At 37.4% G+C, this 57,671-nt stretch carries 49 protein-coding genes and 1 pseudogene (2 of these 50 cut by a window edge); 21 read left to right on the forward strand and 29 right to left on the reverse strand.

All coding sequences use genetic code 11. The annotated features are described in order from the left end of the window. The 3 genes in view from bcsA to A6E04_RS02060 are tightly spaced (at most 4 nt apart) and all read right to left on the reverse strand, a layout consistent with a single transcriptional unit that may run on beyond the window. Positions 1-705: the beginning of a UDP-forming cellulose synthase catalytic subunit gene (gene bcsA, locus A6E04_RS02050; RefSeq protein WP_065609644.1), read on the reverse strand. It extends 1,914 nt beyond the left edge of the window; the window shows 705 of its 2,619 coding nt (coding positions 1-705); it begins with the start codon at positions 703-705; its stop codon lies off the left edge, out of view. A gap of 4 nt (positions 706-709) precedes the next feature. Further along, a complete protein-coding gene (bcsQ, locus tag A6E04_RS02055) occupies positions 710-1,480 on the reverse strand; it encodes a cellulose biosynthesis protein BcsQ (protein ID WP_065609646.1) in 771 nt (256 codons plus the stop codon). Next, a complete protein-coding gene (locus A6E04_RS02060) occupies positions 1,480-1,716 on the reverse strand; it encodes a hypothetical protein (RefSeq protein ID WP_065609648.1) in 237 nt (78 codons plus the stop codon). The genes bcsQ and A6E04_RS02060 overlap by 1 nt, the downstream gene beginning before the upstream one ends. A gap of 281 nt (positions 1,717-1,997) precedes the next feature. Between A6E04_RS02060 and bcsE the strand changes: the two genes are divergently transcribed. From bcsE to bcsG, 3 genes are read left to right on the forward strand one after another with little or no spacing between them, the layout of a single operon-like run. After that, positions 1,998-3,545, forward strand: a complete 1,548-nt coding sequence (bcsE, locus tag A6E04_RS02065) for a cellulose biosynthesis protein BcsE (RefSeq protein WP_065609650.1) — start codon at positions 1,998-2,000, stop codon at positions 3,543-3,545. Positions 3,546-3,549: 4 nt separating this feature from the next. Next, on the forward strand, positions 3,550-3,726 hold the full coding sequence (locus A6E04_RS21070) for a hypothetical protein (RefSeq protein WP_012552190.1): 177 nt from the start codon (positions 3,550-3,552) through the stop codon (positions 3,724-3,726). Next, positions 3,723-5,348 carry a cellulose biosynthesis protein BcsG gene (gene bcsG, locus A6E04_RS02070; protein WP_065609652.1) on the forward strand — a complete coding sequence of 542 codons (1,626 nt, stop codon included), beginning with the start codon at positions 3,723-3,725 and terminating at the stop codon, positions 5,346-5,348. The genes A6E04_RS21070 and bcsG overlap by 4 nt, the downstream gene beginning before the upstream one ends. A gap of 81 nt (positions 5,349-5,429) precedes the next feature. Here the strand turns inward: bcsG and A6E04_RS02075 are convergent, their stop codons facing one another. Further along, on the reverse strand, positions 5,430-5,900 hold the full coding sequence (locus A6E04_RS02075) for a NanQ anomerase/TabA/YiaL family protein (RefSeq protein ID WP_065609654.1): 471 nt from the start codon (positions 5,898-5,900) through the stop codon (positions 5,430-5,432). A 274-nt stretch (positions 5,901-6,174) separates the two neighbouring features. On the opposite strand from A6E04_RS02075, the gene A6E04_RS02080 reads away from it, so the two are divergent. The 4 genes from A6E04_RS02080 to A6E04_RS02095 all read left to right on the forward strand — a co-directional run bounded on the left by A6E04_RS02080 (position 6,175) and on the right by A6E04_RS02095 (position 9,409). Then, entirely contained in the window at positions 6,175-6,465 is a 291-nt protein-coding gene (locus tag A6E04_RS02080; RefSeq protein WP_065609655.1) for a hypothetical protein, read from the forward strand. A 233-nt stretch (positions 6,466-6,698) separates the two neighbouring features. Then, positions 6,699-7,709, forward strand: a complete 1,011-nt coding sequence (locus tag A6E04_RS02085) for an AraC family transcriptional regulator (RefSeq protein ID WP_017021989.1) — start codon at positions 6,699-6,701, stop codon at positions 7,707-7,709. Between the two features lie 130 nt (positions 7,710-7,839). Continuing rightward, complete coding sequence (locus tag A6E04_RS02090; RefSeq protein WP_065609657.1) at positions 7,840-8,193, forward strand: MFS transporter; 354 nt, start codon at positions 7,840-7,842, stop codon at positions 8,191-8,193. Beyond that, positions 8,186-9,409, forward strand: coding sequence for an HlyD family secretion protein (locus A6E04_RS02095; RefSeq protein WP_065609660.1), 1,224 nt, complete (start codon positions 8,186-8,188; stop codon positions 9,407-9,409). Before A6E04_RS02090 ends, A6E04_RS02095 begins: the two co-directional genes overlap by 8 nt. A 118-nt stretch (positions 9,410-9,527) precedes the next feature. On the opposite strand, the gene A6E04_RS02100 is transcribed toward A6E04_RS02095, so the two are convergent. Then, complete coding sequence (locus A6E04_RS02100; RefSeq protein WP_017021992.1) at positions 9,528-11,294, reverse strand: sodium:solute symporter family transporter; 1,767 nt, start codon at positions 11,292-11,294, stop codon at positions 9,528-9,530. 508 nt (positions 11,295-11,802) lie between these two features. Beyond that, complete coding sequence (locus tag A6E04_RS02105) at positions 11,803-13,575, reverse strand: sodium:solute symporter family transporter (protein ID WP_017021993.1); 1,773 nt, start codon at positions 13,573-13,575, stop codon at positions 11,803-11,805. 1,088 nt (positions 13,576-14,663) lie between these two features. Here A6E04_RS02105 and A6E04_RS02110 point away from each other — a divergent pair. Next, positions 14,664-15,926 carry an alginate lyase family protein gene (locus A6E04_RS02110; RefSeq protein WP_065609662.1) on the forward strand — a complete coding sequence of 421 codons (1,263 nt, stop codon included), beginning with the start codon at positions 14,664-14,666 and terminating at the stop codon, positions 15,924-15,926. 42 nt (positions 15,927-15,968) lie between these two features. Continuing rightward, the gene (locus A6E04_RS02115) at positions 15,969-16,646 is read left to right on the forward strand and encodes an oligogalacturonate-specific porin KdgM family protein (RefSeq protein ID WP_017021995.1); all 678 of its coding nucleotides are present in this window, start codon (positions 15,969-15,971) and stop codon (positions 16,644-16,646) included. A 67-nt stretch (positions 16,647-16,713) separates the two neighbouring features. Here A6E04_RS02115 and A6E04_RS02120 read toward each other — a convergent pair whose 3' ends face one another. The 3 genes from A6E04_RS02120 to A6E04_RS02130 form a co-directional block, all read right to left on the reverse strand. Continuing rightward, positions 16,714-17,430 (reverse strand): 3'-5' exonuclease, encoded by a 717-nt coding sequence (locus A6E04_RS02120; RefSeq protein ID WP_065609664.1) that lies wholly within the window; start codon positions 17,428-17,430, stop codon positions 16,714-16,716. Continuing rightward, positions 17,430-19,295: a DUF294 nucleotidyltransferase-like domain-containing protein gene (locus A6E04_RS02125; protein WP_065609666.1), complete on the reverse strand. Its 1,866-nt coding sequence runs from the start codon at positions 19,293-19,295 to the stop codon at positions 17,430-17,432. Before A6E04_RS02125 ends, A6E04_RS02120 begins: the two co-directional genes overlap by 1 nt. A 125-nt stretch (positions 19,296-19,420) precedes the next feature. Then, the gene (locus A6E04_RS02130; RefSeq protein WP_017021998.1) at positions 19,421-20,131 is read right to left on the reverse strand and encodes a FadR/GntR family transcriptional regulator; all 711 of its coding nucleotides are present in this window, start codon (positions 20,129-20,131) and stop codon (positions 19,421-19,423) included. A 317-nt stretch (positions 20,132-20,448) separates the two neighbouring features. Between A6E04_RS02130 and A6E04_RS02135 the strand changes: the two genes are divergently transcribed. Both A6E04_RS02135 and A6E04_RS02140 read left to right on the forward strand, forming a co-directional pair. Further along, positions 20,449-21,171, forward strand: a complete 723-nt coding sequence (locus A6E04_RS02135; protein WP_065609668.1) for a FadR/GntR family transcriptional regulator — start codon at positions 20,449-20,451, stop codon at positions 21,169-21,171. Positions 21,172-21,294: 123 nt separating this feature from the next. Then, positions 21,295-22,584: an MATE family efflux transporter gene (locus A6E04_RS02140; protein WP_065609670.1), complete on the forward strand. Its 1,290-nt coding sequence runs from the start codon at positions 21,295-21,297 to the stop codon at positions 22,582-22,584. An 86-nt stretch (positions 22,585-22,670) separates the two neighbouring features. Here A6E04_RS02140 and A6E04_RS02145 read toward each other — a convergent pair whose 3' ends face one another. The 4 genes from A6E04_RS02145 to A6E04_RS02160 form a co-directional block, all read right to left on the reverse strand. Next, positions 22,671-23,705, reverse strand: coding sequence for a polysaccharide lyase family 7 protein (locus A6E04_RS02145; protein ID WP_065609672.1), 1,035 nt, complete (start codon positions 23,703-23,705; stop codon positions 22,671-22,673). Positions 23,706-24,185: 480 nt separating this feature from the next. Next, complete coding sequence (locus A6E04_RS02150; RefSeq protein WP_017019721.1) at positions 24,186-25,067, reverse strand: NAD(P)-dependent oxidoreductase; 882 nt, start codon at positions 25,065-25,067, stop codon at positions 24,186-24,188. A 444-nt stretch (positions 25,068-25,511) separates the two neighbouring features. Beyond that, positions 25,512-27,662: a heparinase II/III domain-containing protein gene (locus tag A6E04_RS02155; protein WP_065609674.1), complete on the reverse strand. Its 2,151-nt coding sequence runs from the start codon at positions 27,660-27,662 to the stop codon at positions 25,512-25,514. Positions 27,663-27,664: 2 nt separating this feature from the next. Then, a complete protein-coding gene (locus A6E04_RS02160) occupies positions 27,665-29,833 on the reverse strand; it encodes a heparinase II/III domain-containing protein (protein ID WP_065609676.1) in 2,169 nt (722 codons plus the stop codon). Positions 29,834-30,172: 339 nt separating this feature from the next. Here A6E04_RS02160 and A6E04_RS02165 point away from each other — a divergent pair, with 339 nt between their 5' ends. The 4 genes from A6E04_RS02165 to A6E04_RS02180 all read left to right on the forward strand — a co-directional run bounded on the left by A6E04_RS02165 (position 30,173) and on the right by A6E04_RS02180 (position 34,321). Next, positions 30,173-30,508 carry a cupin domain-containing protein gene (locus tag A6E04_RS02165; RefSeq protein WP_065609678.1) on the forward strand — a complete coding sequence of 112 codons (336 nt, stop codon included), beginning with the start codon at positions 30,173-30,175 and terminating at the stop codon, positions 30,506-30,508. A 34-nt stretch (positions 30,509-30,542) separates the two neighbouring features. Further along, entirely contained in the window at positions 30,543-31,481 is a 939-nt protein-coding gene (kdgK, locus tag A6E04_RS02170) for a 2-dehydro-3-deoxygluconokinase (protein WP_065609680.1), read from the forward strand. A 76-nt stretch (positions 31,482-31,557) separates the two neighbouring features. Then, positions 31,558-32,181 carry a bifunctional 4-hydroxy-2-oxoglutarate aldolase/2-dehydro-3-deoxy-phosphogluconate aldolase gene (locus A6E04_RS02175; protein WP_065609682.1) on the forward strand — a complete coding sequence of 208 codons (624 nt, stop codon included), beginning with the start codon at positions 31,558-31,560 and terminating at the stop codon, positions 32,179-32,181. Between the two features lie 373 nt (positions 32,182-32,554). Next, entirely contained in the window at positions 32,555-34,321 is a 1,767-nt protein-coding gene (locus A6E04_RS02180) for a sodium:solute symporter family transporter (protein ID WP_065609684.1), read from the forward strand. A gap of 164 nt (positions 34,322-34,485) precedes the next feature. Here A6E04_RS02180 and A6E04_RS02185 read toward each other — a convergent pair whose 3' ends face one another. Further along, positions 34,486-35,283 carry a RecX family transcriptional regulator gene (locus tag A6E04_RS02185; RefSeq protein ID WP_065609685.1) on the reverse strand — a complete coding sequence of 266 codons (798 nt, stop codon included), beginning with the start codon at positions 35,281-35,283 and terminating at the stop codon, positions 34,486-34,488. Between the two features lie 105 nt (positions 35,284-35,388). Further along, on the reverse strand, positions 35,389-36,807 hold the full coding sequence (locus A6E04_RS02190; RefSeq protein WP_065609965.1) for an aminotransferase-like domain-containing protein: 1,419 nt from the start codon (positions 36,805-36,807) through the stop codon (positions 35,389-35,391). Between the two features lie 124 nt (positions 36,808-36,931). Here A6E04_RS02190 and A6E04_RS02195 point away from each other — a divergent pair, with 124 nt between their 5' ends. Continuing rightward, complete coding sequence (locus A6E04_RS02195; protein WP_023602912.1) at positions 36,932-37,819, forward strand: DMT family transporter; 888 nt, start codon at positions 36,932-36,934, stop codon at positions 37,817-37,819. On the opposite strand, the gene A6E04_RS02200 is transcribed toward A6E04_RS02195, so the two are convergent. Continuing rightward, positions 37,812-38,072: a hypothetical protein gene (locus A6E04_RS02200; protein WP_026025429.1), complete on the reverse strand. Its 261-nt coding sequence runs from the start codon at positions 38,070-38,072 to the stop codon at positions 37,812-37,814. The genes A6E04_RS02195 and A6E04_RS02200 overlap by 8 nt on opposite strands. Before the next feature lie 239 nt (positions 38,073-38,311). Here A6E04_RS02200 and A6E04_RS02205 point away from each other — a divergent pair. Together A6E04_RS02205 and A6E04_RS02210 are read left to right on the forward strand one after the other, a co-directional pair. Then, positions 38,312-38,977, forward strand: a pseudogene (locus A6E04_RS02205) (ABC transporter ATP-binding protein); the annotation flags it as partial. Between the two features lie 44 nt (positions 38,978-39,021). Continuing rightward, complete coding sequence (locus A6E04_RS02210) at positions 39,022-39,894, forward strand: hypothetical protein (protein WP_065609691.1); 873 nt, start codon at positions 39,022-39,024, stop codon at positions 39,892-39,894. A 76-nt stretch (positions 39,895-39,970) separates the two neighbouring features. Here A6E04_RS02210 and A6E04_RS02215 read toward each other — a convergent pair whose 3' ends face one another. The 6 genes from A6E04_RS02215 to A6E04_RS02240 form a co-directional block, all read right to left on the reverse strand. After that, positions 39,971-41,401, reverse strand: a complete 1,431-nt coding sequence (locus A6E04_RS02215; RefSeq protein ID WP_065609693.1) for a cyclic diguanylate phosphodiesterase — start codon at positions 41,399-41,401, stop codon at positions 39,971-39,973. A gap of 5 nt (positions 41,402-41,406) precedes the next feature. Beyond that, the gene (locus A6E04_RS02220; RefSeq protein ID WP_065609695.1) at positions 41,407-42,717 is read right to left on the reverse strand and encodes a GGDEF domain-containing protein; all 1,311 of its coding nucleotides are present in this window, start codon (positions 42,715-42,717) and stop codon (positions 41,407-41,409) included. Then, positions 42,710-44,053: a GGDEF domain-containing protein gene (locus A6E04_RS02225; protein WP_065609697.1), complete on the reverse strand. Its 1,344-nt coding sequence runs from the start codon at positions 44,051-44,053 to the stop codon at positions 42,710-42,712. The genes A6E04_RS02220 and A6E04_RS02225 overlap by 8 nt, the downstream gene beginning before the upstream one ends. Positions 44,054-44,174: 121 nt before the next feature. Further along, complete coding sequence (locus A6E04_RS02230; RefSeq protein WP_065609699.1) at positions 44,175-45,455, reverse strand: hemolysin family protein; 1,281 nt, start codon at positions 45,453-45,455, stop codon at positions 44,175-44,177. Positions 45,456-45,647: 192 nt separating this feature from the next. Continuing rightward, complete coding sequence (locus tag A6E04_RS02235; RefSeq protein ID WP_017021711.1) at positions 45,648-46,199, reverse strand: sugar O-acetyltransferase; 552 nt, start codon at positions 46,197-46,199, stop codon at positions 45,648-45,650. 121 nt (positions 46,200-46,320) lie between these two features. After that, the gene (locus A6E04_RS02240; protein WP_065609702.1) at positions 46,321-47,697 is read right to left on the reverse strand and encodes an MATE family efflux transporter; all 1,377 of its coding nucleotides are present in this window, start codon (positions 47,695-47,697) and stop codon (positions 46,321-46,323) included. A gap of 207 nt (positions 47,698-47,904) precedes the next feature. On the opposite strand from A6E04_RS02240, the gene A6E04_RS02245 reads away from it, so the two are divergent. Next, complete coding sequence (locus A6E04_RS02245) at positions 47,905-48,348, forward strand: dCMP deaminase family protein (RefSeq protein ID WP_012552207.1); 444 nt, start codon at positions 47,905-47,907, stop codon at positions 48,346-48,348. A 236-nt stretch (positions 48,349-48,584) separates the two neighbouring features. On the opposite strand, the gene A6E04_RS02250 is transcribed toward A6E04_RS02245, so the two are convergent. After that, entirely contained in the window at positions 48,585-49,166 is a 582-nt protein-coding gene (locus A6E04_RS02250; RefSeq protein WP_017021709.1) for an acyl-homoserine-lactone synthase, read from the reverse strand. A gap of 304 nt (positions 49,167-49,470) precedes the next feature. Between A6E04_RS02250 and A6E04_RS02255 the strand changes: the two genes are divergently transcribed. After that, positions 49,471-50,142, forward strand: a complete 672-nt coding sequence (locus A6E04_RS02255; protein WP_422614042.1) for a helix-turn-helix transcriptional regulator — start codon at positions 49,471-49,473, stop codon at positions 50,140-50,142. A 63-nt stretch (positions 50,143-50,205) separates the two neighbouring features. Here the strand turns inward: A6E04_RS02255 and luxG are convergent, their stop codons facing one another. The 6 genes from luxG to luxC all read right to left on the reverse strand — a co-directional run bounded on the left by luxG (position 50,206) and on the right by luxC (position 56,632). Beyond that, positions 50,206-50,913, reverse strand: coding sequence for a flavin mononucleotide reductase LuxG (gene luxG / locus A6E04_RS02260; protein ID WP_017021706.1), 708 nt, complete (start codon positions 50,911-50,913; stop codon positions 50,206-50,208). Between the two features lie 21 nt (positions 50,914-50,934). Continuing rightward, positions 50,935-52,056, reverse strand: a complete 1,122-nt coding sequence (gene luxE / locus A6E04_RS02265; RefSeq protein ID WP_065609704.1) for a long-chain-fatty-acid--protein ligase LuxE — start codon at positions 52,054-52,056, stop codon at positions 50,935-50,937. Between the two features lie 78 nt (positions 52,057-52,134). Next, positions 52,135-53,115, reverse strand: coding sequence for a luciferase subunit beta (gene luxB, locus A6E04_RS02270; RefSeq protein WP_023602905.1), 981 nt, complete (start codon positions 53,113-53,115; stop codon positions 52,135-52,137). Positions 53,116-53,153: 38 nt separating this feature from the next. Next, complete coding sequence (luxA, locus tag A6E04_RS02275) at positions 53,154-54,218, reverse strand: luciferase subunit alpha (RefSeq protein ID WP_017021703.1); 1,065 nt, start codon at positions 54,216-54,218, stop codon at positions 53,154-53,156. Between the two features lie 46 nt (positions 54,219-54,264). After that, positions 54,265-55,182 carry an acyl transferase gene (locus A6E04_RS02280; protein WP_065609706.1) on the reverse strand — a complete coding sequence of 306 codons (918 nt, stop codon included), beginning with the start codon at positions 55,180-55,182 and terminating at the stop codon, positions 54,265-54,267. Positions 55,183-55,198: 16 nt separating this feature from the next. Beyond that, complete coding sequence (gene luxC / locus A6E04_RS02285) at positions 55,199-56,632, reverse strand: long-chain-fatty-acyl-CoA reductase LuxC (RefSeq protein WP_065609708.1); 1,434 nt, start codon at positions 56,630-56,632, stop codon at positions 55,199-55,201. A 596-nt stretch (positions 56,633-57,228) separates the two neighbouring features. Here luxC and A6E04_RS02290 point away from each other — a divergent pair. Further along, positions 57,229-57,671, forward strand: partial view of a LuxR family transcriptional regulator gene (locus A6E04_RS02290; protein WP_017021700.1) — the 5' portion only. The gene runs 304 nt beyond the window's last position; 443 of the gene's 747 nt are visible here — the first part of the coding sequence; the start codon lies at positions 57,229-57,231; its stop codon lies off the right edge, out of view.

Consider the following 57,671-nt stretch of genomic DNA (forward strand, 5'->3'; position numbering starts at 1 on the left):
AAAGGGATCATCCCAGTTTAAAGAAGACGTATAGCGCCACCATATATAACGACAAGACACGGTTACCGATAAGGTAATTAATAAGATGGTAGGAAAACGACCTGGCATGCGTCTAAACATCATACCCAGTGACCATAAGGCAACCAGAAAGAACGCTTGAGCCGTTAAGCTAAAAGGAATGGTGAAACACAATATCGCAAGAACACAAACAACAAAACCAATAGCAACATTTAAAACACGAGTTGATAACGACGGCTTTTTTAATCTATTTTCTTTAGAGACAATCGCATGGCGGCTTGAATAACTCTCTAACCAACTCACAACAAACGTCAATCCTTTGAGCGGTAAATAGAAGAGACGTCCTATTTGTTTCCACACCATACCGATCCCTTGTGTAAGAGAAATGGTTCCCGTCAATTTTTTAGGTTGTACGATTAAAAACCATACCGTCTGAATCGACATACGCAAAGGATCAAAAAGTTTGATGTGTGAAAAATCAATTTGCGGGTATAAAAAATGAGGTAGCTTCCAGCTGTCTATTCCTGCTATTTTCGATTTTAAAAAGCAAAAACACACAACAAACCACACAGACAGAATAAGCTGACTCGCATAAGAAGGCGCTTTATCTTGAGTATAGAAATGCAACTGTTTACGAAATTGAATCATAAATATAGGTTGGAAAAACAGAGATAGCCAGCCAAACATAGTGTTATATACCTTCCATGGTTTTCGCGGAAAAATGAGTTAGAAGCCAAAACGCAAGTTCATTAAATCCCTGAGATATCTGACTGTGTGGCGCATACTCAATCACATTACTTAATTGTGAACAGGCATCAGGAATGGACGTATCGTGATGCAATAACATGGGTAAACACTGCTCAGCAAGTTCTTGTTTAAATACCAAAGAAAGATCAACACTGTTCTCACTAAGCGGCTGATAACCATTAATTAAGAAGTAAGGGTGATGACGTTGATTGAAGCATTGGAAAAAAGCACTTTGCTGAGAGTAAGTATAATTTTGAATATCGGCATTAATCACACACAGCACCATATCGGCACTATCAAGCAACGCGGTATAGCGATGGTGAAGCTCATTAACACTTGGCAATAAAATCAATTGCCATTCATCCGCAACCTCTGGTTGACTCGGAAAAACATCAAGCAAGCCATGAGGTAACTCAGCCAATTTTTGTGTCACGCTATCAATTTCATCCACCGTTAATGCCCCATAAGGAACAAAAGGCAGTTCACCACGACTTATATAAGCCGCATTTTTCCATGACTCTCCAGAAAGCCATCTCTTCGCCCATCCATCAGTGGTCGATAAATCTAACGCAAAATGCAGACGCATTAAATTTTCAGGACGCATATCAATGACATGAGCACGTTGCTCAAGTGCCACTAACGATTGAATTAAATTTGCCGCGACGGTTGTTGCACCAACACCACCACGTAGACCCGTGATAATTATTCTTTTCATTACGCTGACACTTCATTATTAATAGAATTATCATTAAAATCTGGGGTTAAATAATTTTTATTGTTTTGAGTTTTATTATTTTTTCCAATATGACTCTTGGACAGTAACTCTAATGCATTCCATGATTTTTTTATTTCTCTATAACGTTCTTCTTCACTTAACTCATTGTATGAACGCTCTTTTGTATCAAAGGCTGAAAATAAAACCGTTATATCCTGACTAAAGGGCTTAGCCATAAAGTAGTATCCTTGATTAGTGATGTAATAGCATTTAACGAACAATTAATTCTATTACATTAACGTACGAATATAATACTCACTAAACGTCTCGTATATGAGATTTGAATATAAATAGATAGACTTATAAATTTAAGATTAAATACATATTAAAAAAAAGAATATAAACTAATTTTCTCAACACAAGATATGACATTATATTAGTACAATATTGTATTTATTTTGTTATAAAATTATCTTAACAGTATATTATACTACGATTGTAATCTGAGTGAGAAATCATGATAACAAACAACTATCCACTTGAAAATAAAGATAAAAAACTAAAATCAAGTGTCTATACAACTACATTTAGCACTAGGGCTCCTATCTTAAATCATGTATCAACGTTAATAAAAAAAGAAAATACTCATACGTTTATATGTGCATCCTCACTCAATTCATTCACTAGCTCATTGAAAGAGTCTGACGTATTCACTTTTAAACATAATTTAAATACAGATTGTAAAAACATATTTTTCAATAAGAATAAAAGCTCTAATTCACTGAATCATGTATATAACGATATAAAAGAATTACATATAAAAAAGAACACATCAGTAATAATCATTATTCCTGATAGCATGTTGGCAACAAATTTGAAACATAAGGACGTTGTGTTTTTTGAACAACTGAAACAATTCGCTATAGACAAAAAACTCACTATCAATTTATTAATATATGGCCGAGACATTCATTTAATAAAAAAACTACTCAGTCAACGCCCTGATTTATGTGTCGGTTATTCAACCTTACAAAACATAGATAAAAACACCTATTTGTATCACGTTTATTATTGGGGATTGGACTCCGGAATGAAAAGCGAGAGTGAAACTTACCTTACCCTCAGTGATGAAAATTCACTCGTTGTACAGTCAAAAATAAATACAGATCACCCAACAACACTTCTTAATATAGATGATGAGAGTGCCATTTATATTTCAAAAACAGCCATTGAGAACAATCAAAAAATAGCCGACACCATGATATGTTCTCCAACAAATGAAGAGTTGGATCGACACTTAAGTGGCGTGTCTCGAGCAACCATCGTATTTAGCTGCTCAAAACAAGACGAAGTTCGCCAGTTAGGTGTCAGGATCTATCTGTTACGTAAACGCTTTGGCCAAAATATAAAAATTATCGTAAGAGAAATGCATTCCTGCTTACGCTATTCCGATGAGATGTACTTACTTCAATCTGGCATCAACCTTATTGTTCACTTTGGGACTCGATTCTCAAGCATGCTTAGCTCCATTGAGATCTTACGCGGCCAAGTATTGACTCGCCCACTTCCAAGTACCACAGAAGAGCTGCTTAATTTCAGTTTTCAAACCACAGAAATAAAAGGCTACATTAACAATGACGCTTTTATAAACTATACCAGAGAGCTTCTTAAGCACTTCGATGTGGCTCAAACTGAATTTGCATTGATTAAATTAGAGATCCTTCCCAATATTAAACCTCACTCTTATTTGAGCATGTGCAACATACAAAGAGAGGGAGATGTAATGACCTTATGCCACGATGCCATTTATCTTTTCTTGCAAGGGGTGCGCATGAGTGATCTCCCTATCGCATTGCATAATATTTTTACATTGCCAATTCGAGATATTTTCTCAAGCCAAACCAGTTTTACCACATCAGGAAGAGTGGAGCATGAATTGCCGAATATACTTGAACACCGCGTCAGTATTGATGATGAGTTAACTCCCACCGATAACGCCCCTTACACCTCGTCGGCTTCATCAGCACAACTTATTCTTGCGCAGCATAAACCGTTGGAGTTTTAACACGATGAATATTGAAGACTTTATACTCACCGCTCTGTTCAGCGGTCTTTCTGGTTTACTTATTGGCTATTTTTTACGAGATATCGCGACAGCAGTATGGCGCTTATATACCACGTACATCCGAAAGCCAAAACACTTAGTTAAATATCACTTTGAAGATAATGGAAGTTCAGATAAATGAAAACAAACGCATCTCAACACCCTCTTTATGGCCTTGGCTGGTGGAATATTTATTTCATCATTAAGATAGGCTTGTTTTCACAAGACATTATCAGCTTTCACCCGCTAGAGAACTTCGCACTCGTTGCCTTTTTACTTATTCCATTAACCCCTAAAGCACTAAAGGTAATGCGCCAATGCATCGCGATTCCTGCTGGATTATGGTTACTGCACTTTGACTCTTTTCTCCCCCCTTTAGACCGCTTATGGAGCCAGATGGGGCAGCTATTGCAGTTTAACCTTAGCTATCTTATCGAGTTATCAGGTCGTTTTATCTCTACACAGGCATTACTTGGTTTCTTTGTATTACTCTTTGCGTACTACTTTTTAAATCAAGTGTTCCGCATCTCTGTCTTTGTGGTTCTTGCTCTAATTTATATGAGTCTGCCTCAACATTTTTTTGCTGATCAACAAGAAATCCCCCTTGCCGCCCAGCAACCGGTCATTACACAAGTAACGACACCTTCGCTATCCAACAACGATGAAAGTGGTCCTGTGAATGACGCCGTATTAAACCAAGCCAAAGAGCGGTTCTTTAAAAATGAAGCACAACGTAAAGTGACGTTTCCAACCACTGCACCCTCCGCTAAGTTTGATCTTCTTTTCTTAAGTATTTGTTCTGTCGCTTGGGATGACATTGAAATTGCCGGATTAGAGAATCACCCTTTGTTTAAAGAGTTTGATGTGATGTTTGATAATTTCAGTGCTGCAACCTCTTACAGTGGCCCTGCCGTTATTCGTTTATTGAGAGCCAGTTGTGGACAAGAAACACACCAAGAGCTATTTTCTCCGCCATCCTCTAAGCAATGTTTCTTATTTGATGATCTTGCAAAACTAGGTTACCAAGAAAACCTATTGTTAAACCACGATGGTAAATTTGATGACTTCTTAGGGTTGCTTGAAGAAGATGGCGATTTAAAAGCCCCATTAATGTCACAAGCAGGATTAGTTCAATATCAATCCGCGTTCGATGGCTCACCAATATACCGAGACAAAGATGTCCTTAATCGCTGGTTAGGAGAACGAGAAAACGCAGAAGGTGGATCGACTGTCGCGCTTTATAACACCATTTCATTGCATGATGGCAATCGTATTATTAAGGCAAGTGGCAAAGTTGGATTAGTGAGCTACAAACTTCGATTGAAAAACCTACTTGATGATTTATACGGTTTCTTCCAAACACTTAAAGCCTCAAAACGAAATGTAGTTGTTATGCTTGTACCAGAACATGGCGCAGGGATGCGTGGTGATAAAATGCAAATAGCGGGTATGCGTGAAATTCCATCATCAACGATTGTTCACACACCAGTAGGAATGAAGATCTTTGGCGAGAACATTACTCGCACAGGAGAGACGGTTCACATTAATGCCGCATCGAGTTATCTCGCCGTATCAACATTGGTGAGTCGAATTTTAGAGCAGGATATTTACAGCAAGACAACGTTTGATCCAAAAGCCTTAACTCAGGGGCTACCAAAAACAAAAATGGTGGCACAGAACTCTGGCACAACAGTAATGGAATACAACAACAAACCTTACGTGTCTCTTGATGGCACAACATGGTCTGAATACCCAACAAAGTAAACCATTAAAAAAGCCCATGCTCTCAGCACTTTTTCAGTGGAGACATGGGCTTTTTTATTGATGTTTTTTTAATGTTATTAACTACACCAATAACGCGCTATTTACTTTAATGATCAGCTTCTTCACTGCCGCTGGCTTATCGTCAACCGCGACTAATGGGCGATGTGGTTGTTTAGGGTTAAAGATAATAAACTCTCCCGCCTCTAACGTTACAAATTGCTCATCTTTCACATCATTACTAAAAGCAATATCTTTCTCTTTTAAGAAGTCATCTTCAATCGACAATAATGGATGTTCGCTGTAGCCAAAGGTTTCAGATCCTTCCAATATCAACTGCACATCAAGGTACTTATGGTGGATTTCTGATCGACGATTTTCTTTCAGCTCTGTTTTATCATTCACAATAAAATACACAGATTCATCATAAGGCAATGGATAATTACCTGTTTCAACCTTCTCTGCCGTCTTCGCTTTCACGTATTGAATAATTTCAATAATAACAGGATGCAACGCTGTACCTTGAATATCGTCATTCCACTTTCCTTTAAACACGGTAACCCCTTAATATACTGAAAAATAAATAATTTATCTGCCTCAATGTTGTCTACATTTTGCTACTCTCTTCCTTTAATGTCTATGATCTATTCCATTTATCCCTCACTTACCTACCCATAATTTCTCATCTCACACGGCATTCTTACCCTTGATTAATATTAAGATGCCCATTCATCACCAATCCATTTGTTATACATTCACCATTAAGAAATAAACGCAAGATAACATTAATTATTCATATGGATGTGTTTAGCTGATAAAAGGGTTAACCATGAAATCAAGCAAACTGACATTCTTAGATAGAAAAATAATTACGTTACTTCAGGCAAGGGGTTTTATTAAAAACGAAGCGCTCAATTTATTGTCTTGTGAAGTCTATAATTTAAGCTACCGAGATCGCTCACAGATCCGAGAAGAACGTAAGCATTTTGGCGAGAAACACATGGATAAAACCATCCACAATATCATTGATATAAAAAGAGAAAATTACCTTTTAGCCTTGCTGAAACAAACCAATAATGTCATTGCAGGACAAACAGTAAATGAATGGCTTGCTTGTTAATTCATTTACTCCAAGAATTTAGGGTATTAATTAATTTTTAATAACTACTCAACTAGCCCAAGATGAGCCCTAAATATTAGGCCTATTTTTGATTAAATAGGCTTTTTTCATAGTAAAAAAAGAGAATCCCCTTCTAAATCAGTCTTTGATCATTCATCAACTCCAATCCCCTCTAGTTTCAAGCTTAATCCTTCTTTATAATCCTCTTTATTTGTTCGAGAAATAAGACAGTTATGGCAAAACAAAACGCAATTTACCTCGTTCGAGTGCATACAGCAAAAATGCTGATTGACCACGCGATGAAGCATTATGGCTTAGCCGTCACTGATTTTAATATGCCACCGAGTTTATTTAACTACGAACTGAAATTAATGCCACTTCGAGATCTTGAAACCTTACTGTGTAAGATAGAAAATTTAACTCAAGATCCGGCCTACACCGCTAAATTAACTCAGTCAAACAGCCTGAAACAGTTTGGTCCTTTTGTGCAATTATTAGCAAGCTCAACCAATTTAGGTATGGCAATAAAACGCATGAACACCATTCATAATGCACTGCAATCGGGAGTTCAAGTAAACATGCTGTTGAGCGGTTCGATCGTTAAATGGCGAATATTAACACCGACTCTTCTCCCTCAAGCTCGCATCCATGAAAGCATTTTGGCGGCAGGCTCTTTCTTACGTTTACTCAAACTGTTTCATGGAGACGATTACCAACCTATTGCTATTCATCTAGCAGGAACCCCAATAGGAAAACACGGTGAAATTGAAGCCATTTTTAATTGCCCTATCACATGGAACAGCCCAAATACTCAAGTTTGGTTTCCAGTAAAAGACATTACTTGTCCACGACGTTTCACACTACCAACACCGCAAGTAAAAGCCTTTACGGTAGAACAAGCAATGAGTTATATGCTTATTCCTCAACCTCAAGACCTTATAAAAGTGGTTTTTGAGCTCACAAAATACGCTCTTTTCTTTGGTTACCCAACACTTGAGTTCGTTGCCGATAAAGTCGGTATGAAACCACTCACTCTACAACGTCGATTACAAGAGCAAAGCATTTCGTTTACCAATGTTGTTCAGCACAGCGTATGCGATGAAGCCATTACATTAATGACCTCGCCACTTAGCATGGAAGAAATATCACAACGGGTTGGTTATAAAAATGTTGCTTCATTTTCAGTCGCGTTTAAACGACTCTATGGAGTCACTCCTCAGCATTACCGCAAAGAAAACCTTTAACGGTTAAGTTCAATAAAAATTTTAATACATCATTTATAATCAATTATTGATATAAACAAACACAAACCATCGTGTCTTCACATAATAAAACACATGCTGTGCGTTCATTATTATTTGAGGTTAGTCATTTATGAGTTTAGTCAGTATGCCTTTTGTTGGATCAGGTCAGGATCTGGGGCTACATGTTATTGCAAGCGTCGTCATGCTAGGAAGCATCATCGCTCTCGCTTATGGTTTCTGGAAACTTCATGAATTACCAATTAATAAAGCACACAGTAAACAACATCAACAAATAGGGTTAATTACCGCTCTCACCTGGATAGGTTTTGTCTGGCATTGGGTCTGGGTATTAGCCGTAATTTGTGCGTTTGTTGATGCAGAAAAAGCCTTAATCAAAATCCGAGATATTTGGCGTCAACCAACAACAGCTGTGACTAAAAATGCCGAGACTCAATCCACTCAAGAGGAGAGCCATAATGCTTGAGGGATTAGCCGTATGGGCACTGTTTATTTATTTGCTTCGAATGATAGGTATGCCTTGGAATAAATTTACTCAAAGTTTTGCTTATATTGGTGGCGGCTCATGGTTGTTATTTGTATGGGCTGGTTTATTAAACTATACACCAATGGATTTATCTGGTGGTTCCGTCGTCCAATCTCCTCACATTCAATTACGACCGGCAAGTACCCAGATTAAAGGCGCAGTCAAAACCATTTATATCAAACCAAATCAAGAAGTAAAGAAAGGCCAATTGGTGTATGAACTGGATGACGAGCTTTATCAAATTGCGCTTAATAAGGCGAATGTGTCACAAGAAGCGAGTGAAGTCGGTCTTGATGTCGCCAAACAAAATGTAAAACTCGCACACCAAGCAATTTCAGCATCTGAGAGTGACATTGTCGTAAGTCAAAAACAAATCGAATCTAAAAAACAAGATTTAAAATACAAACAAATCACGCTAAAACGCTACGTAGACCAAAATCGTAAAGTAAAAAATACGATTACACAAAGCGCATTAGATGAACAAGGCACGTTAGTTTCTATCGGTGAAATCGATGTTGCCAGTGCCGTTGCTCAATTAGACAAAGCAAAATTAGCAAACGAAAAAGCGATTTTGGATTTAGACAATGCAAAATTCGGTGTAAAAGCCAAAGAAAGTGAATTGGCTAATGCGAAAGAAAACGTCACTCAAGCACAATGGAATTTAGACAATACGAAGATCTACGCGCCTGCTGATGGCTATGTGACCAACTTCATTCTTCGTGAAGGTCAATATGTCGGCACTGTGCCTCGTATGCAAATGTACACAAATGAAAAATATGTATTGATGCGAGTTAACCACCAAGCTATTCGTAATGTCAAAGTGGGTCGCCCTGCTGAATTTTCAAGTGCGGTTTACCCTGGTAAAGTATTCATCGCGGAAGTAGAAGGTATTGTCGAAGCGACAGGAGAAGCACAAGCAAACCTGTTAGGTAGAGAAACCAATGTTCGTCAAACCACAGGATTAAACGTCAATAACAAGCACCATTTTGTTCGTTTGAAACTTGAAGAAGGCGAAGGTTATGATATTCCTGTTGGATCGGTTGGCTTAGCGTGGATCTCTGGAGAGAAGCCCGTTGGATTTATGGCTTTCTTAGATGTTATTCGAGGCATTATTATTCGAATGAAATCACAAATTTACTTCTTTTATTCATTGTAGACTTCTCCCCTTTATGCCTTGTGGTTTATCTCTCTAAAATCACGAGGCTTTTTATTCTTAATAAAAATAAAAGGCCAACCGGCTAAAAATGACGGTTGGCCTTTTTTATTTTATGTCACTAATTAACCGTTGTTGTGACTGGTTCTTCAATCTTATCGTCCACCGCTTTCACAAGCAGTAAGCCAACAGAGAAGACAATTAAACCACAGAATACAAATACCATACGGCCCCATAGTGGGTTTGGTAATGTAAACATAGCCATCACCCCCACACCAGCGACTGCGATTAATGAACCAAGCATGCGACGTTGTTTATTATCTAATATTTTCTGCTCTGCACTCTCTGAAACCAATGGTGTAGCTAGGTTTTCAAAGAACTTATCTACGTCTTTTTCGCGATGAGCCGCTAACGGCTTATAGAACAGTGTTGATAGTAAGAAGAACCCACCAGTAAATATCATATGAGCAATAAGACCGATTGCCACTTTAAGATCCGCCCACTCACGGCTAGTCAATTCGTTTAATCCAAACCAATTCTGTATCATATCTGCGGTAATAACAAAACCAACAAAGTACGATACAAAAGCACCAACGACTAATGTTCCCCAACCAGCCCAATCAGGCGTTTTGCGGATAAAGAAGCCAAGGAAAGCAGGAATGGTCATAGGGAAACCAATCAATGCACCTACATACATCATCGTATCAAACAAACTTAGCTCTTTTAATGAGTTAATAAATAACGCAACTAGAATAATCACTAAGCCAAATACAGTTGATGATATTTTTGAAACTAATACCAACTCCTTCTCAGACGCTTGAGGTCTAAGAATGATTTCATAAAAGTTCTTAACAAAAATGCCAGAGTTACGATTAAGACCTGAATCCATTGATGACATCGTTGCCGCAAACATCGCTGCAATAAGTAACCCAACCATACCAACAGGCATGTATTTCTCAACAAAGTAAAGGTAAGCAAAATCAGCCGCTTTACTTCCAGCCTCCGGATACTGTGCAGCAAGGTCAACGCCCTGACCGGCAATAAACCAACTAGGCATGAACCAAATAACGGGTCCAATAGACATTAATATACAAGCAAGTAACGCCGCTTTACGAGCATTATTAGAGTCTTTAGCTGCAAGATAACGGTACGAATTCAACATGTTATTGTTGATACTAAACTGCTTCAAGAAAATGAATACCGCCCAAATACCAAAGATACTCAGATAATTTAAGTTACCACCAGTAATAAACGAATCCGTTGGAAAGTTATGAACAATATTAGTTACACCGCCACCGTGATAAACAGCGACTACCGCACAAGTTACTGTGACTGCCATGATAATAACCATCTGCATAAAATCAGAGGCGATTACAGCCCATGACCCCCCAGTTACTGACATAACCAATACAACCAACCCTGTTAGGATAATTGTTGTTGTCATATCGAAACCAAAAATTCCAGAAGCAATAATAGCAAGTCCATTCAACCATATTCCTGCCGAGATCAGGCTGTTTGGCATCCCAGACCAAGTAAACACTTGCTCGTTTACTTTACCAAAACGCATACGAATCGCTTCTATAACCGTAACAACACGAAGTTGACGGAACTTAGGCGCAAAGTATAAGTAATTCATCAAGTAACCGAAGGCGTTAGCAATAAAAATAATTGCTACCGCAAAACCATCAGTAAACGCTTTACCTGCCGCTCCGGTAAATGTCCAAGCGCTGAATTGCGTCATAAACGCCGTTGCACCAACCATCCACCACAGCATGTTGCCGCCCCCGCGGAAGTAATCACTTGTTGTACTTGTAAATTTTCTGAACATCCAACCTATTGCTATTAAGAATAAGAAATAGACACCTACGATAAGAGTATTAAGTTCCATCTTTTTGACCTTTTTGTAATTATGTTTTTATTGACACTGATTATAATTACCAATAAAAACATTTGTACTACAATAATTCAAAATGGTGATAGGAATTGCTAATTTAATATTTATATAATCAGCCAAGTGATGCGATTCACAAAATCATAAACAAGCGTAATGACAAAATTAAAAAAAGGAGTAGATTACGGCAAAAAAACCATAAGAAACTGAAAGGAAAGTAAAAATAAAACACACCAATAAAAGATAAAAATAGGGATAAAATACAATAGAAGGAGAGTTTATCGCTTGCAAGCGAAGAGAAAACAGCAGAGACAGTAGAAAATAAATTATTTTGTAGGACAAATAAGCCCGGAAATTATAAGGATTGAGATATTAATCTTTAACGGCTTAATTGCCACTCAGACAACAAGATGAGTCATACCAAGCCTGAACAATGGACAATAAAAAGCCAAGCGCACATACTGCACGATTGGCTTTTGTATTTACATTTGATTAAAAAGAAAGGTTATTCTGTAATCACTTGTTGTTCTACTTTGTCATCAACTGCTTTAACTAATAAAACCCCCACGCCACCGACAATCACGCCACATAAGATAAAGACTAAACGTCCCCACATCGGATTAGTCAGTAATGCCATAAGCATGATACCCACACCAGCAACTGCAATTAATTTACCCAACATTTGACGCTGTTTGTTATCCAATATCTTTTGCTCTACTGACTCGGCGACAAGTGGAGTCGATAAGTTACCAAAGAACTTGTCTACATCTGCTTGACGCTTTTCTGTTAGCGGTTTATAGAACAATGTTGATAGCATAAAGAAGCCACCAGTTAGTGTGATATGCGCAATTAGGCCAATTGCTACCTTAACATCAGACCATTCACGGCTTGTTATATCTTGCAGACCAAAGGCCGTTGATACCATCTCTGGGGTGATAATAAAACCAACCACATAAGAAACGAAACCACCAACAACAAGCGTCCCCCAACCAGCCCAATCCGGTGTTTTCTTAATAAAAAAGCCAAGGAAAGCAGGAATGGTCATTGGGAAACCAATTAAGGCACCTACGTACATCATCGTATCAAACAAGCTTAATCCTTTAAGTGAGTTGATGAATTGTGCGATTAGGATAATAGCAAAACCAAATACAGCAGAAGAGATCTTCGATACCGTCACGAGCTCTTTCTCGGATGCTTGACCCTTACGAATAATTGGCTCATAAAAGTTTTTAACGAAAATACCCGAGTTACGGTTTAAACCTGAATCCATTGAAGACATGGTTGCCGCAAACATTGCCGCCACTAAAAGACCAACCATACCAGCTGGCATGTACTTTTCTACAAAGTATAAGTAAGCGAAATCTGCCGCTTTTTTACCGGCTTCTGGGTAAGCAGCTGCCAGATCAACACCTTGACCAGCAATGAACCAAGAAGGCATAAACCAAATGAACACACCACCCATCATTAGCACACAAGCAAGCAATGCCGCTTTTTTAGCATTCTTTGAATCTTTTGCTGCAAGGTAACGATATGAATTAAGCATGTTGTTCGTAATAGAGAATTGCTTAACAAAAATGAAAAATGCCCAAATAGTAAAGATACTTAGGTAGTTGATGTTGTTACCCCAAAGGAACGAACCGCCTTCTTGTACAGGGAAGTTATTTACAATTTCACCAACACCACCGGCTTGAACGACAGCAACAACAGCACATGTTACAGTTACCGCCATGATGATAACCATCTGCATAAAATCAGACGCAATTACCGCCCAAGAGCCCCCAGTTACCGACATGGCTAACACCACTAGACCAGTAACCCAAATCGTCATATTCATGTCGAAACCAAAAATACCCGACGCGATAATAGCCAATGCATTTAGCCAGACACCAGCAGATACAACACTGTTAGGCATTGAAGACCAAGTGAATACTTGCTCATTAGTTGCACCAAAACGCATACGAATCGCTTCAATAACCGTTACAACACGAAGTTGACGGAATTTAGGTGCAAAGTACGCATAGTTCATAAAGTAACCGAAAGCATTAGCAATAAAGATGACTGCAACGGCAAAACCATCGTTATACGCTTTACCTGCTGCTCCAGTAAATGTCCATGCACTAAATTGGGTCATAAATGCCGTTGCACCTACCATCCACCAAAGCATGTTACCGCCACCGCGAAAATAATCACTTGTTGTACTTGTAAACTTTCTGAACATCCAACCGATTGCGATTAGAAATAAGAAATAGATACCTACGATAAGAGTATTGAGTTCCATCTTTTGCCCTTTTTATAATTATGTATTTTGTTACAAAACAGTATAATCAGGATAGATCATATTTGTAGTACAATACCTCAAAATAGTGATCGGTATTAATAAATTTGTAATTATATAATCGTACAAGTGATCGAGTTCATAAAATCACCACATTATTTTATTTCTTCTATCTTTCTCAAAAAACACCTAAAAAAACCCTAATTACACAAATAAATCCTTATAATCCATCGAACATAGCCAGCAGTTAATTGACCGTCCATTATAAATGTTGATATTATTCATATCTTACCTTAAGTTTAAACAGCTATTTTGTATGATTATTTATTATTAAAAATACGGTAGTTACCAAATTTCAGGCAAAAAAATACGCTCATACCGCCTGTTCAGCATGAGCGTAAAGGCAGTGCAAACAACTGCCGCCTTCTATCTTCTGGGAAGAGCATAGAAGGTATCATTAGAATTTTTAGATTTAAAAATTAAAATACGGGACTAAGTACTTTAATCATATTTTCTTTACTCGCTTCGTCTTAATTTATACGGTTACCTTTTACTTGATTCATCGCAACCCACAAATTATGTCTTCTTTATTTATCAAAAAATAAAAACATCATCTGAATTCTCGCACTATGCCCCTCTTCTTACTTATTTTTTTCATTTCAGATCATTCTTTCAATCGTTATACCGCTCTGTTTTATTTGCATCCACCGTCACTCTTGTGCCAGTACTATTTTAATAATAGACAGATCGTTAAATTTTTCACATTGAGTAATGACACCTATTCGGATAATAAAAATAACTAACAGTCATATCAACACCAGAGAAAACATACTAATGTATTACAAATAAAATAACAATGTGAGATTCCAATTTTATGTTACAGAGCACATTTTTGATCAATTCTACATAATCAAAACAGTTGAAATGTTAAATAAAAAACATAAATATCAATCAATTAACAAGTAAAGTTGATGTGAATCACTTTAGGGTACGTAAGGTTTATATCGACAAGTGGATCTAATTCACAGAACAACCAAATCAAAATCGCTACCATATTTGTATTATTTTAACTCAAAATAAAAGGCGATAACATGAAAGCCCCTAAACTCTTACCTCTTGCCGCTTGCATCGGCGCTATCACTTTTGGAGCACAGGCTTTTGCGACTAATTTTGTTTTTCTAGAAGAAGCAACATTAGAAGCAAACCGAGCTTTACTCCATTCTGGCAACGCATCAGACTCAATGAAAGACACCTATTCCAAGCTAATTGAAGAAGCTGAATTAGCAATGAAAGACGGACCTTTTACGGTAACGGCAAAAGGCATGACTCCACCAAGTGGCGATAAAAATGATTATTTAAGTATTAGTCCTTATTGGTGGCCAGATGAGAGTAAAACTGATGGGCTTCCATGGATACGTCATGACGGAAAAACAAACCCTGCCTCAAAAACTGATGAAACAGACTCAAAACGTATTGGACATTTCACTCGTTCGGTTCGAGCTCTCGCTATTGCGTATTATTTCAGTGAAGACGAGAAATATGCACAGCAAGGCATTGAATACGTAAGAACTTGGTTCATTGATGAAGATACAAAAATGAACCCAAATGTGAATTTCGCTCAAGGGGTACCAGGTCGAGCTGACGGTCGTCGCAGCGGTATTATTGATACCCGAACTCTGGCTGATCGTATGCTTGATTCTTTCGCAATGCTGTCTAAATCGCCAAGTTGGACAGATACAGACGAACAGAAAATAACGCAATGGTATACCGATTATTTGGATTGGATGATTGTTGACGACCTTTCAGGTGGACCGAAAGGTGAAGCTTACTCTGTCAATAACCACGGCACATGGTACGACTACCAAATGGCAGGGATCTCTTATTTCTTAGGTAACGATGCTCTTGCTAAACAAATGGTTCAGAAAGGCAAGATGCGCGTTGATACACAATTCGAAAAAGACGGTTCACAACCGCACGAAATAGAGCGAACACGAGCTTATCACTACCACTATTTTAGCTTAGATCCTCTTGTTGGGATGGCACAAATTGGCGACAAAGTTGGCGTTGATCTTTGGAACTACACCAATAAGAAAGGTGGTTCATTAACCACTGGTATTCAATTAATGGCCATTTATCAAGATTTGAATAAAACATGGCCCTATTCACAAAAAGACAAACGTCGCCGCATTGAACGCATGACCCCAATTTATCTAAAAGCAGGGGTTGCTATGGATAAACCAGAATGGATAAACCTTGCGACAGACACCGATTTTAGCCAATTCACGGTGAAGAAAAACTTAGCCGAAGTATGGGCGCAACGAGATATCGAACTCCTTTACCTAAAACAAAAATAACCTCTTAAACCAATAATAATTATTAAACTGTGGAAGAAAATAATGAATAAATACAGCAAAGTAACCCTAGCAATCGCATCAACTCTGTTTGTTGGCAGTTTATCCGCTGCCTCATTAGATGTTCGTCAAGAATACAAACATGACAGTGAAAGCTATGCAAGTCGTATAAAAATTGGTGGTTCTACTGGTAATCATTATTTTGGCCTCGAAGCAAAACAAAAAGGCCAACCCTTTTCTGAATGGGAATCTGCCGATAATGAATTTGAATACGGATATAAGTTTCAAGTAACTGATCATTGGTTAATTCAACCGAGTATGCCAATCACATTTAGCAGTGATAAAGTAACGTACAAACCTCAAGTTCGCGTTCAATACGCCTTTGATTCTGGTGTAAAAGCCAAACTTCGTTATCGTCATGAGTTCCGTGACTATACGGATGAGAGCGGTGAAAGCTCAGAGCAAAAAAGCAAAGTCACCGGTAACTTAGAGTATAACTACGAAAATCTGCAACTTGGGTTTGAAGCAAACTACGAGAAAGGCTTAGATGACCAAGTCTATTTCAATAATAAAGACATGAATTGGGATATGAACTTAAAGATCGGCTATAAAGAAGCCGATTGGGCATGGCGTCCATACGTTGAGTTTGGTAACGTGTCGGTATCTTCAACGTCTGATGACCGTCAGTTACGAAGCCGTGTAGGTGTGACTTACAGCTTCTAGTTTCAGCGTTCAATCTACATAAAAAACCAGCGATTATGCTGGTTTTTTATTGGGTGTAAAAATAAAATTACAGACTTAATTTATACATAACACCAATGGTGACATTAGCATTTCTCGTGACTCTTTTTTGTTGAGCCAACAATAACTCTGCGGTAGAGACCGCATCCGCTAAAGCATTGTGGGCGTTATATTCTGGTAATCCATATCGCTTACGAGTACCTGATAACGTTAAATCAATATCATCATGATGACTTATCGCATTTTCTAATTTCTTTTCAATGCACAAGGTATCTAACCAAAGTAAAGGTAGCTCTCGTAAACCATAACTGCGAGATAAGTAATGATTAATAAAATTACTTTCTACCACACAAGCATGAGCCACAATAACCTTGCCTTTAGCCGCTTCAAAAAATGTTAGCATCGCATCATGAATCGACACGCCCTGTTCAAGCATTTGCGGAGTGATATGGTTAATCACTGCCGTTTCAGGCTTAATCTGAGAATCATTCGTCAGATATAAGTGTTGAGCAGAGGCTAAATCAATCTTGCTGTTCACCACATCAACCCAGCCCATTGATAGAATTAAATCACCTTCGCTGTCTAATCCTGTGGTTTCTAAATCAAGTACAATGTAATCACTGTTTTTTGCTAAATCAGAAATATTAGGGCAAGGCTGCTCAATTAAATCATGCAGTACTTTAGGTAACTTAACCGTATTGATGTACTCTTTTCGTTTTCTTTTTATTCGCTCTAAAGGGTGTAAATACGTCAGTAATGCTTTCATTATCGACTCCCAAACCGTACTTTTGCGCCTTCTTGTAAATCTGCAATAATTCTAAATGCATCTTTTAAATGTTTTCTCTCAAAGCTGCCAAAGCTGTTTGGATCAATATTATTGTTCGGTTCTTCACCTCTTTTGAGCGCTTCTAATTGGTGACTAAAACGATAAGAAAGAATGAATTCATACGCCCCTAAAATATTTTTAAACGCATCATCACTCAGCATACCCTTCTCGTTCGCCGCTGCAAAACGTTCATCCGTAGCAGACAGATCACACTCCACCGCTAATCCGTAAATTCGAGCAAGATCAATGACCAAATTAATCGCGTATTTTTTTACGTTCAGCGTTTTCTTGTTCTCGCCTGATTTCTCTAACACCAAGCTATTGAAGATACCTAATGGCGGATTCGTATTAATGGCATCTCTGACTAAGGTACTCAAAAATTCACGATTATTACGGATGTTACGGTGCAGCTCATCCCTTAATATCGATTCAAATTCACTGTTGCCATAAACAGTGCGGATCTCTAAAAATACACTGATGTTCAACAATCGCTCGTATTCTGGATTCGCGACCCATTTTTTATAATAGTGTTTCCATACATTCAGTGGCTGACACCATTTTGGTGTAGCGGCCATGAATTTTCCCGGACACAATGGGTAATCACAACTGTCTAGCCCATTCGTCACAATCATCGCTAAATGCTTAAAGTAAATTCGGTCATTTTCTGTCGCATCATCGGCAAGCACAATCGCACTGTCTTGATCCGACAACATATGCACTTCATTTCGAGCGTGAGAACCTGCAACGATCCATGAAAAATCACACGGCGGAGGGCCTAATTTATCCATCGCTATTTGAATAATTCGACGAGTATATGCATCCATAATCATCGTCATTACTTTACCAATGATTTCTGGAGACACTTTACCTTCTACTAACGCTTCAAAAATCGCTTGGCGCTCAGGCGTAAAACTCGCCAATGATTTTATGCTGCCTGCGTATTTTATTTTTTCGATTAAGAAAATAGCCTGAACACGGTGATTTTGAACCAGATGAGAGGTGGTTAACAGCCCCACCACTTTATTGTCTTTTACTACGGGTAAGTTACGTATATTAAATTGCATCATTGCCGATGCCGCATGCAGAACCAAATCATCAGGCTTAATGGTTAATGGCGAATGCGTCATCACATCACGTATTGGACGATCGTACGCCACACCATGAGCTATCACTCTTTTGGTCATGTCTCTGTCCGTAATTAAGCCAATGATCTTGTCATCTTCATAAATAACGGCACACGGCGTTCGATGTACAATCCGCATTTCATGGGCAACTTGCTGAATACTTTGATCTGATGTAACGACCGCAACTCGACCACTCGCAATATCTTCCACCTTACGAATAAACAACCCTTTCTCTTTGTTTGACCAGACCACATCAAGTGCCGATTTCAGACGAACTTGCGCTTGGGACGCAAAATGCTCGGCACAAGCAGGGTAAGTTTTAAACAACACTTGCAGTGCTGAATGAGGAATAATGTACAACAGCGTATTATCTATTGCAGTGGCTTTATACCCTTGCTCGTTATCCATATCAGAATTAAGGAAAGTAAAACCAAACAAATCTTCCGATCCTAATCTGGCTCGTAAAACTCCATCCGATTTTCTCTGCTCCATAGAACCGGTTCGAATGATATAAAGCGATTTTTCTTTCCCAATTTCACACATCTCAACCACTTCCCCCTTACTTAAGTAAGTGATTTGAATATGTGACGCCAATTCTCGCAATGCGTCTTTTGGAATTTTGTCAAAAGGGTCTATTTGACCAATAAATTGGATGATATTTGGCAAAAGGGATTGGGGCATACTAATACTCTCCATAGCTTAATTAGTATTATTATATAACTTATAATCGGCAACACAATTTATTCAGACATAAAAAAAGCACACCTAAGTATGCTTTTTAAGAAATAATGGTCTATTTATGTCTTTTATGCCAAACGGTGCTTAGATTCTTGCAAATGATTCGCTGATGCTTGACGGGCTTTATCGCTGTTTCCTGCCATGATTGCTTCATAAATCTGGCGATGTTCATTAATACACGTGCTGCCTTCTTCCGAAGAATGAACAATAAAGTTAACAAACATTGTTGTTAAAATATTACCGAAAGGCAAATAGAAATCATTGCCGGTCGCGTTAAAAATTAGACTATGGAATCGAGTATCTATTGTCGTCCAATCTTCTTGAACAAATTCGTCGGCTTCTGATACTTCGACCATTCTTTGAAACGTTTCAGACAACTCAATGCGTTGTTCTGCCGTTGCAAATTTCGCGGCTAGTGCACATGCTTCTGGCTCAATCGCTCGTCGTAGACCTAAGAATTGAGAACAAAATTGATCAACATCTGTTAATCCATCCATCCACTCAATCAATTGTGGATCAAGAAAGTTCCAATAAGCACGGTCTACAACTCGAGTTCCAATTTTAGGACGAGATTCTAACAACCCTTTTGATGTAAGAAGTTTTACTGCTTCTCTTAATGCCGTACGACTGACACCAAATTGTTCACATAACGCCATTTCACCCGGGATAATTGAACCTTGTGGTAACTGACCAGATAAAATACCACGCGCGATTTCACGGGCAACTTGTACGTGTAGACTGCGTTTTGAGCCTGAGATTACATTAAAAGGACCTGACATATTTTCACTTCAATTCATTAATATGTATTATTTAACAGCACTATAGCACTGAATTTATAATGCGCCAAATAAGAGCAATGATAACGTGAACTCCCTTATACTCTGGGCTTTGACGTATTCACGGTATTTATTTATTAATACAAATAATCGAAAATCTAATCCTATTTTCATGCGTAAAATCACAGAATGAACCTTAACCTACCCATTTATCACTATTGTCATCCATTTTTAGTTTTATCTTCTTTGAATACATCAAGTGTTATTGTATTATTAATTAATCTTTCTTATTCTTAATATTTCAACCTTAGGTGATTCCCATGTCAATATTTTCACTAGTGGCAGATTCAAGCCGCTGCATTCATGTTCAGGTTGCTAGACAACTTGCTCGTAAAATATTGTCTGGCGAAATCAAGGAAAATGAAAAATTACCCAGTGAAATGGAACTATGCAAAGTCTTTGGCGTGAGCCGAACTGCACTTCGTGAATCAACAAAGTTACTTTCCGCTAAAGGGTTAATCGAATCGAAACCTAAAGTGGGAACTCGAATTAAACCACGCTCACAGTGGCACTTCTTAGATCCACAACTACTCGATTGGATACAAGACTTAGAAGATACAAAACCGTTTTTATCACAATTTCTCGGGCTACGTAAAGCCATTGAACCTGAAGCATGTGCATTAGCCGCAACTAACGCCACCGTTGAACAACGTAAAACACTTTCCGTCTTGTTTCAAAAGATGTCACTCGCTGCCAACAGCTTCGATTACGATGATTGGACTATCAACGATCATCTGTTTCATCAAACTGTCTTTCTCTCAACGGGGAATCAATTTTATGTCCCGTTTGGGAATATTTTATCTACTATTTTCAAACAATTTATCGATCACTCAGCTGAAGGCGGCCGCTTCTGTTTAGAAGAGCACAAAGCGATTTACGACGCCATAATGTCTGGCAACGCCAATCAAGCGCGAATTTCTTCACGTATATTATTAGATGATGAAAACCAAAAACTAGCTCAACCAGAGTTAGCCATCGCTTAGATCTCTACTCCCCTTATGGTTGGGGCTTAACACTGATTATTAGAAGGTATTATTGTGTCGTCCCAATCGTATGCTAGGAAAAACTTTTCACTCGCATGGCCCTTAGCCCTCAATGCTTTATTAATGCAATCCATGCTGATGATCGACACGCTATTAGTGTCTCCTTTGGGGGAAATCCCTCTTGCTGCAATGGGGATTGCCACTACCATTATCGCGTTCATCCTTGGTATTCAGATGGCCTTAGCAAACGGGACGCAATTGGTACTAAGTCGAGCGGTTGGGTCGGGAATGACAACGTCACTCTCTAAAGCGTTTTGGGCTGGTTTAGCTATAAATACAACGGTTGCGTTATTGTTTTTACTCTTACTCGTTTACTTTGAACAGCCTCTAATTCAAGCTCTAACTAAAAACGAATCGCTTCATGTACAGATCAGCAGCTATCTTAATATTTCAAAATATCTCGTTATCTTTACGGCGCTCACCCAAGTCATTATTGCTTTATTTAATGGATTAGGAAGAACTCACGTTCCTTTTAAGGGCTACTTAATTGAACTGCCGATTAATGCAATTTTATCTTATGCGTTAATTCACGGCTTTTCATCATTTGAAGGCATAGGGGTTGAAGGTGCAGCATTAGGCAGTATCGTTGCGATCTCAATTCGACTTCTTTATCTCGTACTGTGCGTACATTATGACTCTAATATTTCAATAAAACTCAATACAACAACAAGAACCTTCATTACCAACACACGAAAACACTTTCTCGAGATTTTTCCTGTGGCTGCAAACGTAACAATGCTATCGATAGGCGCGACGATTTATCAACTTCTCTACTCTCAACTCAATATCAATGCCTATGTAGCGATTACGTTGGTTATGCCGTGGATACGTGCCGGTACCCAGTTTATCACCGCATGGGCTCATTCGTCCGCTATTACGATTAGCCAGGCTATTGGATCAAAAAAGATGGATGATCTGACTAAAAACGTAAATACCAGTATTGATGTCGCGGTCGGAATTTCATTCATATGTGCTTTATTTTTTGCCGGACTCAGTCTAGTCATTAATGACATTTATCCTGATTTAGATGCCTCGACTTATCAAGCACTTGTCGTTATCGCCCCTCTTTATATTTTCTTACCCATAGCACGTGGCTACAACACCGTTCATGGGCATATATTAAGAGCATTAGGAAAGACAACCGATGTATTTAAAATCAACTTCACAGGGCAATGGATTCTCTCGATTCCATTATGTACGCTGATTATTGTCGGCTTAGATGGTTCTATATTTTGGGCGTTCGCCGTACAACCTTTTGAAGAAATCGTTAAGGCCTACCCATTTAGGCACCTTGCTAGAAAGTCATTAAAAGAATTTGATTTGCAAAAAGCCAGTAAGCTCATGTACGACTAATCACTCTTTATTTACTCTGTCTCTCTAACATAAAAAGACCGCTGATTACTTAGCGGTCTTCTTCATTAGTCTAGTTTTTCTTTAACTTACTTATTCAACTCAAGTTGACTAAACGTAACGCTACTGTAGTTGCCCGCTTTTTTGTCGGTTGCAAAATCACCAGTTCCGGCACAGCCTGTACCCCAAACTGCATGAGATTCACTCACACTACATTGACCATAAGCGCCTGCTTTAAAGTAGAAATCATCTTCTGCGTAACCTGTCGGTGAATCTAGCTTATCGATACCTTTACTAAGATCAATTTCATAAGTGACCTTATCATGGCGTGCGGTTTCAAAAGTCAGGTACATCATGGTCTCTTTTACTTCAACGCGGTAGCTGAACTCTTCACCTAGTGCAATGCCTGCTTTACCCGGCTCTGCTGAGTTATCCCAAGTGTTCCCCCAAACAGGGTAAGCGATATCTGCACGATTAGGATCATTCTTCTCTAAATTACGTTCATAGTTCCAAAACACCGAGCCCATTTCTTGTCCTGGGAACTTCTTATAGAAAATTTTCAATGGCTCGTTACCGTAACCATAGCCAGTACCTGCTTTAATAAGCTCATCGTGTTTCTTCGCGTGGATCTGACCAACAACAACGGAATATGCAGGGTATTTATCAGGAAACTTAGCGTTGACCGGAACATGGTTTACTTTTAACGTTGCCTCTAACGTACCGCCAATTGCACTGTATGCGCTCGCGCTAGGATGACTTGATAGCGCCCATTGGTTTTCCTTATCGGCAGTATCAATCGAGAAATCAGCACCGCGTGGCATCTCACGAAGCTCTGATCGTGCATTTTTTGAGTTTTTGGTTGTGATCGCTTGGTTTTGAACCTCAAATACAAGATTGCCTTCTTTATCTAAATGGAAGAAATCCTTATGTGAGTAGCTCATCATCGCTACTCCTTCTATTTCATCAACTCTTCCATCTTCATTAATGTCTGATGGAATGGTTATCTTCCAATTACGCATATCAAAATTATCAGCGGGAACTGGTTCTACAACACCATTATTCGCAAAAGTGACCATTGGCACAACAGCCAATAATGCGGCGGTTAGCCTATTTTTCTTTAACATTATTCAATCCTTTATTGGTAATGAGTACTGAGTTATACCTCAGTGAAAAGAGTATTATTTAACGTCTTTATTTGTATTATTTTATCACATATATAAAGATAGAAATTAAGGGGGTGTAGATGTGAGAAGTTAATCATGATTGATCTTAAAAATAGGGATAAAACTTAGATATTGATAACATTTACAATTATAAATAAGAAAACTGCCGTTTTTTAACATCAATATCTTAGATATACCGAATATTAAAAAAATAATATTAATCATATATTTAATTGAAAATAACTACGATAAATCAATATAATGACAAAGATAAAGTTTGAAGAGTAAGCGATAAGATAATGAGGTGCTATCGAGGTTAATTAACGAGCCTAACGCGAAGAATAGATTTATGAAAAAAATGAGAAAGCAGATAAAAAATTAGCCCTACTAAAGCACTCTAAGACTTGGTTGCCCTGAATACGCTAGTAAGGCTATGTGTGATTACTTCTCTAGTTTAGTGAAGTAGTCAAAGATAACTGGTACATCGTTTTGACCTAAGCCAGCATCAACAGCGGCTTGTAGGTTTGCAGCTGTACCTTGAGCGATTAGAGACTCAGTACCTAACTCTTCACAAAGCGCAAGGAAATAACCAAGATCTTTATTTGCGTTTGCAACAGAGAAGCCTAACTTCTCTTCGCCATCTACTGCGTAGAACTTACAGAACTGCATAAACGGAGAGTTAGATGGACCTGCTGACATGATATCAAACAGTTGTTGACCATCAACACCAGCAAGCTTAGCAACAGCAAACGCTTGAGACATCGTTGCAACGGTAGTCATGCCCATGAAGTTGTTCACAAGCTTAGTCACGTGACCTGAACCTAAAGCACCTAGGTGGAATACGTTTTCGCCTTGCTCTTCAAGGAGTGGTTTAACTTTATTGAACGTATCCATATCACCAGCTGCCATGATGTTCAAAAGACCATCTTTAGCGTGTGCAGGTGTACGACCTAAAGGAGCATCGATCATGCCTGCGCCTTTTTCTGCAAGTGCTGCACCGATTTTTTTAGTTGAAGCTGGAATAGAAGTACCGAAGTCAATTAATACTGAACCTTCTTTGATACCAGCAAGAACACCATCTTCACCATAAACAATTTTTTCAACAACAGCTGAAGTAGTAAGACAAAACTCAACGATGTCACTTGCTGCTGCTAATTCTTTTGCAGAAGTAAACGCTGTAGCATTACCACGAGCTGTAACGCGTGCCATCGCTTCTTCGCTAAGATCCATTACGTTTACGTGGTAGCCGCGTGTTTGTAGGTTTTCTACCATGTTGCCGCCCATAAGACCTAGGCCGATGAAACCAATTACAGGTTTAGTCATGTTGAACTCCAAATATGTTATTGTATGATTATATGCTCATTATAATAACGGGGCATTTCGTTTTTATCAATAGTTTTTAAACGATCATTGAACTGTTAATGGTGAAGTGTGATGTAGCCCTATAATTTATCACTCGCACCAATAAAGCCAAGGCATTCACAACCCAAAAAGTGCCTATTTATAAGGTGTTAAACCTATTAAATAGTTACAATGTACATATATAAATTTTATCTCTATCGTTCATTTTTTTCAGTAAATCAATCTAATTACGAAAGTAATAACAAACTCATTAGTAACCATAACAACAAAAAACACGCACAATTGTATTACTTATTAACGTAGGAATATGAAAATTGTGTCATCCATAAAAAAACCGGATACTCTATGCAAAAGTATCCGGTTTGGTCTTATTTCCCAATCGGTAAATTAAATCATTCGTTTAGATTAAAGCTGTGCGAACGATCCAGTCCATGTGTATGTATTTCCACTAAATTCAACCGTATGCAGCGCTTTCTGTGCATCTTCAGCTTGGTTTGAAATACCGTAATGGTAAGTATTGCCAGACGTTGTTTCAATGCGAACAACAGTCCCAATACTGTTATGGCCCACCACTGAAACCGCTTTTACCAACCCACGAGCACCAACAGACGCTTCAATCGATTCGTTAAAATAACCGTGTGTTTCTAATACTGATGCAAACACATGGTTTTGACCTGATTGGCGTAAAATCAGTGCAGGTTCACTCTTCAGGTTAAAGTCTGGATCATTTGCGCCAGTGCGAGCAAAAATCACCTCGCTCCCCTCTACCGCACTTGTTACTAAGCTGTAGTAGCTGCTGTCGTGTAACCAACTCACTAATGAACTGCCTTCAACTTTACCTGAACCGATATTCCATAGATGCTGATAACCGTTATCTTCACCTAAAGGTTTCAATGTACTTTCAACTTGGTAATCGAAATCGGTACGGATGATTTGGCCTGAATGGTGAACTGGCAAATCATATTCATGCTCAGCATCTGCTTCAATGCGGTACACATCAATCACCAATGGCTTTTCAAACTCAGGGAGATCCGCAAGGATGATACTGCGCTGCATATCTACGCCAGTATAGTAATCAGAAATCGTGCCGCTCATGCCTTGCAGCGATTGGTCATCTGCAACAAAGAAGTGTTTCTGACCAAACTTAGATTCTGCCAATGCCGTATCAAAGTTATTCTGTGTTTTCTGATCCACTGTTACGGTGTTGTGAGCAACTGTCTGCTTACAATACGTTTTGTTTTCTGGAATATAACGGCCACCAAATTTAGGCTCTACGTTTACCCAACGACCAAAGCCGTAATCGTGCAAGACTTCATGACCACGGTTAAACACACTTAGGTGTAAACCATCGTAGTGACCGTGATCTAATGCTGAATGGTATTGATGATCAGAACCGTGCTGACCAAACCAAATTAACGCCATGGTGTCGTCGTCTTTTTCATCACGGTGACGAAGAATGCTTACGCCGCCTTTTTCGCCTTCTGGGCCATCAGTAACAAATAAACTGCCCCAGTTAAATGGTTTGATTTCATCAGCTTGTTCAACCGCATTTGATAATGTTTGACCTGAACTATGAACCCAAACATCTTGTTGGTGATCAGCCATACCAAGTAACGTTTCTGTTTGCTCATAACGGTGATAACACACTGACGTTGCCATGATTACCCCTTCATCGTTGATAGAAATCGTTTTCGATGAATCGTTCAATGCCGGTAATGTACCGTCGGGAAATGCCGTTTTAAAGACAGAGTAAGATGTCGTTTTAATCACTGAATCATTAAATTCATAAATACCAATTTCAGGCTGACGACGTTCAATCGCTTCAGCAAACAAGTAAATTGGACGCAATGAGAAACGGTGATAATAAGGACCTTCCATGTAGTAGCCATCTGGCGAAAACAGTTGATCAAGTTGTGCTAAGAAGCCACCACTCACTTTATCCATTTTCAAACCATATAACGCTTTATCTACGGATGCTTGGTCATTGATTGCGTAACCACAAATACCAACCGCAGCAACGGCCCATAGACCGTGGTTGTGTACGATATCGAAATCGTGCGCGTAAGTTACGACGAACATTTCAATCATTTGCTTTAGAAGATCATCTTCGATTAAACGTTTTTGTTCTTCTGAAATCGTGTGGTAAATACAGCTGTACGCACAAGAGGCATAAAGCATCCACATATTTTCATTCAATGTCTGGTGAAACAGTTTACCCGGAGGATTAGAATCAAGGCTAACATTGCTTTCAAGCGTTGGGTACACCGTTGCATACGCCGTTAGCATATCAACAATGTAATCACGATATTTATTTTCTTCTGTAATCAAAAACAGACGGCCAGCAAGATCCATATGGATGTAGTTTTGCTTATGACGGTTATGTTCGTAACCGCCACCTTCGCCGTGACCCGGAACTTCAATACCGACTTCTGCCATGTAAGCATCTGTTTGTTTCATATCACGAGTAAGGGCTTTTCCTAACAGGCTATCCTTGCCAAGTTCTTTACGAAGCTCAGCGGCTTCTTCAAAATTCAGTAAAAGTGGTTGATAGCTCATTATTATTTCTCCTGCTTAATCGTATTTTTTTCTAATGAAGACGTTTCTAGCGAATAGAAGCCTGTCCAACTGTATGATTTACCATTTAATTCTACGGTGTGCGCGGTATTCTCTGTTGCACCAAACTGATTACTTATCATCACGGTTACATTAGAGTGTTCTGTCTGAATTTCAACAACCGACCCTACTACTGTGTGACCGATAACCTGAATATTTTTTACCACGCCGCGAGCGTTAACAGATTGCTCAAATTCTTCGTTGAAATAACCGTGTGTTTCTAGCACTGATGCAAATAACGTTGATGGTCCTTTGCTACGAAGAATAAACGCGGGTTCACTACGCAAATTGAAGCTTGGATCATTCGCACCAGTACGAGTGAAAATTACTTCATTGTTAGTGTTAGTGCTTGTGCCTAACCATGTGTAATAAGTATTATTTTGTAGCCAACTCACCAGTGCCGTATCGCTTACTGCACCGCTTGCCACATTCCACAAGTGTTGGTAACCAAAATCACTGCCTAACGTATTCAGCTCTTTGTTCGCTTGGTACTCAAAGTTAGTACGTACTATCTGACCTTCATATTGGTGAGAGTAATCGTATTGATGCTCTCCTTCACCGACTACACGATAAAGATCAAGCAACAATGGGGATTCAAGTTCATCAAGCTTCAGCATAAAGACGCTGCGTTGCATATCAAGACCATCGTAGTGATCACTCGCAAATGCGCTCATACCATTAATGCTTGGATCTTCTACTTTAAAGAAGTGAGGTAAGCCATGCACTTTATCTGCACGTTCAACATCAAAGTTATTCTGACATGTCTCATCAATCGTGACTGCATTATGAGCAATGGTTTGACGAGCATACGATTTGTTTTCATCAAGGTAACGACCACCAAATTTTGGTTCAACGTTTACCCAACGACAGAAACCATATTCGCGCAACACTTCGTGACCGCGATTAAAGAAGGTAATACCCAACGTATCAAAATTACCATGCCCCATACCGTGCTGGCCGTAGTTCATAACAAGTTGAGAGACATCGCCTTTTTTATCCTGCATACGGATAAAGCCTTGTGCGCCAAAGTGGCCATCTGGACCTTCATTTAGCTCAACACTCGGCCAAAAAGGCATATTGATTTCATGCTTTTCTGATGCTTCTTCGTATGCTTTTGATAATTCTAAACCACAAGAATGCATCCAAACACGGTCTTGTATTTTCGCCATGCCTAAGATGTTGTCATCAAGTTCGTAGTGTTTACTGTAAACACTCACTGCAACCTGAACCCCCATATCCGTAATGCCCATAGTACGAGATGAGTCATTTAATGCAGGAAATTCACCATTTGGGTATGCGGTTGAAAGCATGGCTTGTACTGTGTTACCAATCACTTGCCCTTTGAAGTTATAAATATCCACTTCTGGCATGTGGCGGTGAATAACTTCAGCAAACACACACGTTGGACGAATCGCGTAACGGTGATAATAAGGCCCTTCCATGTAATAACCAGAAGGTGCAAACAATTCAGAGATTTGAGCTAAGAAACCGCCAGTTTCATTACGATCAATACCATAAACAGACATCTCTAAATAGTCACGTTTACCAATAGCTAAACCACAGATACCGACAGCAGCCACAGCCCAAATACCGTGGTTGTGAATACGGTCAAAGTCGTGTGCATATTTAACGGTAAACATATCAAGCATTGGCTCAAAGATACGCTCAACAACCGTGCTTCGCTCTTCTTCTGTCATCGTTGATGCAACACAAGAATAAGCAAGACTCGTAAATAGTAACCAACAATGTTCATTTAAGATCTGGTGAAACAAACGACCTGTTGGGTTTGTGTTTTTTTGTACATGGAAGTCAAATGTTAGATATTTATCCGCGTAGATTGCGAGTAACTCTTTCACAAAGTTCGCGTATTTCTCTTCTTTAGTAACCAGAAATAAGCGACCAGCAAGATTCATGTACGTGTAGTTTTGTTTGTGGCGATTATGTTCATAACCACCCGCTTCTCCGTGACCAGGAACATCTAACGGAAGCTGCATAAATGCATCGACGTCTTTTTTATGTGCTTCAATGGTTTTACCCATTAAAGTAGAACGCCCAACCTCTAGGTGAAGTTGTTCTATTTCAGCATCCGTAAGTAAAATTGGTTGTGTCGTCATATTCTTTTTCACCCTCAATCTCAATAAAGAGTATCTAATCTCTAAACGCTAACTAAATTATCAAACTGCATATAAAGTAATACAATATTAGCTTTAGTAACACCCTAGTGTTATCAAACAATGATGACAATCACACAAAACAACTCAACTCATTGATTTTAAATAATATAGATTTTGTAACAGGTCGTTAAACATTCGATAAAGTAGAGACGAAAGAAATTGTTATTTGATTAACATCACACAAAATAAACTATATTGTATTACAAATTAAAATATTAGCTTATAGTTATTCCCATCGAAACATTAAATTTAGTTGATACCTTTATTAGGAGAAGCATTATGAATAATTTTTTTAAATTACAAGAAAACCCTTGGGAAGAACTAGGTGGCGGCATCAAGCGTAAAATCGTTGGTTACACAGATGAACTAATGGCTGTCCACCTATGTTTTGACAAAGGCGCAATTGGTGCTCCTCACTCTCACGAGATTCATGACCAAATTGGTTATGTTGTTAGTGGTAGTTTTGAAGCCGAAGTCGATGGTGTAAAACAAGTATTAACCGCTGGCGATGCTTATATTGCTCCTAAACATTTTATTCACGGAGCCGTCGCTCTTGAGCAAGACAGTATTTTACTTGATATGTTTTCACCTGCACGACAAGATTTCTTAAAATAATAATTAGCGCAACCTCAGTTGCTAAGGTAAGCATATGAAATCAGTAAACATCGCGGTCATTGGCGAGTGCATGGTTGAGCTACAGAAAAAAGAAAGTGAGCTTAAACAAACATTCGGTGGCGACACATTAAATACCGCGCTTTATTTATCGCGTTTAACGCAAGAGAAAGGCATTAACGTCAGCTATGTTACGGCGTTAGGTAATGATCCTTTTAGTATTGATATGTTAGAAAAGTGGCAAGCAGAAGGCATCAATACCGATCTTGTTACTCAATTTGATGATAAACAACCTGGCTTGTACTACATTGAAACCGATGATATCGGTGAGCGCAGCTTCTATTATTGGCGTAGCGATGCCGCAGCAAAATATCTGTTCGACCAAGAAAATACAGCACCGATTTTAGATCGCCTGTTTTCTTTTGATGCAATTTATCTCAGTGGGATCTCTATTGCTATCCTCACTGATAACGGTCGTCACGTATTATTGTCATTTTTAGAGCAATACAAAGTCCAAGGTGGAAAAATTCTTTTTGATAATAATTACCGCCCTAAACTTTGGAATCAGCAATCTGAAGCCGTATCATGGTACTTAAAAATATTAGCTCTTGCTGATACTGCGTTACTCACTTTTGAAGATGAACAAGCCCTTTACGGTGACGAACACCTTGAACAATGTATCGAGAGAACCTCAAAAGCAGGCGTTAGTGAACTCATTATTAAACGAGGCAGTAAAGATTGTTTGGTCGTACAAAACAATCAAGCAAACTATGTCGCTCCTTACCCCGTAGAAAAAGATAAAATTATCGATACAACAGCCGCGGGGGATTCATTCAGTGCAGGCTTTTTAGCAAAACGTTTCTGTGGTGGCAATGCACTTGAAGCAGCCTATGCCGGGCACGTGGTCGCAGGCACGGTGATCCAGTATAAAGGCGCGATCATTCCAAGTAATGCCATGCCTGATTTATCTTTATAATTTTTAATACATTACCTAAATAATTAGTCAAATTTAGGTGCGTGTCTTTAATCAAATTCAACATGAGAGTGTAATCATGACAACCTTAAATGAACAACTAGCAAGTCTTAAAGTTATTCCTGTAATTGCAATCAATAAAGCAGAAGACGCGATCCCGCTTGGCCGTGCTTTGGTTGAAAATGGCATGCCATGTGCAGAAATCACATTCAGAACACCGTGTGCAGCAGAAGCCATTCGTGCTATGCGTGATGAGTTCCCTGAAATGCTGATTGGTGCGGGTACGATCTTAACCAATGAACAAGTTGACCAAGCAATTGAAGCTGGTGTTGATTTTATCGTGAGCCCAGGTTTTAACCCACGCACAGTCCAGTATTGTTTAGATAAAAAGATGCCAATCGTACCTGGTGTAAATAACCCAAGCTTGGTTGAACAAGCAATGGACATGGGTTTACGTACACTTAAATTCTTCCCTGCCGAAGCATCGGGTGGTGTGGCTATGCTTAAAGCATTAACCGCCGTTTACCCTGTGCAATTTATGCCTACTGGTGGTGTTAGCTTAAACAACATAGATGATTACCTTTCTATTCCTGCCGTACTTGCGTGTGGCGGAACTTGGATGGTACCAACCAACCTTATTGATGAAGGGAAGTGGGAGGAACTTGGTACTTTAGTTCGTGATGCCGTAAAACGCGTCAGTTAATAAATGCTTACTCTTTATCTAGCGAGCCAATGGCTCGCTTTTTTAATTCTATGATATAAAACAAACTCTGCTTTTTATTTTACTCCATACTGATACCCGTTTTACTTTTCACGTAAAAAAGTGGGAAAACCAAGTATTTCATTTCAAAACACAAATCAATTTGTATTATTATAATAACTAATTGATTTTCAATAACTTAAAAGACAAGCCCACTAAATTAGCGATAATATAAGTAAAAACAAGCATGAAGCACGTAATTAAGATCAAAAAACATGCGGATCAGATCACGATAAAGACATATTGTAGTACAAATAAAAAATAAAAAGGGTAGTCTAGATATCAGTTAATTATGATACTTAAAAGGCTGAAAAAAATGACTATTGATACTCTTGTTGTTCTCGCCTACTTCTTCTTCTTAATCGCAATTGGTTGGATGTTTAGAAAGTTTACAACCTCTACTAGTGATTACTTTAGAGGGGGCGGCAAAATGTTATGGTGGATGGTTGGTGCAACCGCTTTCATGACACAATTCTCAGCATGGACGTTTACTGGAGCTGCAGGACGCGCTTTCTCCGATGGTTTTGTTATTGTAATTCTGTTCTTAGCCAATGCATTTGGTTATTTCATGAACTACATGTACTTCGCTCCAAAGTTCCGTCAACTTCGTGTTGTGACTGCAATTGAAGCAATTAGACAGCGTTTTGGTAAAACTTCAGAGCAATTCTTTACATGGTTCGGCATGCCAGACAGCTTAATATCTGCGGGTATTTGGCTAAATGGTCTCGCAATCTTTGTTGCTGCTGTATTTAACATCCCAATGGAAACAACCATCATCTTTACCGGTGCTGTGTTAGTCATCATGTCGGTAACCGGTGGTTCTTGGGCCGTTGTTGCTTCTGACTTCATGCAAATGTTAGTTATCATGGCAGTTACTATTACCTGTGCTGTTGCTGCTTACTTCCACGGTGGTGGCATCACAAACATTATTGATAACTTTCAGGGTGACTTCATGTTGGGGAATAACCTCAACTACGTAAGTGTATTCGTGCTATGGGTTGTCTTCATCTTTGTAAAACAATTCGGTGTAATGAATAACAGTATCAATGCTTACCGTTACTTATGTGCTAAAGACAGTGAAAATGCTCGTAAAGCCGCTGGTCTTGCTTGTATCCTAATGGTTGTTGGTCCTCTTATCTGGTTCCTTCCACCTTGGTATGTAAGTGCATTTATGCCTGACTTTGCTGCACAATATGCGTCAATGGGTGACAAGGCTGGCGATGCTGCTTACTTAGCATTCGTACAAAACGTTATGCCAGCAGGTATGGTTGGTCTATTAATGTCAGCGATGTTCGCAGCAACGATGTCTTCTATGGACTCAGGTTTAAATCGTAACGCTGGTATTTTCGTAATGAACTTCTACAGCCCTATTCTTCGTAAGAATGCAGAGCAAAAAGAACTCGTTATTGTAAGTAAACTAACTACGATTCTAATGGGTATCATCATTATTGCGATTGGCCTATACATTAACTCGTTACGTCACTTGAGCCTATTTGATATTGTAATGAACGTGGGTGCATTAATTGGTTTCCCTATGCTTATTCCAATCTTCCTCGGTATGATTATTCGTAAAACACCAGATTGGTCAGCTTGGACTACATTGATTGTCGGTGGTTTCGTTTCTTACATCTTTGGTATTTCTCTACAAGCCGAAGATATTGAACACCTATTTGGTCTAGAGCAAAATCTAACTGGCCGTGAGTGGGCAGATCTTAAAGTTGGCTTAAGCTTAGCTGCACACGTAGTCTTTACTGGTGGCTTCTTCTTAGCGACGCAGTTCTTCTACAAACCGTTATCATCTGAGCGTGAGAAAGAAGTTGATACACTATTCACAAACTGGAACACTCCGTTAGTTGCTGAAGGTGAAGAACAACAAAACCTAGATACAAAACAACGCTCTATGCTTGGTAAACTTATCAGCACAGCAGGCTTTGGTATCTTAGCGATGGCACTAATTCCAAACGAACCAACAGGTCGACTACTCTTCCTATTATGTGGTTCTATCGTATTAAGTGTCGGTATTCTACTGGTGAACGCATCCAAAAATGGAGCGGCCCCAAAGACAGCTACCGTTAATGACTAACTAACACCTAAATCCCTGTAATTAAAAAGCCTTGCTAGCTCCTAGCAAGGCTTTTTTATGTTTGATTGTCTCGTCCTGAAATGTGTTTACACTTAGGACGTTAGGCATTTAACGACTTACCATTATAAATCTGTCTTTTTACGGTTATTCAATGACCACTAGCCTTAGCTAGAAAGGGTTTCTTTGATTTCATCAGAACTAAAACCATGAGAATAAAGGTAGGCATACGCTTTGCTTTTTTCTTTTGATTTACTTAAATCAAAGCGTTTTTTATCCAATCTTGCTTGGCAGTTCTCGTAGAAATCAATGGTTCCATCCAATTCTAATTTTTCAATTTCTTCATCAAAATTCGATATATCAATCAGTTTTTGTTTTAGCTCTCGTTTGATAATTGACTTGCCTTTTAGCTTACGAGCCAGCTTTTCTATTTCTTTTACAATATCAGCTTTATCGGCTTTAATTTGCATTTTTGATGACAACGTTGACGCCACAGGGTGAGATTTTATCGCTTCTCGAACGTCTGCTGATTTAAACCCATATTTGGTTAAGGTTGCGTACAATTTATCACTAGAGAGTGACTCTAAATTCATGTCCGCTAATCGATTATTAAGTAAAGTAACTTCGCAAATTTCATCGCGATTAGTCACATAAGAAATCGCCTCGTTAACAATCGATTCATTGATCCCTTTTTCTCTCAACTTAGACAAAATGAACTGACTGCCTTTTTCAGAACTAAAAGCCATCTCAACAAATTTAATGGCAAAATCGTTATCTGGTTTTAAATAACCGCGTTCAACTAAGTCATTCAAAACCGTATCAATCCATTCTTGATTATCCGTTTTCGCAATCAATTTCTTTCGTAATTCGTTTATGGTTCGATCTTTAGCTTCAAGGTGATAAAAGGCACTGCCATAGACATTATCAATGGTTTTAGCTGGCTTAACGGGACGTTGACTGAACATGGTAACCTCTGACTTTGGTGAGCTAATGAGATCCGAATCTAACGTATCTCAATCTAAGATGCCATCTATTACGCTAATTACGTCATAGATGATGGTTAAGGGGATTTATTTACAGTGTTCCGCAATAATTCTAGCCAATGTCTTTATCCCGTTGTTCCATTTTTCATTATCGCGATAAGAGGCAAAGCTAATACGGATGCAATGCTTAAATTGATCTTGAGTACAGAACATGGTTCCCGGTAGTACACTGATTTTTTCACCCAACGCTTGTTGGTAAATCTCTGTACCATCCGCTCCAAGCGGCAAGGTTAACCAACATAAAAAGCCCCCCTCTGGCTGAGAAAGATAATAATGCTGCTTTACGTTCGCATAGCTATCCAGAGCTTCTGTTAATTGTTGATACACTCGCTTTTGATTACTTTTATAGCTGCGCTGTGCTCTATGGATATGCTGCTTATATTTGCCTTTTTTCAAGAAATCACTCACCGCAGATTGAATCAGATTTACACTGCCCATATTTTCAGACATCAATCGCTTTTCTACTTTGGCTTGATACTTCCCAGCGAGGATCCACCCGATCCGTAACCGTGAATCGAGAGTTTTAGATAATGAATTACAATAAATCACTCGATCTTCGGTATCCAATTCTTTGAACGTTTTTACCGTCCCTTCATAAGATAACCCACCAAACACATCTTCTTCGATAAAAGGAATGCCAGTTGTCGCTTTTAATAATGCTTTGCGAGCAGATTCAGATTGCGTATAACCCGTAGGATTATTATACGTAGGGTTGATTAAAATCGCCTTCACATCCCACGTTTTTATCGCTTGTTCTACTGCCTCAATATCTAACCCATAATTAAAATGGTTTGGGATCTCTATCACTTTTAATCCCAATGATTCAAGTAATAACAATGAACCGAAATAGCAGGGAGAATCAACAAGAACAATGTCTCCAGGCTTTGTTAGCGCTTGCAAACTTAAACTGATGGCTTGCTGAGCACCGTGCGTAATCAACACCTCACGAGTCGATACAGAAATGCCTAAATCCTGAGTGATGTTCGCAATGTACTTAAGTAAAGAGGCATTACCCGGAGGCATTTGATAGCAACTTGGAATATTCGCTTGTTGACGACTGTGACGGCCAATCTCTGCGTATAAGGTTCGTATCGCAGGGAAATCAATATCAGGATGAGCCGAGCCCATTGATAATAAATTATGTTCATTCGGTTGACTTAAAATGGCCTTGCTAAGAGATAATAAATCAATGTCCGACGGCGCATTTGACGTCTTTGCTTGAAATTCTCGATGGAAATTAATAGTTGCCACGGTATAGCCAGAGCGATCACGAGCTACCAACACCTGCTTTGCTTCAAGCTCTTCATAGGCTCGAATAACCGTGTTTTTTCCTACCGACAACGTTTCACTTAACTCTCGAATGGAGGGCAGTTTATCTCCTGAAAGATACAATCCTTTTTCAATACCTTGTTGAATATGCGCTTTCACTTGCTGGTATTTTTTCATCGTCCCTGCCTGATCCCCAATATAACCCACCATCTGTACCCAATAAAATAAAGGAAACTGTCTCTTACCTCAATAGCTGTGCCTAGTTAAAGTACGCAAAAGACAACAATGAACAGGAATCCTCATGCTAACTAAATACGTCCCTTTTATCTTCGTCGCCTTATGGAGCACTGGTTTTATCGGTGCTCAATATGGACTACAGTTTGCAGAGCCTGCAACTTTCCTTCTTCTTAGAATGATCGCGAATATCATCATTTTCATTGCTCTGTTATTCATATTCAAATCTCATCTTCCAAGAGGAAAAGAAGCCATTCACTCTTTGATTGCTGGCGTATTAATTCATGGGTTCTATTTGGGTGGCACCTACCAAGCGATTTCTCTTGGTATGTCGGCTGGCTTATGTGCGTTATTAGTGGGTATTCAACCTATTCTTACCGCTGTATTGTTGGTTAATTTTGGTAAACAACGTTTACTTCCCCTGCAATGGGTCGGTCTATTCCTTGGCTTACTGGGGATCACGTTGGTATTGCAAGGTAACATGGAATGGCAAGACACCAGCAACCAATACACTGCGTATCTTTTTGCCTTCATTGCCTTAATTGGAATTACTTTTGGCACGTTATATCAAAAAAAATACTGCCAGAATTCAGATCTCATTGGCAGTATGGTGTGGCAATACAGCGCAGCCTCACTGGTCTTTTTACCTGTCGCGTTATTAAATGAAACGATGGTAGTGACATGGAATGCGCAATTCATTTTTGGATTAATGTGGTTAGTGTTAGTTGTCTCAGTTACGGCTATTCTATTGTTGCTTTATATGATCAAACAAGGTGATTCTTCAAGTGTGGCTTCTACCTTTTATCTCATTCCGCCAATGACGGCATTTCAAGCATGGATAATCTTTGGTGAACACTTTGATACGCAAGGGGCGGTAGGATTCGCGCTTGCTGCTGTCGCGGTCTATTTAGTAATAAGAAAGCCCAAAGTACACTTAGTGGAGGCTATTAAATAAATTGGGATTTCTTCGCCGCGTTTGCTTTCTCTAATGAAGACAGCATTTGGTTCAATCGCTGAGGAGAAATCGCCGTTTTATGATAACTAACGGTCACATAATCGTGTTGTTTAAATGGTGTGAAATTTGAATATTCAGTTCGGTGTTCATAATAACTTTTTACAATGGAATCGAGTGACACATAACCAAAACGTTGGTAGGTTTTTTGTAGTCGGTCTGCAAACCGTTTGATCTTATAATTATTATTACTCATAAATGAACCAGTCATATTAACGACCAAAATACTCGTGCTGTTTAACATGTCTCACTACTTTGCCATAAACCGATGAAGTAATGATTAGCACATAGAAAGGAGATCCGAAACAAGGATGCTAAATAGAGGTTCTAACCTTTTGAAATACTGATAATTATCATCCATCCCTTTATTTACGGAACTTATCATGGTATTGCTACTCCATAGCAGTAAGCAACTTCAACAATGAAAGGCACAAAATGACTTCTCTTGTTCATGTAAAGCACGTATCTAAACAATATTCTGACTCAAGTCAGCAAGCGATTAATGACATCAGCTTTGATCTTAATGCAGGGCAAGTCTTAGGCTTACTCGGCCACAATGGAGCAGGAAAATCGACACTGATTAATGCCTTGCTCGGCGCACACCGCTATCAAGGTAACATTCGCATTAATGGGCTACACCCCATCGACCAACATGCTGAGTTAATGCAGCATCTTGCCTATATTTCAGATGTAAATGTCTTACCTGAATGGATGAGCGTAAAGCAATTATTAAAATACACTTCTGGTATTCACCCAAGTTTTGATATTGATAAAGCCACCGCCGTCTTAGCAAACACCAACATTCAATTAAAAAGCACCATTAAAAGTCTGTCTAAGGGCATGAAAGTACAAGTTCATTTAGCCATCGTGATAGCAACAAACACGAAAGTGCTTATTTTAGATGAACCGACATTAGGCTTGGATTTATTATACCGAGATACCTTTTATCAGCATTTAACATCTTGGTTTAACGCCGGTGAACGCTGTCTGATTATTGCCAGTCATGAAGTGTCTGAAATTGAGCACCTATTAACGGATGTTCTAATATTAAAGCAAGGCCGAATCGTGAAACAAGAAAACATGAATAACATTCCACAAGGCACGTTAGCCGAACTCTTTATCACGCTTCAAAAGGAGTCAATCTAATGCGTCCATTTCTATTTATGCTTGAAAAAGAATTCATTGAACACAAAACAGTTACGCGTGTTCCTTTATTTATCCTTCTTTGCGGCGTGGCACTTTTCATCAGTGTGATGATGAACACAAGCCTACAAGATAACTTATTTATCTCAGTTCAAACTCAGGGAGATTTCACGCCATTTTCGACGGAGTTTTCTGATGACTTAGAAATGATGCTGAGTTTTATGGCTGGTATTTTGTCGTTAGCGTTAACGACAACGTATTTCTCCAAAACACTCCGAAAGGAACGTAAAGAAGGCAGCTCTGCATTCTGGCGCAGTATGCCAATATCAAGCCAGTACACACATGCCGTAAAACTGACGTTTGGTCTGATTGTAATTCCGTTGATTTTCTCTTTACTCGTATTGATTGCAAATCTTTTCTTCTGGATCATTAGTTTATCAAGTGACACGGTTTTAGTGATGCTTCATGAGCACGCGTCCTTCATCTCGATTATTGCTAACTGGCTGCAGTTTATGGGGCGAATGATGTTAGTTAGCCTTGTAATGTTACCGATGGCAGCGTTAATCCTTAGCATTTCACAAGTCAGTAATTCACCATTAATTGTTGTCTTTTTAGGAGGTTATGCACTCAAAGTAATGTCTGCATGGATATTAGGATGGGACGGCATTGCGGTATTCTTAACGCATATTTATAAGATACCAACAACAATTTTACTCTCGAACACACCACTAATGAGCTTTGCGCACGCAGGAATAGGCTTTCTAACGCTTTATTCATTGCTTGGGGCTATTGCGCTCTTTGTCAGTATTTCATTGTATCGTACGACTGAAATTTCTTGGCAATCACTAAATCCAACTTGGTTATTTAAAAGATAGTTGATTAACTTCTACCAACGCACTCCAACAAAAAGGGAGAGGCTAATTAGTCTCTCCCCTTTCTATTGAGTCACTTTTATCGTTTTACTTTTAAATAAAACTCATTGAGTGGCATCGGTTTAAAGTACAAGAAACCTTGATGCGATGAGATGTTCAAATCATTCAGGATCTTTTTCTGATTCTGATTTTCTACCCCTTCCGCTACCAGGTTTATGTTCAAATTATTCGCCAATAAAATAATGTTCTCTACTATTTTCAGAGACTGTTTGTTTGTTTCAATATCATCAATAAATGATTTATCAATTTTCACAAAATCAAATTGGTAATAATTCAAATACTGCAATGATGAGTAGCCCTTTCCATAATCATCTAACGCAAACTTCACCCCTACCGCTCTGAATTTTTGCATGTATGAGATAATGTTGTGTCTGTCTTCAAACTCAGTCGATTCTGTGAACTCTAATACCAATACAAACTTGTCACACAGTTGTTTACACAAAAGGTATATGCCATCGTCATACAGACAGCTTTCCGTTAAATTAACGCTTATCCTTAACTCACTTTTGGGGCTGTTTTGATAACACTCAATTAATTGACCTAACAACGATTTTGTCATCGCATTCATCAAACCAAATTTTTCAATTTTAGGAATAAACTCAAGTGGCGAGATTATCCCCCTTTTTTCGGTTATCCAACGAGCAAGCACTTCTCCCCCGATAATGTGTTCTTTTTCATTTACGATCGGTTGCACAAATGGCTTTATACTATTGTTTTTTATCGCTTTTCTTAACGTAAAGAACTCTATATTAAACAGCGTATTTTTTACGGACAACGCTTTTAGCAAAGCCATCACGAGCAGTGAAATAACAATAACAAGTCGATTATCTATTAAGTAATTCTTCACTGAAGACGCCGCATCGTATTTAAGTAAAATTAAAAAATCATACTTTGCCGATGGATAATTATCTTCCTCATTGGCTTTGTGTAATCCAAACTGGTTCTCTTTTGATATCGTGTACTCTTGATTAGACAAGATGACGTTTCCCACTCGGTTTTCTTCTAAGTCAAACGGAATACCTTTCATGAAAAATTGAATGCCATTGGCCTCATCATAGCGATGATAATACGAAATTGCAGGTAGACTAGTTAATGTATCTTTTTCTTTTATATTAATTTCTTTTTCTGGAACTGCTTTTTTTGAGATGTTCATACCCACAATTGAACTACAATAATATTGACCATTTCGAATAATAGAAATGCTGTTTATCGTAGGACTTAATGCCACTATCTTTTGCAAAGGTATCATCATCTCTTGGCAATTTTTATCTTTAAACTGATCCAGTTCTTGAACCGTTTCTTTTGCTTTATCCAACTTTATTTCGATTTTTGCTATAGTGCCTTCAACATTAGATTCAACGAATCTCTTGTAGTCGGAAAAAATTACATATTTAGAAACTATGAAAATAATAAAAATACAAACGATGTACCTATTACAAATAAATTTCATTTAGTTTACGCTTCCAATACCGTCACTCTGTTTCTTCCAGAATGCTTTGATTGATACAAGGCTGTATCTGCCAGCTTAAATGCCTTTTTAAAAGAGAGCGTTTTACCTGTAGTCGCTCCAATAGACACTGAGACACTGATTCCTGCAATCGACTCTATCGCTATAGAATATCGAATGGCTTCTGTTCGATTTAGTAGACCTGTGTATGAGATGTCATTTAATACAATAACAAACTCTTCACCACCCCATCGAATCGCCATGTCACCTCTTCTCACGTATTTTTTAATTCGATGACAAACTTCTTTAATTACTAGATCACCGTGAAAGTGACCATATTGATCATTAATTGCTTTAAAATTATCAATATCGATAATGATAATCGATTTTCCTGACGTTCGATTCAGTTTTTCTTCCTGAAAATCACGTAGATATAACCCTGTCATATTATCTAACCGATAATAATATAGAAATCGATATAGAGAACTCTTAATTAAAAATAGCACACATGTTACAACCAAGGAAACACCTAAACTTAACATCAATAAATTCACCATGTTTATAGATAGAATTATTTTGTTACTTACCGGAGTACAAGGTATATCAATCAAATCACTGGATAAGGAGAAGACATGATCACTGCCATAGTTCAAAAAACTATATCTTTTTTTATTAAAATTATTTAACCAATTTGAGAAAACACCGACTTTCATGTCCAAAAGAAATATGGCTCTTAATTTTTTATTTTCATAAATTGGATAAAATATACTTCTAACATTTTCATCTGTAAATTGCTCTATATAAGGTTCTGTTAATTTAAGATCACATTGAGCAAAAGCTTGATAACTTTTTGACATATTTTCGTTATCTAGAATCCTATCAATCCAACTTAAATCTGATACTTCTTTAGAGTTCAATCTAACATGAACTTCATGCAATGGCTTAAAATGGGCGATGTTAATATTAGATTCAAGTTTTTCTAGGATCGCTATACTCCAATAATCATCACCAATATAGTTTCTCAACTCTGCCTCTAATAAATTAATACCACTAGATAATTTTTTAACCTTACTGTCTTCATCAACCATAATAGAAACATTATCACGTACATAAGTTCCTTTATTAAGATCTATCATCGTTGTATTTAAATAGAAAGGCGTAATCTTTCTAACTGTATCATACAGCTTTGTGATTTTTTCATGAAACTCCATTCTAAATGAATTAGCTTCTAATTTGTTATATTGATATAATATACAAAAAGACAATAGAAACAAGAATAAGAATACCTTCAAATAAGTACTATCCATTATCTTACGCATTATATTTATTCCTATCTAAAGTCACACGATTACGCCCCATTTTTTTTGATTGATAAAGAGCCCTATCTGCTCTTTTTATCGCTTCCAAAGCCAATTCAGATTCTTGCTGTTCAGAGCCTCCAATAGAAATTGTAATATCCATATCTTCTATTCGTTCATTTTCTATTCTTGCTCTAATCATTTCAGCTTTATTTTTAAAAGAATTAAAATCCATTTGATAGAAAATAATAACAAACTCCTCACCACCCCACCGAATCGCAATATCATGATCTCTAATGCTCTCTTTTATACGTTGGGTTACGACTTTGATGACTTGATCACCAACATCATGTCCATAGTTATCATTAACTAATTTAAAGTAGTCTATATCTATAATTAGGAAAAAAGCTTTCTCTACTCGTTTCAATTTATTCTCAATAAAATCTCGACGCAAAAAACCGGTCATCCGATCATTACATTGAACACTGTGAATTTTTAGATAAAAACGATATAAAAATGTCGCAAATACATAAATAACAGAAGTAATATAAAAACTAATGGCTAACAGTTTGAATATATCTATACTCACAGTTAATGATGCATTATTTAATGTGTACGGTATATTTATATTAAATGTAGCCCAATCAAATCCTTTAGCTTCAGTAATATACCTCCATTTTTTATTACTAAAGTCATTAACTAATGAATCGTTCCACCCGTCTTTAATATCAACAATAATTACAGACACCAAGTTTGAATTTAAATAGATCGGATATATAACAGAATATATTTTTTCATTTGATAAGTTTTCTTTATAAACATCTGTTATTCTTATATCATCATTATGAAACCCTTTATAAGTTTCATTTAAACCTTCTAGTTCTACTATACGATCTAACATTAATGTATCATTTTTTGATTCATAATTAATTTTAATATAATTATCTCTTAACGGTTTATAGTAGGCATTCCCCGTATATTCATCATCTACATCATGAATTTTTTCAAAAATAGCAACCGTCCATATATATTTTTCATTCATAACTTCAGATAAACTTTGATACAATAAACTTATTGCTGGTGATAATACCTTCACCTTTCCGGTTTTATTTACAATAACACCTACGTTATTGTCTTCTTTATAAATACCAGAATTCCTTATTGTTTCATTTGCATTAATATAATAGCCATGAGTTCGCTTAGTTATATCCACTAGCTCTTGATATTTAATATTAATTTTCTTTTCTAAAATTCCAATCGATAATGCATTGTAATAGAACAAAGATGAGAAAACCCCAAAAAACAAAACGAAAAATAAGCAAAGTTTTAAAAAAAACATTTTCTTTATATTATTCATAGATTTTATTATTTATCACTAATCATTTATAATTAAATGCAGCATAAATTAGATAGCATGATGCACTACAAATGAAAGCACTCATACGATCCATCATCGCTTTCAACATATCCTTTATTTTTTAAATACGAGTCACTCGTACTTTGCTTGCTCTGTTATTATCAACCGAGAGTACTTCAAAATTCCATTCTTGGTATTGAACTGAATCACCAATAGTTGGAACATTGCTCGTCAACCACATAAACATACCGGTTAAGGTTTGATAGTCGGCCTCTTTCTCTTCAGGTAATGTTTTTAGATTTAATGTGTCTTTTAATACCGTGATTGGGATGGAACCATCGAGTACCCATTCTTCATCTGATACTTTATCAGCCCATGAATCATTTGGGTTTTCTGACTTAAACTCACCTGCAAGCGCTTCTAATAAATCTTTTTGAGTTACAATACCTTGAGCATCACCGTATTCATCCACAACAAGCGCAATTTCTTCGCCTGTGGTTCTTAATAACTCAAGCAATTGGCTGCCGAATTTGTTCTCTAGAATCGTTAAACATGGCAACAAGTTACGCATCAACCATTTTGTACGATGTTCTTGATGAGACGCTTTTAATAAGAATCGAGACGTTGTGAAACCCAGAACGTGATCCATGCCACCGCGCGTTACGGGATAGATTGAATAGTCTGAACGCAACAATTTAGGTAGGTTTTCATCCCACGATTGTTCTGTATCAAAATAGACTAATTCACTTCTTGGTGTCATTAATGAAGCGACTTTTCTATCGTCTAAATGGAAGATATTGCGCATCATTGTATGTTCTTGTTTTTCTATCACGCCTTGCTCTGATCCTTCATGCAATAGTGCATGAATATCGTCTTCAGTAATCGACGCTTCATCCGTGTTAGAACGGCCAAACAAACGCAATATCCCATTGGTAGAAATAGACAATAGGAAGACAAACGGTCTAGAGATTAATGCAAGCAACCCAATAGGGCCTGCAATTAACGTCGAGATACGCTCTGCGTGGAACAGAGCGATACGCTTTGGTACAAGCTCACCCACAACAATAGAAACGTACGTAATAATAACTACCGTTGAGATTGTTGAAATCGTCGGTGCAAGGGTTGCAGGAACGCCTAAGGATATAATCAACTCAGACAATGGACCCGCAAGGGCGGCTTCGCCCAAAATACCGTTAAGGATACCGATAACGGTAATGCCTATTTGTACGGTAGATAAAAATTGTGTTGGGTCTTCACCCAGTTTTATCGCTCTTGCCGCAGACTTACTTCCTTCTGCCGCTAATTTTTGTAATCGACTCTTTTTTGCTGTCATCAATGCAATTTCTGACATAGCAAACACACCATTAATCACAATTAAAAAAAGTAAAATGGCAATATCCAATGTAAACCTCTAACTAATAAATAGACTATTACAGCTAAAATAGGCTGTAATTTTTATATTCTTATATTCCTGATTTGCGATTAGGTCAATAACTATATTGACCTAATTTTAAACGGCTGTTAATAAAGTTATATATAAATTCATAATATAATATTTATCGGCAAGTTAACCTCAAAAATGGCGTATATACTGTTAATTTTGATCGAGTCGTTTAATTAATTTTGCGGGTACTCCACCATAAAGGCAGTCTGCAGGTACATCATGATTAACGACTGAATTTGCCGCAACGACCGATCGAGCCCCGATGGTGACGCCTTGGTTTATTACGACACTGCCTCCGATCCACACATCATCTTCAACAACGATTGGCTTGCAAAAAGTCTCCCAACGTCGACGACTTTGATAATCAAGCGAGTGTGATGCCGTATAAAACTGAACATTAGGCGCAATCAATACATTATTACCAATGGTTATTGAGCCTCCATCAAGCATGATCACATTCATATTAATAAACGTTTGGTTACCAATAGAAATCGTTTTACCAAACTCACATGAGAACGGAGATTGAATAACGCTTTGACCAAATTGAGTAAACAATTCACTAAGTAGCTCACTGCGCTTAGGTTGATCCGTTGCTTGGTTAAACGCAGATAAGGTTTGAGTGGCGCGAGTTCTAATGGCATCTATTTCAGGATCACCACCATTAAATATCTGTCCATTTATCATTTTCTCAAACTCTGTCATTTTTCTTCCTTAATCAAAAAAATCGAATAGACCTATGGTTAAGTCTATTCGATTAGAGTTAAATAAAAAGAGTACAAACTCGAATAAAAAACTTCCTATTTTTATTCTTTCTTTATTCTAATCACACGTGGTTTGTGTGCTGAAGAATAGCCGCTAATGGCATTGGTTGTATTATTTTTTGTGTTTTTAAATGATTCCAAACCATTGGCGCAATACAAACTATCAACGCGATGTTTGAAATTGGCATGGCTAGCCATACTCCATCAATACCAAACCATTTAGGTAGTATAAGTAAAAATGGCAATTGAATAATAATATTGCTGATTGAGATCACCATTGCCTTCTTACCTTCATTCACAGATAGGAAATAAATCGTCACCAACACAATAATGCCATCTAAGAAAATAGCGAATAAATGGTAACGAATACCAACAATGGTTTCCGCAATTAATGATTGATCACCATTTGTAAATAAAGCCGTCGTAAATTCTGGTGAAATATTCAATATACCGACCCAAGCAATGCCTGTAATTGTGACCCACTTGAGTGCCAATTTAAATATTTGGTACACCTTCTTGTTTTCTTGTGATCCAAAATAGTAACTGATCGGCGGCTGTGCGCCTTCCGCAATGCCTTGGGCAAGAAGGTAATACAACATAAATAGGTAGCCAACTATCGCATATGCCCCGACTGTCGTTGCCGAGCCATAATGCATCATTAACGCGTTATGCATAGCAACCACAAAACTGCCGTACATATACATAACCAATGCCGAAGAGCCTAACGCTAAAGATTGCTTTGCCTTATTACGAGAAAACAACACTTCTTTCATCGTCAATTGAATACTTGAGCGCTTAGTAAAGAAATAGTGAATACCAAGCACTGTAACAACCGCTTGTGCAATCAAAGTGGCTAATGCAGCCCCTGATAACCCTAAGCCCATCACGCCGATAAATAGATAATCCAGTACGATATTAATTAATGCACCAACCACCAATAAAAAAGTCGCTACATTCGGTGATTCATCGTTTCTCACCAGCATTGGTAAAGCCGTTGCACACGCAGTAAAGAATCCACCAAACATTAAGACATTGATGTAATCCACCGCAAACTCAAAGTTTTTACCTTCAGCACCTTGGGCATGCAAAATATTTTCAGCCAAAAAGACAATACAAATAATCGCAATAAGGCTTAATATGACGAGTAACCAAAACCCTGTCGTTAACGCGACTTTCGTTTTTTCTAATTTATTTTGGCCCCGATAAATAGACATAACACTGCCGGTTCCCATGCCTATCATGACACCTAAAGCGCCTAATATGCATATTGCTGGCCACGCCATATTAATACCAGCCAGTCCTTCAAATCCGATATAGTGACCCACAAAGATCCCATCGATAATTTGATACAGTCCACTCACCACCATTGCAGCTATAGAAGGGATGGCATAACGCCAAAAAGTACGAGTAATGGATGAATCTGCATGAAATGTTGTCATAATTTACCTCAGTAACAACAATGAATTGAGGCGATTCTATGACAGTATTTAAGATTGAAAAAGTTGGTATCCATCCGGTTTTCGGATAGATTGAGCGTTATTAATAACGATTGATGCTTTACGCTTATTGACAGTCACAAACTGTGTTATAAGCTTATGATATAGATAAATTTATATTAGTTAAATACAGAGACAAAGGGCTGAATTATGGTTTCTAAATGGGCAAAACGATTTTTCCAGATGGCTGAATTAGTCGGTTCTTGGAGTAAAGATCCCTCAACACAAGTGGGTGCTGTGATTACAAAGCACAACCGCATTGTGTCTGTTGGCTTCAACGGCTACCCTCATGGTGTATCAGACAGCGCAGATACTGATGATCGTGAATTAAAGTATTTAAAAACACTTCATGCGGAAGAAAATGCGATTTTATTTGCTAAGCGTGATTTAGAAGATTGCGATATTTGGGTAACCCATTTCCCTTGCCCTAACTGCGCGGCAAAAATCATTCAAACGGGTATTTCAAAAGTGTATTGCCCAGAGCAAACGGAAGATTTCTTATCTCGTTGGGGTGAGAAGATTCAGATCAGCCAAGATATGTTTTCACAAGCAGGTGTAGAAGTCACTTGGCTACCGCTCGATGCATTAAAATAAAAAATCGGATAAGTTAATTACTTATCCGATAATTTTTACCCAATTAACAAAAATATAATTATAGAAATAAACACAAAGAATATCTCTTTGTTTATCTAAAATTATTCTGTTAAATATTACTTCTACTTTCTTTATCTAAACTATTAGAGAATGACAAATAATAAATCGCCACAATTTATTAACCACAATAATTTACTAAAGAATTATTTTTATAGTTATGCCAACTTACGTTATTATTATATTAATACAGCCTTTTTAAATTGTTCATTAATCGGCATTGATAAAACAACCGATTTTGTTTCACCTAATAGGTGTACTTGTTCATCGCCAATACGGTGACAAGGCACTTTAATTCGCTTTAAAAAACGCTCAATTGCTGTCGATGTTACTGTTACATATTCAGTAATACCATGGCTTATTGCGTGTATATAGATTGCCTCAAAAAGCTTCATTGTGATTTCGCTTGCTGACTCATTCATTTTGGAACTATGTTTTCCAACAGCAAAACGACTTAATTCCACAACGCTAGGATCGTTTGGTGCAGCTTGATCACCAAGTAATTCAGGGAATACTGTTTTCAACATATAATCACCTGTCGTTGGAATTAAACGCCAGCATCCATTTACCTTTTCTGCATCATCACAAGCGTATATATATGCCGCTTCAGAATTATCATATTGATCGGATTCAAGATCATTTTCTGAAAGTAAGTCCCACTGTAATCTTTGTTTAAACACTTGATAACGTAGACTAAGTATTCCATTGTATTCATGGATAGGAATAGTAGTAAACTCGGATTTTCTTATCATTATTGTCATCCTGACCCCCTTTAATCTTTTAACTGACTATAGCAGGCAAATTTCCTCCTTATAACCTGTACAATATTACAGGAATGAATCTTATTTTTAGAGCACAAAATCATCTTTAATGTGTGAGCAAAATCGGATTTATGACGAATTATTCTCTCTAATAATTTAATTTAATGTTATATACAATATTAACACTTAATGGGTAATAACACCGCTGTACCGTCAAGTAAAGGACATAGATTTGAACCTAGTCAACATAAACGTAACGCTTGAAATCATCAATAAAATTCGATTATCTCAAACCAACAACGACATGAGTTTATGCCTACAAGAACTAACTAAGATACTTCATTGCGAGTATTATTTATTAGCTATTATTAGTCAAAAAACCATGATCAAATCTGATATTAAAATTTTAGATAACTACCCATTATATTGGCGAAACTATTACGATGAAGCAAATCTTATTAAAGATGACCCTATTGTTGATTATAGCTTTTCTCATCACTCCCCTATTAATTGGAGTATTTTTGAAAAACAAAAAAAAATGAGTAATCAAATAAATGTGATTGAAGAAGCTAAAATATCAGGGTTATATTCTGGATTCAGTTTCCCTATTCATACAAAGGATGGGGGATTTGGAATGATAAGTTTTGCGAGTTCTCAAAAAGAAAAATATATCGATAACCTTTTTCTTAATGCCTGTATGAGCGTTCCCTTAATTCTTCCTGAATTATTAGATAGCAATCAGCGAATAACTAAAGAAGAACAACAGGTACACACAAAGTTAACAAAACGAGAAAAAGAATGCTTAATTTGGAGTTGTGAAGGTAAAAGTCGATGGGAAATTTCAAAAATATTAGGTTGCTCTGAACGAACGGTTACCTTCCACTTAGCAAACTCACAGCTAAAGCTTGGAGCAAATAACCGCTGCCAAAGTATATCAAAAGCGATCTTAACAAGAGCAATGAACCCGTTATATTAATAATAGGATCCGACTATGTAGAATAACGCAGTCGGACTTCTAATTTTCATATTCAGTTCTTGATTATATATACGAAAAAGCATCAGCAAACATTTGATCTGGCCTTGCATTTTTTTCTAATATCAATTGCTCTTTTACTGCCTTAGCCATCATGAACGGGCCACACACATAAATATCAAATAATGTTAGATCCGCAAAGTCACCCATTACCGCAGAAAGAACCGTTCCTTTTTTTCCTAACCAACGCTCTTCACTATCTTCAATAACCACTGGCACATAGTGCAAATTACTATGCTGTATTGATAATGTTGCCAATTCACTATCTGCATATAAAAAATCACTATTTTTCACTCCCCAATAAATGTAAATTGGCTGAGTGAATCCTCTATTCAAACAATTTTTTAGGATACTATTAATATAGGAAAGCCCTGTACCACCCGCAATTAATAGTAGTGGTTTACTGCTATCATCACGTAACCATGCTTCGCCGTGAGGTGCATCAATTTCGATATTCTTATTTTTAATTAAAGCATCTACAAAAAATTCCATTGCATCTAATGAACTACTTTTATCGGAACTACCAATATGTAACTCAATAGATCCTTTTTCTGTTGGGCAATTTGCAATCGAGAATGGTTGTTTTTTATCATTTAAATCAATAAATAGGTATTGGCCCGCTTTAAAGTCGATAACATTAGCTGGTGTTATATATACTTTGTATATATTGTTTTTTACTGATTCTATTTTTGATACTTTACAGTTAACTCGCATATATAATCCTTATCTCGTTATCTATTTCAATGTACTTGCCATAGAAAGAGCGCACCCTTTTTGAGCTCGAGTATTTAACCTTCTTACTATTTCAATCGTTGTTCCTGGGTATGGATCTGGTGCTTTAATATGGCGAATAATACCGACATCATCCGTCACAATAAAAGCAGGATAACCAGTTGATGATGCATCCATATAGCTCAACAACCCTAGTTCACCATCAGTAACAGGCTGTAATGTCTCAGGATCAAGCGCTCTAGCGTACACCCACGGTGGTACTCGCTTTCTTTGAAATTCATCTTCAAAAAAACACGTATTTAGCTCAACTTGATTAAATGTATCGCGAATTTGATTTACATTATCTAACTGAAAGGTATCCATCACCATTTGATTAAAATCATTACGATTTAAAGACTCATTTTGATTCGACTTCCATCCCCCACCAGTAATGACATGTAATCGCTTCCCAGCATCGAATTTAATATTATGCTCATTCATGTATTTGCATAAGAGATACACAAAATAAGGAGGGCCAATTAAGCACATATCTTTTTTTGTCTTATAAATACGAAATAAGTGATGCACGGTTTTTTCGAAATCAATATCATCATCATTCACGGTAAACTCAGTGGGATAAAGTAACTCAACCAGACTCATCACATACTTAAACCAAACATTATTAGTATTAAAACGATCAGGGCCAAGATTAACTAATTCCATTTGATGCTCAAACCAATCACCGACATATTTCATTCCAAAATTAACAGAACCAAGTAGACGTTCAATACTAAGGCGATCGCGGGCAATATGACTTTTAATACCACTAGTGCCACTGCTCGTATACCAGTTTTCAATTTCATCCTCACCTAATGTATGCAGTTTTAAATATTTAAAAACAGAAGTAGGAAAGACTGGAATATCATCAATTGAATGAATATTTTCACTCATATGTTGAGTTGTACAATATTCCCGATACTCTTTACTTCTATTGTAATGATAATGAAATGCCTCTCGAACCAGTTTATTTTGAATCTCTTTCTGCTCTTCAAATGTCCATTCTTGTGGCGTACTCATAAATATAAGATCATCAATTTCTGAACTTGCTATAATGTTATTTTTTTCAATCGTTGCTTGACTATTCATGTGACTCCTAAGCTATTGAAGTAATAAATATGTATAAAAGAATGGCAGAGTTAATTCTGTCATTCTTTTTATATACTCTTAAGCAAGGTTTTTAACTATTTTTTGATTCACCATATCAATAACGTTTTTAACATTATTTTTATCTAACATTGATTCAAAAGAGAGTAGAATAGTCTTTACGCCTGTTTTTTCAATGGCAAGTTTCGTTGATTCATAATAATCATTATAAGTACCAATTGCGTTTTCTTTAATGATTGTCTTTATTTTTTCTTCATGATCAATATTTGGATACGTTTCAATAATGTAGTCATGTACATATTGTTTTACTTCTTCACGAGCAACATCACCATTTTCATTTAAATTAACCATCAGCGTTAATTGATGTTCGATATTTGAAACATCGATACCATATTGTTTTGCGGTTTTATTATAAAGTACCGAATAACTTTCTTTAATAACAAGGCTATCTTCCCACTTAAACGTTAAAGGCAATGCTTTTTTAGCTGCCCATGAGACCACTTCTTTACTGGTTGCAACCACGTATTGTTTAGGTCCATTCTCACTAAAACAGTGGGGGTTTATCGACACCTTCGGAAAGTCATAAAAATCATTCTGAGGATGGCAATAACCCGTCGTTAATGCCTCATTTATAATCTCATAACAGGCTTCAAATTGTTGCTGTCTAGAGACTAAGTCACGTTTGAAGAAGAGCATTTCAAAATCATTTTCACTGTCACTCAAACCAAGAATAAAACGGCCTTCAGACATCTGATCTAATAAACTCGATTCTTCTGCTACACGTACAGGATGATGAGTAGTAATCACTTGGTTTAAAGAACCAATGTGCAGTTTATTTGTTAACCCGAGTAAAAAACCAGCCGCTGTAATTGGGGCACCAACGATACCATTAAGAGAAAAGTGATGTTCATTAATAAAAACAGTATCAAAATGATAATCATAAGAATCAACGAGAGCGATCGTATTGATCATATTATCGAGTGTTTCTTCTGAAGTAGATCCATTAGATTGAAAATTGAGGAAAAATAATCCAAATTTCATAATGTATTCCTTACTATATTAAATTTAAGTACGTATCGTTACTTAGGGTCTTTCAGAAAAGGGGCAACTTGTGTCATAAAACGATCCATAGAAGCGACAATTTCATCTTCGCTGCCATTTGCTTCAAAGCCACAGGTAATATTTGTAATGCCCGTAGCATCAATGTCTCGTTGAATGATGTCGATACATTCTTTAGGCGTGCCTACCGGATTAATTTCATGACTATAATCCACACGTCTATTAGTATTAGTGTGGCCCTGTAAAACAAAGTCTCGCCACTGACCTTTGTGGTAATCGTAGCCACGAGTTTGATTACTATCTTTAAATATGTTCGTCGCATTGACATAAGAGTCATACCAATTAGCGAGGAATGATCGGCACACTTCACGAGCTTTATCTCCATCATGATCAACGGAGCAAATAAATGTCATCGAATGGTCAATAGTCGCTATATCGTGTCCATATTCTGTCGCAATTTCATTATAAAGTTCCATTTGAGCTTTTTTTTCATTGGTTCCAATAATCCAACTTAACACCATGGGTAATCCTTGCTTAGCTAACCACTCGGTTGTACTGGCAGATTCAGCCGTCATGCACGTTGCCACTTCTTTGGAATACCCTTTTGGATAAATATCAACATCAGGAAACTCAATATATTCATTATTTGAACTTATCATTCCAGACTTCAAACTTGTCGTTATCATCTGATGAAAATGTTGTGTTATTTCGCGTGAATCTTCCATATTGACGCCAAACACTCGGAAATCTTTATGATATAAACCTCGGACAACCCCAAAATTAAAACGCCCCTTGGACATTTGATCCAATAACAAAACATCTTCAGCTTGTCGAACAGGGTGAGCCGTTGGTATTACAACGCCCATTGTTCCAACATTCAGCGTTTTTGTTCGGCCAAGTAAATTAGCAGCGGCAACAAACAGATTACCGGTAAGACCAAATTCAGTAAAATGGTGCTCAAGAATCCAGTAAGTATCAAAACCAAGTTCTTCGGATGCAACACCGAGTCGAACAAAGCGATCCATCACTTGTTTATGGCTTTCACCTGGTGGCTGGTATGAAAAACAAATATTTCCGAACTTCATAATATCTTCCTTTATTTTTATTGAATGGTTTATTTAGCTATGATAATTACGCGAATTCTAGAGACTCATTTTCAATTTGATTTTTTAATCGACGCTCTTTTACAGTCACGCTCGTTATGTCTTCGAATCGTGGCTCTGTCATATTGACATCAAGATCCAACGAGCCATGGTCTAAAGCGATGGCCGCTTTAGTTACTGACTGATAAAAATTTCGTAATACGACTAAGTTCTCACCTAAGTCATGAGAGCTACCAATTAAAGAATAAAGTTTACATTTCTCTGAATTAAGGCTAATAAGCAGATCCAAAACTTCACTTTGCTTGACCCAATTATCATCATTAGCAGTAAAGGCAATAAATGGAATATCCAAATCTTTCATTTTATTTATCGTCGAGCCTAACGTGTCCCATTGGTGCTTAAAGCAATCCGTAACAAAAACTTCTGACCCTAAATTATGCCCTTCAAAATCAAGATCTTCTGGTAGTTGTTCAATTGGCAATTGCAGATAATCGTATTTTAGAGCTTTCTCCAACGTATCACGAAGATTTACAACCCCCACAGCGGTCACCAGAAAGGACAAGTCAATTTCATTTGCTATTTCATAAGCAATTCGAGCAGATAAACTGGCAGCAATAAGGCCTAAATTTTCAATATTACGTCCTTTAAGCCAGTCTATTACTGTTAATAAACTGTCTTTACCAATCGACATTGAAAATTCATTAATGTTACCGCTACTTAATCCAACATGATGAAGAGAGTCATAACGAATAACATGAAATCCATTACTTGAAAGATATTCAGCCAATCCCGCAAAATGATCCATTCGCCGAGCAAAACCAGAAGCAATCAGAATCGTATTATTCTTTTTTAATGTATTTTCTTTGGGTAATGTTTCCCAAACTCGAAGCGTTTTATCATTTTCAAGGGAGATAACATGATCAATTGTTGAGAATATAGTTTCCATATAATTTCCTTTTATATTAAGGGACAAAGACTAGAAATTTATCTTCTTCTAAATAACGTGTTTGTTCTATTTCGACGGCAACATCTTTTGTTGTGTGATTGAACGGCCTTTCTTGTGATACGTAGTTAACAAGATACTGCAATGGGCGCATACCATCATGCGCACCACCAACGCGGAATATATTATTCATACCAGATTCAACAATACGTTCAGCCCCATGCTTAGCGAGTTTGTCTCTGTATTTAAATGATGACTCCCATGGAGCAATTGAAACGGTTTGTGTCGTATTTTTATTAATGAAAGGAAGAATATCTTCAATACTAGAAACCTGATGAATATATACCGACCGAGATAATGGTTGATTCCCAAACGCATCTAAAGGAGATTGAATAATTATCCAACTTTGATTTTCTCCTTTTCTAACTTGATAACCCGCAAATAAACACTCTTTCTCAGTTAAAGTGAAAGCGGCTTTTTCATCAAAATTTTGACATCCTTTAGGTAATATTTTGGCATACACATTTAATTTTTTTTCTAGTTCATCAATAAAAAAGTTTAATTTATTACCTATGTAATAAATGTTTTGCGTAGAAAAACACGCTTGTTGATCATAGAAACAGATATCATGAGCAACGCCTGTCGCAGCGGCTGTTATGTCTTCAGGATCATCAATGATGCTCAAACTTTTTTTAGGCCCAAATTTCACAATATCGACATGATGTGGCGAATGCTTTACTGCCCATTTAATGGCTTCACCCCCTCCCCAGGCAACAACAACATCAGCATGATTCATTATTTTTTTCGGCAATGACATATCTTCATTATGTGACCAGTACATTACTGACATTGAACGAGTAATAGGGTGATCGGCATTAACATCGATAAAACTTGAGACTAAAGCGGTAGCAGTAAAAGGATCAGTGGAAGACGTTTTAATAATGCATTCATTCTTAGTCAAAATAGCTCGAAGAATGGAGGTAACTCCAGATAAGGGGACATTACCTGCCAGCAAATGTACTGATTTTCCTTTTGGTAATGCTTTAATATAACAATCCCCTTGAGGGATCCACTCATCAATAATATGCAATGATCCTAAGTCATGTTGGACAATGTCATATAAGGCACTTTTAGAGCATAACAACATGGCAATCCAATTCGCTTCTAGTTTTGCCATTTCATTTGAATAACCAAGAAAATTTTTCAAATCTCGAATATATGCCCGTCGACGAGTATATTCTTCACTTCTCCATCGCTGCCCAACCGTATATAAAAAGTTAACTACTTGATTTAATCTTAAATTATTAATAACGTCATTATCAATGATGCTTTTAATATGATTATCATCAACAATAGAAATGGATACCTTAGTATCATTTGTTAATATTAACTCTCTCAAGTTCCCTTCATCTTGAATCACACCGCCGATGATAATTGGAATTTTTTTAATCATTTCATTCCTTATTAATATATTTAAAATAATGTTAAATTTTTATTAAATGACTAATTTATAACTGTTTAAAAATCAACTGAGACTTAAAACACAACGAACCGATTGATAGATTAAGTAAAAATCTAATTTTTTATTTATCTGATTTTTACTAAAGTAATTCGTTAATTAACAAACACGATGATTATCAAATGCATATACTAGAAAAATTATTTAATTTAATCCTTTGTTTAAAGCTTGATGGAGAATATTTATAACCTACTTTTTAAGTCATTGTCATCACTCTGCTTCCTTATTTTAGAAAACTATAGCAGGGTAATTATTTAGGTAAACCTGTATAACTTTACAGAGTATCACTTCTAATTTAACAACATAAAACGACATTAAATATGGAACAGAAATCACACTTAAATGTTAATGTAGCGTTATTTCATTGCGTAAATAACAAAAAAACAACAAAACAACAAAAAAACGCGACATTGATCACATCTAAGATATTCATACAACATTGTTCATTTAATTTAATGCTATAAGCTTTTTATAATAACAAATATAACAAGAAGCAAGATAATAATAACCGTCAGATAAAGAGAAACGTAATGAACTATATCGCTCCTCATGACACATTAAAAATCATCACTAAAATAAATTCATCAAGCAGTAATGATCAAATTAATCAATGCTTAATAGAAATAGCTAACATTCTTAATTGTGAATATTATTTATTTTCTATAATTTCTAATAAATCCATGATAAAACCAGATGTGTTGATCTTGGATAATTATCCACAAAAATGGCGTGATTATTACGATAAAACCAATTTAATTAAATATGACCCTATTGTAGATTACTGCTTTTTTAATCACTCGCCTATTCTTTGGGATATATTTGAAAAAAAAACACTCAAGACAAACAAACCTAACGTAATCCAAGAAGCAAAATCATTAGGATTATATTCAGGGTTTAGCTTTCCAATTCACTCTATAAATGGAAGCTTTGGAATGATTAGCTTTGCTCATTCAAATAAAAAACAATCTACTGA

The sequence above is a fragment of the Aliivibrio logei genome, assembly GCF_001691055.1.
GTDB lineage: Bacteria > Pseudomonadota > Gammaproteobacteria > Enterobacterales > Vibrionaceae > Aliivibrio > Aliivibrio salmonicida.

What these genes read in the sequence shown, in the direction of transcription:
- bcsQ (WP_065609646.1), bottom strand. Translation starts at nt 1,480, where the DNA reads ATGAAAAGAATAATTATCACGGGTCTACGTGGTGGTGTTGGTGCAACA.
- A6E04_RS02060 (WP_065609648.1), bottom strand. Translation starts at nt 1,716, where the DNA reads ATGGCTAAGCCCTTTAGTCAGGATATAACGGTTTTATTTTCAGCCTTT.
- bcsE (WP_065609650.1), top strand. Translation starts at nt 1,998, where the DNA reads ATGATAACAAACAACTATCCACTTGAAAATAAAGATAAAAAACTAAAA.
- A6E04_RS21070 (WP_012552190.1), top strand. Translation starts at nt 3,550, where the DNA reads ATGAATATTGAAGACTTTATACTCACCGCTCTGTTCAGCGGTCTTTCT.
- bcsG (WP_065609652.1), top strand. Translation starts at nt 3,723, where the DNA reads ATGAAAACAAACGCATCTCAACACCCTCTTTATGGCCTTGGCTGGTGG.
- A6E04_RS02080 (WP_065609655.1), top strand. Translation starts at nt 6,175, where the DNA reads ATGAAATCAAGCAAACTGACATTCTTAGATAGAAAAATAATTACGTTA.
- A6E04_RS02085 (WP_017021989.1), top strand. Translation starts at nt 6,699, where the DNA reads ATGGCAAAACAAAACGCAATTTACCTCGTTCGAGTGCATACAGCAAAA.
- A6E04_RS02090 (WP_065609657.1), top strand. Translation starts at nt 7,840, where the DNA reads ATGAGTTTAGTCAGTATGCCTTTTGTTGGATCAGGTCAGGATCTGGGG.
- A6E04_RS02095 (WP_065609660.1), top strand. Translation starts at nt 8,186, where the DNA reads ATGCTTGAGGGATTAGCCGTATGGGCACTGTTTATTTATTTGCTTCGA.
- A6E04_RS02100 (WP_017021992.1), bottom strand. Translation starts at nt 11,294, where the DNA reads ATGGAACTTAATACTCTTATCGTAGGTGTCTATTTCTTATTCTTAATA.
- A6E04_RS02105 (WP_017021993.1), bottom strand. Translation starts at nt 13,575, where the DNA reads ATGGAACTCAATACTCTTATCGTAGGTATCTATTTCTTATTTCTAATC.
- A6E04_RS02110 (WP_065609662.1), top strand. Translation starts at nt 14,664, where the DNA reads ATGAAAGCCCCTAAACTCTTACCTCTTGCCGCTTGCATCGGCGCTATC.
- A6E04_RS02115 (WP_017021995.1), top strand. Translation starts at nt 15,969, where the DNA reads ATGAATAAATACAGCAAAGTAACCCTAGCAATCGCATCAACTCTGTTT.
- A6E04_RS02120 (WP_065609664.1), bottom strand. Translation starts at nt 17,430, where the DNA reads ATGAAAGCATTACTGACGTATTTACACCCTTTAGAGCGAATAAAAAGA.
- A6E04_RS02125 (WP_065609666.1), bottom strand. Translation starts at nt 19,295, where the DNA reads ATGCCCCAATCCCTTTTGCCAAATATCATCCAATTTATTGGTCAAATA.
- A6E04_RS02130 (WP_017021998.1), bottom strand. Translation starts at nt 20,131, where the DNA reads ATGTCAGGTCCTTTTAATGTAATCTCAGGCTCAAAACGCAGTCTACAC.
- A6E04_RS02135 (WP_065609668.1), top strand. Translation starts at nt 20,449, where the DNA reads ATGTCAATATTTTCACTAGTGGCAGATTCAAGCCGCTGCATTCATGTT.
- A6E04_RS02140 (WP_065609670.1), top strand. Translation starts at nt 21,295, where the DNA reads ATGCAATCCATGCTGATGATCGACACGCTATTAGTGTCTCCTTTGGGG.
- A6E04_RS02145 (WP_065609672.1), bottom strand. Translation starts at nt 23,705, where the DNA reads ATGTTAAAGAAAAATAGGCTAACCGCCGCATTATTGGCTGTTGTGCCA.
- A6E04_RS02150 (WP_017019721.1), bottom strand. Translation starts at nt 25,067, where the DNA reads ATGACTAAACCTGTAATTGGTTTCATCGGCCTAGGTCTTATGGGCGGC.
- A6E04_RS02155 (WP_065609674.1), bottom strand. Translation starts at nt 27,662, where the DNA reads ATGAGCTATCAACCACTTTTACTGAATTTTGAAGAAGCCGCTGAGCTT.
- A6E04_RS02160 (WP_065609676.1), bottom strand. Translation starts at nt 29,833, where the DNA reads ATGACGACACAACCAATTTTACTTACGGATGCTGAAATAGAACAACTT.
- A6E04_RS02165 (WP_065609678.1), top strand. Translation starts at nt 30,173, where the DNA reads ATGAATAATTTTTTTAAATTACAAGAAAACCCTTGGGAAGAACTAGGT.
- kdgK (WP_065609680.1), top strand. Translation starts at nt 30,543, where the DNA reads ATGAAATCAGTAAACATCGCGGTCATTGGCGAGTGCATGGTTGAGCTA.
- A6E04_RS02175 (WP_065609682.1), top strand. Translation starts at nt 31,558, where the DNA reads ATGACAACCTTAAATGAACAACTAGCAAGTCTTAAAGTTATTCCTGTA.
- A6E04_RS02180 (WP_065609684.1), top strand. Translation starts at nt 32,555, where the DNA reads ATGACTATTGATACTCTTGTTGTTCTCGCCTACTTCTTCTTCTTAATC.
- A6E04_RS02185 (WP_065609685.1), bottom strand. Translation starts at nt 35,283, where the DNA reads ATGTTCAGTCAACGTCCCGTTAAGCCAGCTAAAACCATTGATAATGTC.
- A6E04_RS02190 (WP_065609965.1), bottom strand. Translation starts at nt 36,807, where the DNA reads ATGAAAAAATACCAGCAAGTGAAAGCGCATATTCAACAAGGTATTGAA.
- A6E04_RS02195 (WP_023602912.1), top strand. Translation starts at nt 36,932, where the DNA reads ATGCTAACTAAATACGTCCCTTTTATCTTCGTCGCCTTATGGAGCACT.
- A6E04_RS02200 (WP_026025429.1), bottom strand. Translation starts at nt 38,072, where the DNA reads ATGAGTAATAATAATTATAAGATCAAACGGTTTGCAGACCGACTACAA.
- A6E04_RS02210 (WP_065609691.1), top strand. Translation starts at nt 39,022, where the DNA reads ATGCGTCCATTTCTATTTATGCTTGAAAAAGAATTCATTGAACACAAA.
- A6E04_RS02215 (WP_065609693.1), bottom strand. Translation starts at nt 41,401, where the DNA reads ATGAAATTTATTTGTAATAGGTACATCGTTTGTATTTTTATTATTTTC.
- A6E04_RS02220 (WP_065609695.1), bottom strand. Translation starts at nt 42,717, where the DNA reads ATGCGTAAGATAATGGATAGTACTTATTTGAAGGTATTCTTATTCTTG.
- A6E04_RS02225 (WP_065609697.1), bottom strand. Translation starts at nt 44,053, where the DNA reads ATGAATAATATAAAGAAAATGTTTTTTTTAAAACTTTGCTTATTTTTC.
- A6E04_RS02235 (WP_017021711.1), bottom strand. Translation starts at nt 46,199, where the DNA reads ATGACAGAGTTTGAGAAAATGATAAATGGACAGATATTTAATGGTGGT.
- A6E04_RS02240 (WP_065609702.1), bottom strand. Translation starts at nt 47,697, where the DNA reads ATGACAACATTTCATGCAGATTCATCCATTACTCGTACTTTTTGGCGT.
- A6E04_RS02245 (WP_012552207.1), top strand. Translation starts at nt 47,905, where the DNA reads ATGGTTTCTAAATGGGCAAAACGATTTTTCCAGATGGCTGAATTAGTC.
- A6E04_RS02250 (WP_017021709.1), bottom strand. Translation starts at nt 49,166, where the DNA reads ATGACAATAATGATAAGAAAATCCGAGTTTACTACTATTCCTATCCAT.
- A6E04_RS02255 (WP_422614042.1), top strand. Translation starts at nt 49,471, where the DNA reads ATGAGTTTATGCCTACAAGAACTAACTAAGATACTTCATTGCGAGTAT.
- luxG (WP_017021706.1), bottom strand. Translation starts at nt 50,913, where the DNA reads ATGCGAGTTAACTGTAAAGTATCAAAAATAGAATCAGTAAAAAACAAT.
- luxE (WP_065609704.1), bottom strand. Translation starts at nt 52,056, where the DNA reads ATGAATAGTCAAGCAACGATTGAAAAAAATAACATTATAGCAAGTTCA.
- luxB (WP_023602905.1), bottom strand. Translation starts at nt 53,115, where the DNA reads ATGAAATTTGGATTATTTTTCCTCAATTTTCAATCTAATGGATCTACT.
- luxA (WP_017021703.1), bottom strand. Translation starts at nt 54,218, where the DNA reads ATGAAGTTCGGAAATATTTGTTTTTCATACCAGCCACCAGGTGAAAGC.
- A6E04_RS02280 (WP_065609706.1), bottom strand. Translation starts at nt 55,182, where the DNA reads ATGGAAACTATATTCTCAACAATTGATCATGTTATCTCCCTTGAAAAT.
- luxC (WP_065609708.1), bottom strand. Translation starts at nt 56,632, where the DNA reads ATGATTAAAAAAATTCCAATTATCATCGGCGGTGTGATTCAAGATGAA.